This window comes from Veillonella sp. 3_1_44 (assembly GCF_000163715.1).
GTDB lineage: Bacteria > Bacillota > Negativicutes > Veillonellales > Veillonellaceae > Veillonella > Veillonella parvula_A.
The window spans coordinates 412,739-469,816 of sequence record NZ_GG770201.1 but is presented as its reverse complement, the minus strand read 5'-3'; the positions used below and the strand labels follow the sequence as shown (position 1 = coordinate 469,816).

Here is a 57,078-nt window from a genome sequence, read left to right as displayed (position 1 = left end):
CCAGAAAGAAGCAGTTAAAGCATTAGATAATTTAGGCATATAACCCTTCCCTTTCAAAAATTAATTAGCCTCTTCATTAATTTTTGAATATAAAGTTGCTAAATTATTATCCACTACTTTTTTTATATCTTTCAAGTCCATCATCTCAATCAAATCAAGATTTATGTCTAGCGTACTTATAATATCTAAGTATTGTTTTAAAGAGATCTTTTCTACAATCGATCTATCAAATGCCAGATAGATTAAATGACAATAAATTGCATGTTTAAAAAGCATTTTATCTGCACTGATTTCATTTTCCAAATGTTGATAGCAAAGCGAACTGTAGTAATAAAATGCGGACTTTGATCTTATGTAAGGTATAATTTTATATTCTTCTGATAGTAAAAAAATATCAATTGCCTGTATCAAATAACCTATTATTGAAAATAAAAATACAGATTTATAATCTTTGACTTCACAAAAATGTCTTAGGAAGGGTACTTTGGAGCTATAGCTAATAAGTCCTTCCATTCGCGCTTCAAACGTATCCTCCTTTACATCCTCATTAAATAAAAGAATTCCATCTAGCGATTCAGGTCTTAGATGGTTCTTTATGTCTACAATTGTAATACATGTTTTCTCATATACTTCAATTGATTCTATATCCGTAAATAAACTCAAGAATAATTGTTCTGCTAATGAATTAATTTCACTAGAGCCCTCTGTCCTATTATTTTCCCTAACAGGTAATAACCAAATGGGCCGTTCTTCCAATTCTAATAATTTGATGTTATCACTGATAAGAAATGAAACATGCTCAATCATAGTTTGAGTATTAATTTTCTCATGACTAGACAATCTTAGAGTCGTATCGCACATTTTAGCTAAAGGGTCATCCATTATATGAATTTTTCCTTGAGCTAAAAAAGGATAGTGTTCAAGACCATCAACATCTAAATAATCTGCTGCAGTATAAAGATAGGCACTATAACTTTCAAGTTGATAGTTTAAAAAAATATCTACTAGAGTTTCATGTTTCTTCCAAAATATGAGAATAGAATCTAAAATATTTTCTACATAATCCGGATTCCTAGTAAGAGAATCCTCAATTTTAAGTAATAATATCTTATATTCATCCTGAATTTGATTAAGCCTATCCATTAACTGATTTGGGATCAAATTTATTCACCTCAACTAATAATTTATCAGGAATTCCATATTCTTCATTAAGAACATTCACAATATGATGCATTAGCAATACACAATCATTCCACACAGATGTTAAGTTATCATGTTGCTCTATAGAAGGTATACAGTGATATTGATGTGCAGGATTATCACATTTTACAAAAGAGCTCTCTCTAACACTCCCCCAAAAGCCATGCTCATAAGATGTAAGATATTCATAATAAGTGGCATAAAGATCTGCTAAGCCTGTGATTTCTGCCTTCTTCCTAATATTAGTATCGTCAAAATAGTTTGTGTTTATATCTAAAAACTCAGGCCTAAAAAACTCTTCAACTAGAATATTTAAATATTTTAAAGGAATATGAGTACCTTCACCTTCTGGCATATTGATTTTATCTTTATTCACTTCACATACTAGTTTATACTTTCCTAAACCATATAACTGGTAATCCCTCCAGATATTATCGTGATTATTCGCCTCATGAATTAAATACTTCATTATGATAAGTATTTCAAATAGTCCCCGAACTGAACTTCTTCCAGATATGCTATTATCTAAATCATGTTTATATACCTCATAAAATCGATTATATGCAAATACAGCTAACCCCAAAAGCACTGTCATTTTTTCATCTAAAATTAGAACATCTTGTTTGATTGAAATAAAGTAATCAAAGATATTTTGAAAAGCCTCAACACACTGGTCTTTATTCAAATTCTGCTCATCTACTTCGCTAAGATTAACTGAAAACAACTTGCATGTTGACATACAACTTAAATCCTCCCAAAATTTATTCAAATATACTAAATTACTTTTATCCATAGATTGAAAAATACCAAACATCGAACGAACAAGAGGTCGAATTGTGTGCATTTTTTCATTCTCATGAGATAACCTCGCATAATCGTTCAAATCATCAATTATATGTTCCTGCCACTTCATGACATTATTCTTATTACATATTGAGCGGAAAAATAAAACAATATATTTTATATCAGTAGTCATATTTGTTTGACTCCCCATACATTCTTGCATTATTTGTTCTATTTTTGATAAGCGTTTTTCAATACTCATCTTATTATAAAAATTACCATTAAACGTTGGATAGTCATGTATATCAAAAATGAGCGTTAATGGCTCAAGCGTATTATCACCAACAAATAATTGAATCTGATTGAATAATTTCTGCTGATTTTCTACTGATTCAGCAAGAAGTGTAGAAAACCTACAATCTTCAATTTTAGGATTTATAGCTTTCCAGTATTTCAAAATTCTAACAGACTGATTAATTCCCTCTATTCGCCCTAATTTATCAAGAATTAAAGCTAACCAAATATATTCAGGGAGTTGTCCATATGTCCAACTTTTTTCAGTTTCTAGCGGATTTGCAATTTCATTCCATACAGATTGAAAAATTCCCTTTTTCCATGTATATCCAGATAATTTAGGTTTCATGATTCTTCACCTCCAAAACTACTAATGTAACTACTAATCGGATACAAAAAAACGAGCCTTCATTTCTGAAAACTCGCTTATTTACTTGGTGATCCAGGAGGGATTCGAACCCCCGACCCACGGCTTAGAAGGCCGTTGCTCTATCCAACTGAGCTACTGAACCATGTGGATTCCCTATATAATTATCTATTATAGTATAAATTATGTACTATGTATCGTCAACTACACCCTATCTTAGTATACCCTAAAAAAGGCAAAAAAAAATGGAGCGGGTGAAGGGAATCGAACCCTCGCGACCAGCTTGGAAGGCTGGGGCTCTACCATTGAGCTACACCCGCAAATAAAAAATGGTCGGAGCAGCAGGATTCGAACCTGCGACCCCCTGGTCCCAAGCCAGGTGCGCTACCAAACTGCGCTATGCCCCGTCATTAATTACTTTGCTATTATAGCAAACCCGGTAGTTGATGTCAACCACTACTCTTGCTGAGTTCTTACTCTTTCAAGTATCGCTCTGCAACGAAAATTATTATATCATTGATAGAAACTAGTGACAAGTACTTTTTTACAACTTCATTAATTTTTTTACTGATACATTAATACATTCTTTAATATATATCTATCCTTACTTCTATTATCCTATACGCCTACGCCTCTATATCATTTTAATCTATAGATTATTCGCCCTAATAGTATAAAGCCAATCATATACTTAATCGATCATATAAAAACATGCACCCCTTTCGAGGTGCATGTTGTATTGTTCTATGGTTATATAAGATTATAAAATGCTAGTAAAGCAAATAATTTAACCTTCGTAGCTGCCATCTTCTATTGCTTGAGGATTTTTAGCAATACCTTGTTTTACAGCAACTTCAGCAACTGCTTTAGCAACAGCTGGAGCTACGCGAGGATCGAATACGGATGGCATTACGTTTTCTTCGTTCAATTCACTATCAGGAATCAAGTGAGCCAAAGCGTCAGCAGCAGCTAATTTCATTTCGTCAGTGATTTGAGACGCACGAACATCGATAGCACCGCGGAATACGCCTGGGAATACTGCTACGTTGTTGATTTGGTTAGGAGCATCGGAACGACCTGTACCAGCAACACGGATACCAGCAGCTTTCATATCAGCATATGTTGCTTCTGGATTAGGGTTAGCCATTGCAAATACAATTGCATCGTCAGCTAAGCTTTCCAAAATTTCTTTTGTGAAAGCACCCGCTGCAGATACACCAAGAAGAATATCAGCACCTTTAGCATTTTCAGCCAAATCGCCATGTTTTTCTTCAAGTTTAAGTAAATCGATTAATTCAGCTTGTAAAGAGTCAAGACGTTTGTAGTCTTTATGCAATACGCCAGAGGATACCAACAATGTAATATCACGAGCACCTGCAAGGTATAATAAGCGAGCAATATTAGCACCCGCCGCACCAGCACCGTTTACAACGATTTTAGCAGTAGCTAAATCCTTTTTAACCAAACGAAGAGCGCCTTTTACACCAGCTAAGCATGCGATAGCAGTACCGTGTTGGTCATCGTGGAATACAGGAATTTCTAACTCTGCTTTCAAACGATTTTCAACTTCATAACATTTAGGAGAGGAAATATCTTCCAAATTAATACCAGCAAAGTTTTTTTGCAACAATTTTACTGTATTGATCAAGGTATCAGCATCTTTTGTATCTACAACCAACGGAATGCAGTCTACATCACCGAATTTTTTGAACAATAAGGATTTACCTTCCATTACAGGCAATGCTGCTGCAGCGCCAATATCACCAAGGCCAAGTACACGAGTACCGTCAGATACAACGGCAACCATGTTGGAACGGCAAGTTAATTCGAAGGATTCTGCTTCATTATCTTTAATACGCAAACATGGTTCTGCTACACCTGGTGTGTAAGCTACAGATAAATCATGAGCGTCTTTTAATTCATATTTTGTTCCTACAGTAAGGAAACCTTTTAATTCACGTTTTTTTTGTACAGCTAATTCACGTACGTCCATAACAATTCTCCTTTGTGGATACACTCGGACTCTTTAGAGTCGGTAATTTATACCTTTAACTAATTGTATTATACAAAATGCTAAATCATAATTCAAGTTTTTTCGATATAGTTTTTCGATTTTTTTAAAAACAACTATCATTAAGCTCCCGTAGTAATAAAGATTAAGCTCCAGTAGTAATAAAGTAAATTATAAAAAAGTAGATAAACCATATAAGGCTTATCTACTTCAAGTCTATCTTCGTATTATACGATAAAAGCTGTCACAACAATGTTATAAAAGCTGTCTTTAAGCTTTTACAGATGGCAAATTGCGTCCATAGAAGATTTCCATCATTTCTTGTTTTAATTGATGTTTAATTTGCTTGATTTCACGATCGCTCAACTCTGACTCAGTAATGCCAAAAAGATAATTATCTAAATCAAATTCTTTTAACATCATCTTTGTATGGAAAATATTTTCTTGATATACATTTACATCAATCATGTTGTACATGTTGCGAGTTTTTGCACTGATGTAATTTTGAATAGAATTGATGCGATGATCAATATAAATTTTCTTACCAGACACGTCCCGAGTAAAGCCACGTACATGATAATCCAAGGTAAGAATATCAGAGTCAAAACTTTGAATTAAGTAATTCAGTGCATTTAGCGGAGAGATTTGTCCACATGTAGACACTTCAATGTCGGCACGGAATGTACTAATCCCTTTGTGCGGATGGCTTTCAGGATACGTATGTACAGTAAGATGCGATTTATCTAAATGCATAACTACATCTTCTTTTTCAATTTCCTCTTCAGAAATTAAAATCGTAACAGAAGCACCTTGTGGATCATAATCTTGTTTCGCTACATTAAGGATATTGGCGCCGATGATATGGCTAACTTCCGTCAAAATAGCCGTTAAACGATCCGCATTGTATACTTCATCAATGTACTGAATGTATTGTTTTTTCTCTTCTTCCGTACGAGTATAACAAATATCATAAATATTAAAACTCAATGTTTTCGTGAGATTGTTAAAACCATATAACTTCATTTTAGGCTTTGCTTTAACTGGTGTATCCATGATATGTCATAACCCTTTCCATGCATAGACTTACTATTCCTTTTGAAAGTTTCAAAACCGAAGCTTTCACCATATAACTAAACAATATCTTGTTTATACACAAACTCTACATCAAACTGTCCATTATCGTAGGTAACGATGGCAAAAGTACCACCGGAGCGATCACGAGCCAAAGAAATACTGCCAGGATTTACAAATACCGCATCACGGGCACGAACCTCACCATGATGATGGCTATGACCGGACACGATGAGTCGCGCACCCATGTCAGTTCCTAACTCAATCAGTTTTTGTATTCGATTATAATATGATACCTCATGACCATGAGTCATGTAAATATAGGTATCTTCAAGAGGAATTAATTGCTCTCGTGGTTCAAGCGGTTGCACACGGTCGTTGTTCCCACGCACAGCATATACAGGAATATCCGTATGTTCCTGCATATAACGTGCGTCATCTCCAAAATCGCCAGCGTGAAGCCACATATCAATGTCTTGATCAGCGGTAGCAGCCAAGACGAGGTCGATATCCTCTAGATACCCATGAGTATCACTTAAAATGCCAATTCGTTTCATTGTATTTAATCTCTAATGCCACTATATTATATATTTATATGAACTATACCATATAGTTCAGAAATATCAAAGCTTGTTAATTAATTCACGTAGTGCACGGCCACGATGACTAATCGTTTCCTTCTCTTCTATACTTAGCTCTGCCATCGTCTTTTTAAACTCAGGCACATAGAAGTACGGATCATAGCCAAAGCCATTCTCCCCTTTTGGCTCATCTTGAACGAGTCCATCACAATAGCCTTCCGCAGTAACTTCTCGGCCATCAGGATAAACAAGCGCTAAAGCGCATACATAATGACCTGTACGGTTACTTTTCCCTTGTAGTTCACGAATTAACTTCTCGTTGTTTGCATTGTCATCACCATGACGACCTGCATAACGCGCAGAATATACACCTGGTGCACCATTGAGGACATCAACCGTAATGCCAGAATCATCAGCAAGGCATGGGCGATTCGTAGCCTTCGCATAGTAGCGAGCCTTCAACAGAGCATTTTCCATAAAGGTTGTACCAGTTTCCTCAGGCTCCTCAATGGAAATCACAGCTTTTACAGGTACACAATCAATAGATAAATGGGAAAAGGCCTCGGAAAACTCACGAATTTTTCCTTTATTGCCTGTAGCAAGCACAATTTGTTCCATTTTATACCTCCGGAGCTGTAGGATACTCTTTACCTACTTTATCTGCTGTCGCACCAAGTACTTCACGTTGTTTAGCCATAAGCTCATCTGTAGCAGCCTCTGCTAAATCAAGTAAAGCGTTGAGCTCATCACGATTAAATATACCGTGTTCACCTGTACCTTGTACTTCAACCATATTACCAGAACCGGTACGGACTACATTCATATCTACAATGGCGGCACTATCCTCTTCGTAACAAAGGTCCGTAATGGGACCTTCAGGACCAATGCCTACGGAGATGGCTGCACAGAAGTCAGTAATTGGAAATTTGCCAGTTCCGCCAAAGGTGAAGTCCACCGCATCAACGAGGGCTACAAAGGCACCTGTAATAGATGCTGTTCGTGTACCGCCATCCGCTTGAATCACATCGCAGTCGATAGTGATAGAACGTTCTCCTAATGCTTCAAGGTCTACAACAGCACGCAATGCACGACCGATAAGGCGTTGAATTTCTATAGTCCGTCCTGTTTGTTTTCCCTTTGCAGCCTCACGGCTCACGCGAGTTTGCGTAGAACGTGGCAATAATGAGTATTCCGCAGTTACCCATCCTTGCCCAGAACCTTTTAGCCAGCGTGGCACAGAATCTTCAACAGTAGCTGTACAGATAACCTTGGTCTTACCACACTCAATAAGTACAGAACCTTCTGCAAACTCTGTAAAATTCCGTGTTATTTTAATAGGTCGCAATTGACCCGCTGTTCTATTATCGCTGCGCATAGGAACCTCGCCATTCTAAAACTAAATATTAGAACGCCCCTTACACAAAGGGGCGTTATTTCTTATATTATATCATAGTTTTTCTATTTTTCAGCATTATGAATCATATTATAATTTACGATTCTAACATGATAACTCGCATTATTATTTACGGAGATTAACATTATAATTCATATTGTCCGTCACCGAGTGGATCTACCACAACGTAACGGCTGGCTCCCCCTTCTGCTTTAGCTCGTTTTGCTTCTACAATAGCATCTTGACGCGTCCCTTCATCTGCTTGCCAAGGGATGAACATAGCATATACGCTTTGCGGCCCATACGGGCCGTATTGTCCTCGTGAAAGCACGCTATGCCAGCCTACCTTGTCTTCGTACATGCGCACCCTTTCAAGGCGCTCCTCTTGTACGCCCGTTTCATCGTAATACACATTGTAACGATTTGACCAAATATCACCTACACCAGCACGTTCTTCTTCTGCTATACGATATCGATTAGCCCATTGTACCTTCCACTTAGCGATAAGCTCATCTATATAATTTGTTACACTTTGACTTTGCTTATATTTAACAGGGTCAAAGGCAGGTTCTACGACCTTACTGTAATCAAGGCCTGCCATGGATAAAATGATACCTGTATTCACGTATGGTAATGCTTCCTGTACGGAATAGCCTCCTTCTAAGACTGCTATATCTGCTTGTAATAAATCGACTAGCTCTGCATAGCCCTTTGCAGTTACCTGCATATTAGCCAACGGATCACTAAAGTGATTATCTTGCCCAGCCGAATTAATGACAATATCTGGATCAAACTCTTCAAGGATAGGCAATACAAGCTCACGCATGACCTTCATCAAGCCTTCGTCACCGGTACCTGGCGGTAGTGGAATATCTATATTACCACCGATGGCCTGAGGTCCACCAAATTCATCCATAAATCCTGTGCCAGGATATAAAGTACGTCCATCTTGATGGAAGCTAATATACAACGTATCAGGATCATGGTAAAACACATCTTGAGAACCATCACCATGGTGTACATCGGTATCTACTACGGCAACGCGTTTGATTCCATAAGTTTGACGTATGTGTTGAATCATAACGGCTTCAATATTAATCGTACAGAAGCCACGAATACCATGAACCATAGCCATCGCATGGTGACCTGGTGGTCTTACTAACGCAAAGGCACGATCTACTTCACCACGTATGACCGCATCAGCTGCCGCAATAGCACCTCCAGCAGATACACGATGGGCTTCCGTCACCCAAGACTCTAAATCTGGAGCGCCAACGTGAACTCGCTCTATTGTATCCCAATCCGCTACTATTGGATTATATTCTCTAATATTGGGTATATCTAATAAACCTTCCTCTACGATTTGATCTCGCGTATAGAGTAAACGCTCTTGTCGTTCAGGATGTGTTTCAGAAATTTTCCAGTCAAAAGCAGGGAAAAAGACAAGGCCTAAACTGTGATGATATTTAGCTTTATTAATAGTAGAGCTCGTAGCCTCATCCTGTTTAGTATCCATATTCAGAATACCATGACGCTCTCGATAGGATAGTCCTTTATTCCACATAGTGTTTCACCCCCGCCGCCAGTTGTACTTTCACAGTAATTAAACGCTCCATAGATTGCCATCCCTCTACTACAGGGAAATCCTCAATGCTAATGACCTCGATTTCTTGCGCCGTATCTAAACCTAAACGTAAAGCCTCTTCACTAAGAGCCTCCTTAGCTCGTTCTACAACTTGTTCCGCTCGTTTTAAAGTACAATTTTGCTGTTTAATACCTAATTCCGGAATGACAAGTAAACGACGTTTTGTATCTACATGGACAGTGAGTTCGATGGTAGATAAAGCTAGTGCAGCGCCTATAGCATTTGCTACGGCTGCATTTTCTGGAATCGTAATAGGTAAATCCATATATTCTCCAATGCTCACTCCGAGACTTGGCGCCGTGCCTCCTACTACAACAATATGTTCAGGCACAAATATATCAGGATTTACAATATCTGCCACCACATAAATAGGGCGTTTGTTCTCAACCGTTATGACCTCATCTACGCCACGTTGAATCGTTTCCAACGCATTTTGTAGGATTAGTCTTGCTACATCAGAGGCGGTCTTAATAAGAGTTAGTTGATTATTTGAAGTATTTATATTATTAGATTGCAACGCAGCCTGTATAGCATCCGCTAAATCTTGTAAAACTCGTGATGCTAGATTAAAGTCGCCATAGTTCGCGTGACCGAGCACGATAAGTGCATCTCCCAAGGTAGGTTCTACACCACCTAGAGCTACCGATGGTCCCACTCGTTCAGGACCTACGGTAAGATTACCATTTTTAAAGCGAACTACAGATTCCCCACCAATGCCGACCGAGGTAACGGCAAAGGATCGCACTGCACTTGGATACTCACGGATAGATACACCATTTTTTGTCATCAATGGTCTACCATGCTTCCAGAGGGATATATCCGTTGTAGTACCTCCAATATCTAGAGCCACTGTATGCTGATTACCTATAACGCCGAGAGCAGATAGCCCAAGAACTGTTGCGGCAGGACCTGTAAAGGCGGTCTCTACTGGGCGACTCACCATGTGTTCTATTGGAAGAGAGCCTCCATCTGCTTTTAAAATGTGAAGTGGGGCCACTATATTCCGTGCACTGAGAGCATCTTCAACATTTTTCTTAAACACCGTAAATACTGGTGTTACAGCGCTATTAAAATAAGCGCTAATAGTACGCCGAGGGAAATTTAAAGAACCACTTAATAAACTACCATTAGAAATTACATGATATGTGTTTTTCAATTCTTCTGTTATAGATAGTTCTTCTTGAGGATTCCGCACCCCAAATTTAGCGGACACAGCAGCCAAATCAGTACCACTACGTGCTTGAACCATGTTGGCTATACCACGTACAGCATCAGCAGGGGTATGCTCTACAACGATACCTCTATGATCTGTATAACCTTGAAGGTATATAGGTTTCACAGGGAATATATCATCTACATTACGGCCTGGACCTGTAACCACATAGAGATCTACTACTTGCTCCTTCTCTTCTACGATGGTATTCGTCACTACGGTAGTAGATAAGGTTACTTGTTCAATATTTGATGTATCATAACCCTCCAAAACCGCATCTAAGGCCTCACCTATACCATTCATTAGATTATCCTTTGTAGTCCGCCTCTTGGCAGTTGCCACTACACGATGGCCATCAATGATAACAGCATCGGTAAAAGTACCACCTACGTCTAACCCTAGTAACATATAACCTCCTTATTAGTATTAATAAAGAATCTATACAAACTCAAAACAGAGTAAAGAAAACTCTATTTAAGCTAGCATATAATCTCTATTTGAACTAATATGCAATTCCTATTCAACCCTGCGTATAGTTCGTATTCAATCTCATTATATATAAAAAAGCTGTACCCATCTCTATGTGATGAGTACAGCCTTCTGTTATTTACCAGATACAGATGCGTAATTTTTGATGATAACAATCGGAGTCATTTGGCTATCATTACCAAATGGATTATCAATCAACAATTGTGCAATTTTCTTAGCGTCAATGCCACGACTTGTACCTAAAATAGCGGACCGTTTCAAGTCATTAACGTCAGCTACAACGGCACCATAACAACCAGTGCGAGATACAATTTTCTCAGCCACTTTATCAGGATCCTTTGGACCAAATACAATATGCTTATCAAATGGAGGCATAGTCCCCGTTACATCATCGGTTAAGGATGCAGCACGAGCAATTGCATAGAACACGCCAGGTTTACGGAAAATTTTAGCAATAGCACCTAAAATAAAAGCACCTAACACCTTCCATTTACCGTCCAAATTCATAGCCGATTGCATACCATAAATAGATGCCATGGAGCCATCTGGATGAATAAAACGATTAATTAAACGAGCTTGCCAGCATACATCTAGCTCTTCAGGACGTGTAAAACGGCCTTGCGTAATAGCCACTACAGATTCAGCAACGCATACGATATCTTCAGGTCCAATATTATGACCGCCAAATTCAACGATAGCATCAACGATGTCATCATTATCTGTAAGAATACGTGTTGGCACACATACTAACTCTAATTCTGCCATTGTTATGCCTCCTTATTGAACCATTGCTGCTTGAACTTCTTCAGCAGTCAAACGAATACGCTGTTTATCGATATGATAGTCTGTCCGACCTACGATTTGGTAGTAAATATCGATGTCCATATAAGGGAAGCCCTTAATATCTTCACGAATATTACCAGTTTTACCTGTTAATGTAACATATACACGAATTGTGCCACCTTTGCGTGGTTTGATAATTATAGCTTCAAAGTATCCATCTTGACGCGGACGATTAATATCCATAGCCCAGGCATTTACCTTAATAGCATCAAAATGTTCTTCTGGTAATAATGGACGTGGAAATAAGTCCATTATTGTGCCTAATTGGCGCCCTTTATTTACAAATGGTATATCACAGAACAACGTAATGGACTCAAAATTACGATCAGATACTTGAAAGTTCGTTGCTCGTTTCGCTAATAAGACAATATTTTCATTACCTTGTTTCAATACAAACAAACGGAATAATAAGTACAGAGCTGCAACAGCCACAATAATAGCTATTACTGCACTGAGGATGTTATAAAACCACATAGGGTATCTCCTTTATAATGTAATATGTTCAATGGTACGACGGCTTGTATCAAGAAAGGATGCACTCAATGCATCACCAAGTTCGACATCCTTTGTAAAACACAATGTCACGGTGCCTACAGTATCTTGAGGATTGAAAAGATTTTTACTCTCAAGTCTGTGACGAACCAATTCACTTGTTTCAAAAGCAGGATCAATGAACTGAATGCGACATGACGTTAGTTCCTCTAGTAAAGGTTGTACAAATGGGAAATGAGTACAGCCCAAAACGACTACCTCAATTTCTCGAGATAATAAAGGTTCTAAATAATCCTTGCATACTTCACGAACAAAGTAATCATCTAAATGACCTTGTTCAATAAGCCCCGCCAACTCTGGACAAGGTTGTTCCCAAACCAAAACCTCATGATCAACTTCTAAAGCCACATGCTTATGAATATGACTATTTACAGTGGCTACGGTTGCCATAATACCGATAGTCTTGCTTTTACTTTTATTAATGGCTGTTTTCACACCTTGTGATACACCAATAACTGGCACAGATACAAGTTCACGTACCGCATCAAGAGCCACAACGGTGAAGGTGTTACAGGCAATCACCATCAACTTAACAGGCTGCTTTTCTAGCGTCTCCGCAATACGACACGCCAAATAAGTGATTTCATCATCGCTGCGATTACCTACAGGATTATTCGCATTATCACCGATATAGATGAAATCTTCGTTAGGAAATTGTTCTTGTAACACCTTTAACACAGATAATCCGCCTACACCAGAGTCAAATACACCGATAGGCAATTGTTGTACATTACTCATGCGGCATCTCCTCAACAGCTGCTAACATAGGCAGATAAAAAGTATCGTCTAATCGCACAATCTTTCCTGTTGATTTTGACATAAAAGCGTTCTTAGTTTCTCCCGTAGCAAGTAACGCTCCATCACTAGCACGGCGCATGCGATAGCGAAACACCATTTGAGCCCTTGTCATCTTAACCAAATACGTTTCGATGTGAAGTTCATCATCGAAATTCGCAGGTTCTTTATAATTGCAAGATACATTCATGATAGGAAATACAATATCCTCATTCATCATATCCCACAAAGTGACACCGATCTTACGAAGGAATTCAATGCGCGCCATTTCAAACCATCTAAAATGATTACTATGGTGAGCAATCCCCATCATATCAGTTTCATAAAATCGTACATTTACTGAAGCAATATGCATAAATTCTGTCCTTTTTAAATAGTATACAATTTTTATTCTATATCTATTACTTTAGTGTGTCAAATAAATAAAGGCAGTTCAATCACTGTGGATCAAACTGCCTAAAATGGTAAAAGTTAGCGACTGCTACCAAATGGAAAGAATTTTTTTGCCTCTTCTTGATGACTCGTTTTGATATAACGATTCGCAATCTTAAAGGCTAATCCGAGTACTGCCACATCATCTACCCAACCTAATACAGCAATCGCATCCGGCACAATATCAATAGGTAATACCAAATACCCTAAGGCACCTGCAATGACCGCTTTTACATATTTGGGAGTATCCTTGTCACGAAAACAAAGGAACAAGGTTACTGCTTGTTGTACAAAGGCAAGTTTCTTACCATATCGACCAAGAAACCCTAAAAATCTTGATTCGCTAAAATACTTACCATATTTAATAATATTAAATGGATTCATAGTAATAATAATCCTTCAGCGTTTATTTACGCAAACCGCCAATTTTTTCTTTCGCTGTATTAACAGTGTTTGTAGCAACATCTTTTGCTGTCTCTACGGCATCAGAAGCTTTAGTTTTTGCAGTTTCTACTGCTACTTGTGCAGAAGCTTTTGCCACTTCTACACCACCTTTTGCGAATTCTTTGGCTACTTCAATACCTTCTTTAGCAGAATCAATTTTTTCTTTCGCTGCATCAGAAACCTTTGCTACAACCTCTGCTGCGTTATCATGGATTTGGTATTTTGTTTCATTATTCCATTTATTAATGGCAGGTGTTACTTTTTCTTCGTAAACTTGCTTTAAAGATTCTTTAGCAAGACCTGTTTCATTAGCAATCCCAGCCCATACGTCACGTTGACCTTGAGTGAAAGGAATGCTAGCACTTGCATCACGAACGATTTCAGAAGCAATAGCTTTGCCATTTTCTAGGAATTCAGCAACCATCGGTTTATAACGTTCGATATCAGAAGGCATGCCATCTTGAATCCAAATATGTGCAATTTTACCAATAGCATAAGTTAAACCGATAGCTACAGGAACGCGAACAGCTTTAATTGGAATTAGAAGGGATACTGCAGCTGTACCTACAGCTGTGCTAAGACCACCTACTAAACCAACTACAGCACCTGCTTGCAATTCTACATCATAAAGATGAGCAATGCGAGTTACCATGTACGTAGCATTGGCGCACAAAGCGACACTGCTGAATTTAGAGGATAATGCCAATGCTGCCGCACGACCTGCCCCCCAGAAGATAAATTGTTCAACTTGATAGTCACGATCTTGAGATCCATCCGTAAGGGGCTCAAGTGTTACGCCATTATATTCTGCCATAAGTATTCTCCTTTGTTGTGAACCAACTATAGGTCTTATTATTAGTATTATTATACCATTCTATTGATAGAAGTGAAATGAATTTTTCTAATTATCCATATATAATAGCTTCTAATATTTTCTATATTACCAACTTGTGAGTCCTCCATCGATTGTCCAGGTTGCACCTGTCACAAAAGACGCCTTATTACTCAACAAAAATACAATTACTTCTCCAATTTCATGAGGCTTAGCAATACGACCTAATGGGTAATGTTGGCCCATTTCAGCCTTAGCAGCCGCCGCATCTTGGTGGGCATTAGCAATCTGTTTATCTACTAATGATGTATCTACATCACCAGGACACACACAGTTTACACGAACACTGTGAGGTGCCATTTCAAGGGATAGAGATTTTGTAAAGCTCACTACAGCTCCCTTTGACGCACCATATACAGAACAAGCTACATTACCTTGTAAACCCGCATCACTAGCAATCGTTACAATACTGCCCTTTGAAGACCGTAAATAGGGAAGCGCCGCTTGGCATAAGAATACAGTACCTTTTACATTGGTTCCAAACATTTCATCAAAAGCTGCCTCTGTAACATCAGCTAGTAACTCTTCTTCATAATAGCCTGCAGCTGTTACAAGAGCAGACACCCCACCAAATAAATCTACTGTTTCTTTTACAATTCGCTGACAGTCCTCAATTTTAGATACATCACCTTGAATATATTGCACCTTAGAGGAATAGCGACGTAGCTTAGTTTTAACCTTTTGACCAACTTTTTCATTTCGACCATTGATGACTACACACCAACCTTCTTTAAGTAAAAGCTTTGCCGTAGCAAATCCAATACCCGATGTACCACCACTAATCAAGGCCACTTGAACATCACTTTTATGAGGCATACCTTGCCCTCCTATAATGTTGAAATATAGTCATAGACTAATTTCAACAACATAACTGTCGTTACCGACAAGAATACAACTCGCACCAAAGATGAGCCCTTCGCAATTGCCAAATGCGAGCCTAAATAAGCACCTATAATTTGACCCGCCCCGGTGGCAAGACCATACTTAACATTGACGTGTCCTAAATATAAAAATACCAATAAAGACGCCAAATTACTAGTAAAATTCAATATTTTTGCATTAGCAGATGCATGTAAAAAATCAAAGCCTGTAAAGATAAAGCCCATAATCAGAAATGTACCTGTACCAGGACCAATAAAGCCGTCATATATACCAATGCCAAGAGCAAAAGCCATACAAATATATAGCGCTTTTCCTGCTACCTGAGATGTACGATTGATTTCACCCCAGTCTTTTTTGAACACCACAAAGAGTGTTACACAAACAAGTAATATGATAATAATAGGCTTTACATATAGCGGTGGTAAAGAAACAACCGCCAAGGTACCAAGCATAGAACCCACAAAGGTAAAAGGCAGTAATTTACGAACTAGGGAAAAATCAACCATGTGATTTCTCAAAAATGTAATCGATGCACTGCCAGCACCAAAGATACTGGATAATTTATTACTGCCTAGAGCCACACTAGGTGGAAGATTTGTTAATAACATGGCAGGTACAGAAATGAGGCCTCCCCCGCCTACAATGGAGTCTACAAAGCCAGCAAACGCACCAGCTACGGCGAGTAAAACGAGTATAAGGATATCAAATGGTAAACCTGTTACCGTAATGAGCCACTCCATAATAAACCTCCTACAGATAGCACATCAACGGTCGCCAAAGGCCACCGTTGTCATGCTAATTTATTTTATTTTGCACCTAGACGATCGAGAGCCAATGTATAACCATCTGCACCATATACTAAACAGCGCTTTACACGACTAATCGTTGCAGTACTCGCACCTGTTTCTTCTACGATTTTCTCATAGCTATCCCCTGCGCGAAGCATTTTTGCTACTTGTAAGCGTTGAGATAATGCTTTTAATTCGTTAATCGTACAGATATCTTCAAAAAATGCATAGCATTCCTCTGTATTTTCAAGCGTTAAAATGGCGGTGAACAATTCGTCATTTTGTTGACTTCTCAATTTTTCATTGATACTCATAGGATCCTCCTACTTCTTATTCATCGCTTTAGACCAAGCATCACCAATCATTTGTACAACTTGTACCAATACAATCAAGATGATGATTGTAGCGATCATAATATCGGCTTGGAAACGTTGGTAACCATATCGGATAGCAATATCCCCAAGGCCACCACCACCAATAGCACCAGCCATCGCAGAGTAACCGATGAGGTTAACGATAAGAACCGTTACATTGTCAATAATTGTTGGCAATGCTTCTGGTAATAATACTTTCCAAATGATTTGTAATGGGCTTGCCCCCATGGATTGAGCCGCCTCGATAACGCCAAAATTGATGTCCTTAATAGACGTTTCTACAAGGCGTGCCAAAAATGGAATTGCCGCAATGGTCAACGGCACGCATGCTGCAGTTGTACCAATGGATGTACCTACCACCATACGAGTAAACGGAATGATAGCAACCATCAAGATGATGAAAGGTACAGAACGCGTTGCATTGACAATGGCACCCAATACTTTATTGAGTGTTACATTTTCCAAGATATGACCTTTAGAAGTAACAACCAGAACAACACCAAGAGGAATACCTAATAACATTGCCATTACAGTAGAAATTATCGTCATTTGCAATGTATCAAGGGTACCAGTTATGAGTAGATTAATAATTTGCTCTGACATAACCGATCACCTCGCTTTCAATTGGTAACGTTTTGATGTAGTCCAAACCTTCTTGTGCATTTTCTGGGTCACCATTCAAGATAACGATGAGACGACCAACGCTCGTATTTTGGATGTAATCAATGCCGCCAAAAAGGATGCTTACATCTAAATTAAAGCGTCTTACAAGGCCTGCTACTACAGGTTCATCTGTTGCTTGTCCTGTAAATTTGAGGCGAACTAAGGGCGCGGTCCCTGCAATCCATTGATCATGCAACTCTAGATGTTCCAATGCTTCTGGAGGTAAGTTATCACTCACTACAGAGCTAATAAACTCTTTTGTCGTATTTTCGCGAGGATGTGTGAATACTTCAACTGTGCTACCTTCTTCGAGTATTACGCCGCCTTCAATAACCGCCACGCGATCACAGATTTCACGGATAACGTGCATCTCATGTGTAATGAGCACAATAGTGAGCCCCATCTTCTCATTAATATTTTTCAACAATTTCAAAATAGAATCTGTTGTTTGAGGATCAAGGGCAGATGTAGCTTCGTCACAAAGGAGAACCTTTGGATTAGAGGCCAATGCACGAGCAATACCAACACGTTGTTTTTGACCACCAGACAATTGAGATGGATAGTTGTTCATCCGGTCTGTAAGGCCTACAATATCAAGAATTGGCGTAATGCGTTCCTTGATTTCAGATTTGCTCATTCCTTGTAATTCCAACGGAAATGCCACATTGTCATATACGGTACGAGAGGACAATAGGTTAAAATGTTGGAAAATCATGCCAATATCTTTGCGCGCTTTACGCAAATCAGATTTGCTAAGTGTAGTTAAGTCTGTACCATTTACGATAACAGAGCCAGATGTAGGTGCTTCGAGCATATTGATGCAACGAATCAATGTGGATTTACCGGCACCGGATTGGCCGATAATGCCAAAGATTTCGCCTTCTTTCACATTTAGGCTAATATCTTTCAACGCTTCCACACGAGTAGCGCCTTCATAGACTTTACTAATGTGTTCTAATTGTATCAAAATAATTTCCTTTCTTAAGGTAAATATGTATTATTTGATGAAAGCAGCTTATCTATCAAGGTAATCCTTCTTCCATCAATTTTTCTAGAGCTTCGCGTAGACGAAGTGTAATAGCACCTGGTTTACCACCAGATACTGGATTTCTGTCTAGCTTAGTAATTGGGATGACACCACCAATTGTATCGGTAAAGAATAGTTCATCCGCTTCATCTACAAAGGTGCGGTCAAATTCTTTCTCAATAATGGTAATACCTAAAGATGGTGCTACACGAGTTAAGATCATTTGGCGCGTAATACCTTTTAAGATATGATTATCCGCTGGATGCGTGTACAAGATACCATCTTTAACAGCAAACACATTAGATGTCGCGCCCTCTGTACAAATGCCATCACGGAACAAGATGGCTGTATAGGCAAATTTCTTTTCTGCTTTTGTTTGCGCCAAAATATTCGGGATCAAGTTTGTAGTCTTAATATCTACATGATTCCAACGTTCATCAGGTAAAGCTATCGCTTTTACACCTTCACCCAATTTATTAACTTCATCTAAATCCAAGGTACGGATAGACATAAGCATTTGTGGTTCTAATTTGGAGCGATCATAAGCATGATGACGTGGTGCTACACCACGAGAGATTTGTAAATAAATATAGCCCTCTTTGATTTCACTTTGCTCGATCAAAATTTCGTGCAATTCTGTCAAATCATCAGGGGTCATTTTTACAGGGATATCCATTTCACGCATAGAGCGATACAAGCGATCTTGGTGGTAAGACAAGGCGAAACAACGGCCTTTTACGACACGAACAACTTCATATACAGAGTCACCAAACAAATAGCCACGGTCATCAATGCTGATAACTTTGGCACCTGGTTCGACGAATTCACCGTTAAAATATGTTAATTCTTGCATAGGAGCACCTCTTTTTCTATTCCGTTACTCTATCAAGTGGTAATCATCATGGACTTATTATAACACAATTACTTTCAAATTTTCACACTTTACTTTGTGAAAGATAATAATTCGATATACAAAAATCCGCTAGGATACCATAGTTAAAAACTATATCCTAGCGGATGTATAACAAATATTATGTTTATACTAAATCAGCACTACAAAACTAACTAAAACTGCATACACCATTAACGTACTAGCACCAATTAGGTCTCTCAATAAAATAGTTCTCATACTAAACTAATGCCCCAGTATAAATTTACGGATAGATTTAGGCACATAATTAAGGCCCACTGTAGTCAAATAAGATAATGCTAACGCCATACCATACATAATTAGCACGTTGGTCACCGTATACAAGAGATTATATTTAGCCATCACACCAAAAATGATTAACAACCAAAATGGATGCGCTAAATAAATACCATACGATTTATCGCCTATCTCAGACCAAATGGACTCCATCGTCACGTTCATAGGTAGCCTTTGGAATAGGAACAAACTAAACATCGTTCCCAATCCTGTATAAAGAACGCCCATAGGACTCATTTGATGTACCGTATAAATTGCTTCCAACACAGTGTAATGCCATACGTCCATGACATAGTAATAAGAGCCAAGCATTAATAATATAGAGCTTACCGCACTGACGCCTAAAAGGTAACGATAACGCCACATATATTCGCAGACGATTTCATATCGTTCAGCACATACGGCACCTAAAAGGAAAATCCACACATAATGAATAACCCAATAGTTGAGTCGCATATCAAAAAGATATTTAAGAACTGGCTGATTGCTTAGATTTTCTGTTACCCAACGGCCAAGCATGTAAGACGAAACATAATCGATACCAACTTGGATGACAAATAGTAACACCAGCCAAAATACAGGCCGTTTTAAGATGACTTTCACCATGGCCCGCCATAATGGCATCATCACGTAGAACCATAGCAAAATAACCATAAAATATAGATGATACATAGAGGTACCAAAGAGTAGATTTATCGCCAACGGCCCTGGATGTAAATTGCCAAGGTTATGAGCTGTCATCCCTGTATATAGCAAGTAAAAGATGGACCACGTAATATATGGAAATAGCACCACCTGAATGCGGCGGTGCATAAATTCCTTATATGAGAATGGTCCCTCTACCGAGGTATGATAAAACAAGCCAAATGCAGAGAGGAAGAAAAACGCAGGCACTCCAAAGCGAGAGAGAATTTCTAACACGCTGATGAGTTCTAAATTTACAAAAGGATTTTGCAATGCGTAAGATCCTACATGAATGCCGATAACACCGAGCATACAGAGGCCTCGCATATAAGTAATTTCCGGTAAAAACGCTTTTTTCATAGCCATTGCCTATTCACTATTGACCAGGTGCCACTGCAGGTGTCGGTACCACACGTGGACCTTGAGACTCTGTAGCTGGTTGTTTAACTACAGGAGGGGTAGATGTAGGTGTTTGAGGCGTTGCAGCTTTTTCAGGTTGTGCGGCTTGTGCTGGTACAGCCTGACCATTTGCTTTAGCAGCCGCTTCTGCCTTAGCCTTAGCTTCTGCTTCAGCCTTAGCTTTTGCTTCAGCTTCTCGTTTCAAGCGTAATTCTTTTTCAAGTGGTACCACTGGTTTGTCATAAACAGTGATATCCGTTTCAAATAGACGTCCCCATGGGAATGTAGCTTTTACTGTACGAGGATTGATTTTAAGGTATTTTTCAGCGAAATCTTGAATGCGTTCACCTAAATAACTTTCAAGACGTTCATTTAATTCACCAGAGTAACGAACATTGTCTGTTCTGATAGAATCTTGCATACGATAAATATCTTTACGGATATTTGCTTGATATGCCCAGTTATCCAAATATTGTTGCGTCAACATATCACGATGACCTTCCGGACTCATAGATTTAAGCAATAATCCTTGAGCAATAGCGTAACCTACGGTGTTACTTGCTGTATTCCAACCATTATACGCACCGATTTTGTACAACAAATCTCGTTTGTACATAGCGGATACCAATGTATTATCTGCACCATTATTGAAAGCAATATCTGCAACGCTTACGTTCACACCAGAGTCAACAGCTTGTTGAATGCGATCTACGAAAGCATTTGTAGAGTTGGAGATCATTGGGAAGTTTTCGAAGTTTTCAGACTCGCCTGTGCTCGTAGTAAGAGGTGTATTAACAGCCAATAATACAGTTGGTTTGCCTTGTGTCACCATCGTGCCACCTACGGCCTCAACGTGTTGAGCAATTGTTTTATCAATCGTTTGATCTTCGTAACCTGGCAATGTTTTACCGCCACCACCGAGTGGATAAATTACGGAGAATGTAGGTTTTTCTGTGCTCACATCGGTACGGGAACGCGCCATCAATAAGAGACCAAGTTGGTCAGCACCAGGGAAACTACCGTATTTTTCAACAGAAATATCCTTGGAATATTTGTTAAGGTAACGACCTTCTAGAGCGGATTGAGATAATTGAGATGTATCATCATGACCTAATGCAAAGTAGTCGAATACACCACTGCGAGTTTCATCAATCAACTCTTTGTTGATTTTCATATTTTTTTGACGGCGGTCAAACCAGTCTTGCAAGTATTCCACAGGAACAGAGGCTTGTAGGCTCATCAATTTTTGAGTTTCTTCTTGCGTTAAAGAGCCAGAATCTAATTTATCTTGTAATGCAGCGATTTGGAAGATAGTTGGGCCATATTCCGCATAGTAGGCCGGTTCAGTACCACCACCACTCGCGCGTGGGGAACGCATTACGGTACCAAATCCATAGATGCGTACATTTTTATTACGCGCTTTTAAGCCTTCAATACGTTTCAAGCGATTTTGCAATGTGCTAAGAGGAATATTATGTTTACGAGAATCTACAAGACCTCCATAAATAAGAGTATCTGTACTTAATACCATAACATCAGCACGACCTGCATTTTGCTCTACCCAAGCCATAATTTGATCAGCTTGACCTTGGTAGGTCTTACCAGAAATCAAGTGTTGAGGTGGTGTCAACACAGTCATACCCGCCTCACGAGCTGTATCAACTGTATATTGCAAACTTACAGGACGATCATCTTGAGGTACATATAATACGGTTTCTGCATCGATTTTGATGGATGTACCTGTAGCAATGGCTGTAACCATTAATGCTACTTTCAACCATTTATTTGTCATAAATCAAATCTCCTTCTGTGTACACGAGTACTCTCGACTCGAAAATTAACTCTTATATAATACTCTTTTTTTCTGACACTTTTATGAAATACTTAATAGTATAATTATATCATTTACCTGTTATTTCTCAAATGCAGTGCCTTTAGCTTTAGCGCACTTTGGGTAAGCTCCAATTATATTTAATAGCTAGTAAACGGATAACTAGTACAACGGTAAACGCACCATATACAGCCTCTCCAACCCAGTTAGAAATAACCATTAAGTAATAAACGATGCCCCCAATAACACTAGGTAGAGCATACACATCTTCTTTCAAAACAGACGGAATCCGTTGAGCCAGCATATCTCGGATAATACCACCTCCAACGGCAGTAATAGTTCCTAATAAAACAATAAAAATTGGCAACTCTGGATATAGTTTAAACCCTGCAGATGCTCCGGTTACTGTAAAAGATGCCAACCCAACTGCATCGGCTAATAAATAGCTTGCTCGGCTACGAGGGCCCATAGCATGCTTGCGATAACGGCTGTTATAGATAATAAATACGATAATTGTTACGGAAATAACCACAGTTACATATACAATATTGCGTAACGAATTCGGCGGAAAATACCCCAAAAGAACATCACGTACAATTCCACCACCGATTGCCGTGGCCAGTGCCAATACAGCCATACCAAATATATCCATTCTCCGCGCCACCCCAACAAGTGCTCCGGAGATAGCAAAGGCAATAGTGCCAATCATATCAAATATATACCAAATAATATCCATAATACCCTCACACAATCTATTCGCATAACTTCGCACACTATGATAGACTTTATGTAAGATATTATACATTAAGAGGTATGAGAATGACAAAAAACATTACACCTATAGAGATTAAAAATATGGATGAGCGTAGCCGTGATGAATATTTTATGGGTTTTGCCCTAGAGGAGGCCCACAAAGCTTATGCTCTAGGAGAAATTCCTATCGGCGCCATTTTAGTTCAAAACAATACAATCATTTCACGCCACCATAATCGCCGCGAATTAGATCACGATGCAACGGCTCATGCAGAGGTGCTCGTCATCCGCGAAGCATGCGATGTACTCAAGCGCTGGCGGTTGACTGGTTGTACCCTGTATGTTACGATAGAGCCGTGTCCGATGTGCGCTGGAGCCATCATCAACAGTCGTATTGACCGTGTTGTATATGGTGCAAGTGATTACAAAGGAGGCGCTGTAGAGTCTCTTTTCAATGTACTCTCTCACCCTGGTTTAAATCATGAACCCGAATTAGCATCGGGGGTCCTTGGTGATGAATGTAGTCAAATCATGAAAGACTTTTTTAAAGAGCGCCGTAAAACACGGAGGAGTACCCAAGAGGCTGAAGGGTCCGCACTCGAAATGCGGTAGGTCGGGCAACCGGCGCGGGGGTTCAAATCCCTCCTCCTCTGCCATATAAAATATATAAAGCGCTAACCATGGTTAGCGCTTTTTTGCGAAGGGACCACTACTATGAAAAAATATTACCCTTATCTCATTACGGTGAGTCATATGATTAACGACTCCTGTCAAAGTGTATTACCTGCCCTCTTGCCATTATTTATCTACACTTATGGACTTAGTTTAGAGCAAGCAGGCTTTCTCATATTAGCCAATACAGCATTATCTTCATTGTTACAGCCATTATTAGGTTATGTCTCTGACAAGATCAATCAGCCACGGCTCATCGCCTTAGGTGTTCTGCTCTCTGCTTGTAGCACAGGTGCCATGGGTTTTGTAACCTCCTATGAAAGCTTACTTGTTTGTGCTACCTTAGCTGGTGTAGGCTCCTCTATCTTCCACCCTGAAGGAGCGAAGATTATGAATCGCCTCGGAGGTGGCAAAAAAGGTAAAGCCATGGGTACCTTCGCCATCGGCGGTAGCTCCGGTTTTGCCATCGGCCCACTCTTTGCAGGCTCTATTGCCTATACAGCAGGTCCTCATGGACTGGCAGCTTTCACCATAGTGGGTCTTATCATCTCAACGGTTTTATTCGTCCTCATGCCACACATAGTCACTCAAGCACGCACTATCGACCAAGCGATAGCTATGGAAAACCCTACACTAGTGGCTAAGCCACTAAAAAATTACTGGAAATACTTTGGCATCTTGTTTATTATCATCCTAAGCCAATCGGTAAACTTCCGCGTTATCAATGCATTTATTCCTATCTTCTGGACTCGTGAACTCGGCACTAGCCCAGAGCAAGGTAGCTTTGCATTAACCATATTCTTTAGTATCGGTATCTTCATGACATATATTGGCGGTCTATTAGGCGACAAATATGGTCCCATCAAAATCATTAGACTATCCCTATTGATTTGGTTGCCAGCCATGTTCCTATTAACAGAAGTGCCAACCTTCTCCCCTATTATCATGATGCCTATAGCCTATATGTTACTACTCATGATTGGCGCTGCTAAAGCTCTTAGCTACAGCCCCGTTATCGTACTAGGCCAAACCTACCTTGCTAAAAGCATCGGCTTTGCGTCCGGTATTACCCTCGGGGTGAGCCAAACTATCGGCGGTATCATCGCACCTGTAGTAGGAAACCTTGCGGATACCTATTCTTTACCTGCCGCTATGATGACACTCGTACCATTCCTAGTAGTGGGTCTTGGGGCTTCATTGATACTTAAAGATCCTAAAAAATTACAATAAACAAAAAAGAACCCTTCACATGAACTGTACCCCAAAAATTGGACACAATTTTTGAAAGTACAGAAACCAACGAAGGGTTCTTTTTATATTCAACTAAACACATCACATACAGTTTAGTGTTTTAGCATTTCATTCAAGATAACTACGTCCGTTTCTTTCATACCTTGTGCCACAGCACCAATACTGCGGATAGTTTCATCAACGGAGTATGCTACAAGGCCATCGCCTTTTTGGTAGTTTTTGTTAAGGCGAGCTTGTTTATATCCCATAAAAGCGCCATCAAGGGAGATTGCAATTTTTCCTGCACAGGATGGTTTCGCCCCATCACATACGATACCAGATAAACTTGCAAGACCATTTACAAGAGTGTTCTCGATTATATCTTTACTATCACCCTTCAAGAAGGCAATACCTGCTACACTTACCACACCGGCAGATACAACCCCGCAGTATGCGGATAATTTACCAATACCAGATTTAACATAAAGCGTTAGCAAGTTAGCAAAGACGAGCGCTCGATACAATTCATCATCACTTTTACCAAGTTCCTCGGCAGTCGTAATGATTGGTACAGACACGGTTAAACCTTGATTACCAGAGCCAGAGCAAATAACAACAGGCAATGGGCAGCCACTCATACGCGCATCAGAGCCAGCTGCGGCACGAGCCTTACATTTCGTTTCGAGAGATGGATTTTCTTCATCTAACAATAACAATTGTCCAATATTAGATCCATAATCATTGGACAGACCTTCCTTAGAAATTGCAGTATTATACTCAACTTGCTGTTTAATTTGAGGTAGGATACCAGAAATATCACCTGTTAAAGCAAATTCGTAAATGCTATCGAAGGTCATGGCATATTCTGTTTTAGCCGCTTTCTTAATTTCATTGACTGTTTCAGAGATAATCTCACCATCTACTGATACATAGGTTACATTCGTATGGTCATTTTCAATGCGAACAACCGCTGTATGTTCATCTGTTTCTGCAGTGATTTCTATATATAGATTATCTACGCCTTCAGCGAGTGAAACGGTACAGAAGTTAGCATCAAGCAATGTACCAAGCCATTTGCGATCTTCGTCTGTAGCAGATTCCAATACTTCTAGTTCACGCTCTGGATGACCTACAATAGCACCCAATGTAGCAGCCGCCGTTAGGCCTTTTCGCCCCCCAGAATTTGGAATGACTACGGATTTTACATTTTTAATAATATTCGCGCTGCATCTTGCGTGAATACGGTTAGGAAACTCATCTAAAACAGAGACTGCCTTCGCAGCCGCATAAGCCAATGCAATTGGCTCAGTACAACCGAAGGCAGGACGCATCTCTGATTGTAACAAAGAAATATAATCCATCTTATACTTCCGCAATAATTTCCACTTCTACAATAACGCCTAATGGAAGGTCTTTTACTGCTACACATGAACGAGCTGGTTTAGAAGTAAAATATTTAGCATACACTTCATTAAATGCTTTGAAATCACCAATATCAGCTAAGAAGCAAGTTGTTTTAACAACCTTGGAAAAGTCTGTACCAGCTTCAGTCAATACGGCTTCAATATTTTTGCATACTTGTTCAGTTTGCTCTACAATGCCCCCTTCAACAACTGTACCAGTTGCAGGATTGAGTGGAATTTGACCAGAAGCAAATAATAAACCGCCAACCACTTTAGCTTGAGAGTAAGGGCCTACTGCTGCTGGTGCTTTGTCTGTAGAAATTGTTTTCATGATAAATCTCCTTTTATAAATAAATATAAATTAATATGACTATATTTAAGGTGCGAAACTCATGTTGATGCCTCGATATATATGACTTACCTCAATATATCACATATTACATAAAAGTACGTATATAACCAATTATTTAATTGATTTAAATGCATTATCAAATATTGGTTTGAAATAATCACGTTGTACATCAGTTGTTATACCTACATACAACACTGGTTTTCCTGGCTTCAACACAAATGCAGCATTTGCATAGAGTGGAGTTTGTACATTTCCATCTACATATAACAAGCGAGAGCTTGCTGCATATGTTTGATATTTTATACCAGCCACCGGATGTACTTGTTCTGCATTTTCTACGGTTAGAGTTTTAAGTGTTTTAGGCATAATCGTTGCTTTTTGGGGATCACGACTAGACACATTAATAGGTCCATTCAAAGGAACTACTGTTGTGCTAGTGGGAATCTGTTTATTTATTGTTCCTAATAGAAGTTGCTCTGTTACAGGATCAATTTGACCTTTATCAAGAGCGGCCATTGCCGCTATAAACATAGGGTCATTAGCCTTTTCTTTAGCCACTTGTTGCGCTATTTGTTTAACATCTACAGCTACTACGAATGCATCTTTTTGACCAGTTTTATCCTCACCTTGTAGCTGATATATGTCGTAGCTAATTCCCATCTGATCCAATATAGCTAAAGCTTGTTGATTACTTTGTCTTGTCATTTGATGCGTGTTTGGCTTTGCATTTTCTTTAGCAATTATATCTTTTACAATACCTAATGTATTAGTATTAGACGCCGTAGCTAGTGTAACATTATTAGGAATCGACATTGTTCCTGCCAAAGTGTTTACATCCTTAGCACTAGCAAAACTTGTAACAGCACCAACTAAACAAGTTGCTAACACGAGAGTTTTTAATGGTTTCATTATTTATTTCCTCCCTTTAGAGCTTTTAAGCTATACATTGATTCCAATTGTTTAGTCCAATAATCGTGACTTGTATCTTCTGTTACTAGTAATTGTATAGTGAGCCCTTCATCTTGTGGTAACATATACAATCCTAGAGAACCAGGTAGCATAAATCCATCATAATTTAAACTGCCACGTATAGACATCGCCTGCATTACACCAAATTTTGAAGTATATGGTCTAGCAGAAAAGTCTATAGCTTGTACAGAAAAATTAGGAATAATCTTTTTTAGAACATCGACTACTTCTTGTGTAGCTAGCTGGTCCTTAGGAGATAACTTTTTACCTTCTATGGCCATTAGATTTAACTGTGTATTCATATCATGATTCACTCTAGTATTGAATTTTTCCATAACAGGTTTTAAGGACTTTTGATCTAAACTTATCGGCTTCAAACTAGTAATAAAATTTTCTGCATTAGATCTTGAATATGGTTTAGCATCAGGAAGTTTCTCCGCTTTTTTATCTGCCATAACGGAATTAACTATTTGTGTTGCTACATCACCAGAATAGTTAATAATATCTTTATTCACATTATAATTTACCAACCATGCTGTATGATGACCTAAAGCACTATCACCAGATAGTTGATACAAGTTGTATCCATCTATAACCTTCCCTTGGAATGGTGGCACCTCTGCATGGTACACTTCTTTTATATGCTCACCAAGCCTTTTTGCTGCTAGCGCATTAACTTCATTTACCATTACATTTTGTTCTTTTGTTCTCAAATTAGGATTTGTGGAAACTGAATCTATAACAGATGCTTTAACACCATTACGAGTCTCTACGTTCATACCATAACCTAAATCTACCGTATCAGCACATGCCACTGCCCCCATACCCACAGTTAAACAGGTGGCACAAGCCAATGTCATCAACTTTTTATTGAGAGTTCTCATAAGACACCTCACCTTTTTAACAATACACTATGTATAGATTGTTAGATAATCCGTGCAGTATATATTAAGAGTTTAAAAGATAATCATCTATACTGCATATATTAATTATTATACTATATCGACATATATAACTGTATAGTATAATTTACAAGCTTACCTTTCTGCTATACAATACATAAATAGACATGTAAAGATGATATATGTATGAGAAATGGAAAGGAGTGCACACTCGGTGTGCTTTTAACATGATACAAGAATTAATTCCCCTCACTAGGCCTCGCACATTAGCTGCTGCATTAGGGCCTACCATTTTAGGTGCCGCCTTTAGTTATTACGCATTTGGTGCTGCTCAGGGTACAGGTCTTGCCATTTTACATACAGTGCTCATATTTTTAGCTGTTGTAACAGCCCAAATTGTAGCTAATTTATGGAATGAATATAAAGACTTTAAATCTGGACTCGATGCGGGTCAAAAGGTAGGTAATGCTGGTTCTATCACACGTGGCGTTATAACACCTGAACTCATTATAACGATGATTAAAGTACTCATGTTTGTGCCCATTATCATTGGTCTTTATTTATCTGCTACTATAACTTGGTACTACATCCCTGCAGGCTTCTTATGTATTCTAATTAGTTTCCTTTACTCTGGCGGTCCAAAACCAATTTCTCGAACACCATTTGGAGAAATTTCCTCTGGTATCGCCATGGGTTTTGCCATCGTACTCATTACAGGCTATGCCTGGACACGAGAATTATCCTTAGCTCTGTTAATTCCTGCAATTCCATCTACATTGCTCGTTGGATCCATCATGTTGACGAATAATATCCGAGATATTCGTAATGATGAAAGCCATGGCCGTCACACATTGCCAATTGTACTTGGTCGTGAAAGAGCGCTCAGCTTAATGAGTATCTCATATATTTTCAATTTTATTTGGATCATTGCTTGGATTATAGTAGGCCATATGACATGGTTCGCCTTATTAGCATTCCTTGCAGCACCACTAGCTTTCAAAACAATTCATACATTATCTACCAATACAGATGAGTTCCAACTAGATAAGGCTATGGGCACTACCGCTGGGGCCGCTATGATTTATCAACTAATGTGGGCGATTGGACTTATCATGGGCAAATTGTTTTAAAAATGAACATACTTATATTATAGGTTCTCCATAGTTTTTAGTTATGGAGAACCTATAATAATTCCTTCTTGATAGATAGGAAATTATTTAGTACTATAGATTTAATATTTTATATGTAATTATTGTATAAGGAGTGTGTCTAATGAGAAAATTTTTAGCATTGGCAGCTACTGTAATCCTTGGCGGCGCTTTATTAATCGCAGGCTGTGGTAACGACAACAAACAAGCTGCTAGCGATGGCAAACAAGTATTAAAAATTGGGGCAACAGCAGTACCTCACGCAGAAATTTTGGAACAAGTTAAACCAATCTTAGCAAAAGATGGTATCGAATTAAAAATCACAGAATTTACTGATTACAACACACCTAACTTGGCTTTAGGGGACAAAGAGATTGATGCCAACTTCTTCCAACACGTACCTTACATGGAGGAATTCGCAAAAGCTCACAAACTTGACTTAGTATCTGCCGGTGGTGTTCATCTTGAGCCAATGGGTTTATACTCCCGTAAAATCAAAGATTTAAAAGATCTTCCAAAAGGCGCTAAAATCGCTATTCCTAATGACCCTACAAACGGTGGTCGTGCATTATTGTTGTTACAAAAACAAGGTCTAATTACATTAAAAGACTCTACAAACATCTTATCTACCGTACAAGATATTACTGCGAACCCTAACGAATATCAATTCGTAGAATTAGAAGCAGCACAAGTACCTCGTTCCCTTGACGATGTAGCCTTAGCCGCTATCAACACTAACTTTGCATTAAACGCAGGTCTTAACCCTGGCAAAGATGCATTGGCAATTGAAAATAACGATTCCCCTTACGTAAATATCGTAACTGTACTTAAAGGCAATGAAAATGACCCTCGTATCAAAAAATTGATGGCTGCACTTCATAGCCCTGAAATTATCAAATTTATCCAAGAAAAATACCAAGGTGCTATTGTTCCTGCATTCTAAGGTATACCAAAAAGAGACCACATCAACGTGGTCTCTTTTTTATATGTTATCGGGCCCAAATCTAAAAGGTAATAAACCTTCTAATTCAACAACTGTATAGTCCCCTCTTAAATTCGCCATTATAATACGAGGTATTTCAAATTCAGAAATCACCTGACGGCAAGCACCACATGGTGCACAAGGCCCTTCCGTATCAGCAACTACGGCAAGGGCTTTAAATTTTGTTTGCCCTTCCGACACTGCCTTAAATATAGCAGTTCTCTCCGCACAATTAGTTAATCCATAAGAAGCGTTTTCTATATTACACCCTTCATAGATGGTTCCATCTTCGCAAAGAAGGGCTGCGCCCACACCAAAATGTGAATAAGGACTATAGGTTTTGTCGCGAGCCACAATAGCACGATCGATGAGCTTTTGAATATCCTTTTCTTTCATATTGCACTCCTCACTCTACAATATCTAGTATAGTATCCACTACTTTAGGTGCAGTATTACCAATAGTAATCGCCGCTAAATAGGTCTGAGCCGCATTAGTGAATAAGCTTTCATCAGAAGCATATAGTGTAGCTATCCTTTCACCCATGCTAACGGCGTCCCCAGTTTTTTTGTGCATTACAATACCTGCACTATAATCGATAGGGCCATCTTTAACGGTCCGACCGGCTCCAAGCATAACGGATGCAATCCCGCATTGTTCTGTATTCATATGGATTATATAACCGTCTTGAGGTGCTATCACATCATAGGTAAACTGGCCGATTGCCAATATACTTTCATCATCGATAACTCGGCTGTCGCCATCTTGAGCATCAATCATCATACGCAATCGTTCTAATGCGGCACCAGAGTCGAGTGCCTCTTGCACACGACTGAGAGCCGTTTCATAGTCGCATATATGACTCAATACGAGCATGTGGGCAGCCATAATAATACATTCATGCGTTAAATCTTCTGGACCATGACCTTTCAACGTATCAATAACCTCGCGAATCTCCAAAGCATTTCCAATAGCATGGCCTAGCGGTCGATCCATATCCGTCAAAATAGCCTTAACTGAACGGCCATTTTTCTTTCCAATATCTACCATTGCTTTAGCCAATTCACGAGCATCCTCTATGTTTTTCATAAAGGCACCACTGCCAACCTTTACATCTAACAAAATTGCTTGAGCACCAGAAGCCAATTTTTTGCTCATAACAGAGGATGCAATAAGAGGGATACTATCCACAGTTCCCGTCACATCGCGCAAAGCATATAGCTTTTTATCAGCAGGTGCAAGCCCTTCCGACTGACCTATAACAGCAAGACCGATTTGATTAACTTGATTGATAAAAGCATCTTTCTCTAAAGATACCTTTAAATTTGGAATGGACTCCATCTTATCAATAGTGCCGCCCGTATGTCCAAGTCCACGACCAGACATCTTAGCCACCTTGCCTCCACAAGCGGCTACGAGAGGCGCAATAATAAGTGTGGTCTTATCTCCTACGCCACCTGTACTATGTTTATCTACGGTGATCCCATCAATATTCGATAAGTCTACCATATTACCTGATTGAGCCATAGCCAAGGTCAAAGTTCCTAGTTCACGAGCATTCATACCATTAAAAACTATGGTCATCAAGAGCGCACTCACTTGGTAATCAGGGATTTCTCCCTTTACATAGCCATCTATGACAAAGCGGATTTCCTTATCTGTTAACGGCAAGTTCGCCCTTTTCTTCAGAATAATATCATACATACGCATAGTTACACCGCCATTCTAAGAAACCACCTAAGCATAGCCTAGGTGGTTTTCTATTATACTTCTTCGTTCAAGTGATTCTTTAATAACTCTACAGCTGCACTGGCTCCAATTCTGCTACAACCTTCTGCAATATAGGCTTTCATATCCGTAATAGAGCGAATACCACCTGCAGCCTTAATCTGTACATTAGGACCAATATGCTTTTTAAAGAGTCTAATATCTTCAAGGCTTGCACCGCCGCTACCAAATCCAGTAGATGTTTTAATATAGTCTGCGCCACCATTTGTAATACATTTGCAAAGCGCCACCTTTTCAGAATCTGTAAGATAACAAGTTTCGATAATAACTTTTAAAATTTTATCACCACAAGCCTTCTTAAGCGCCTCAATTTCGCTAGTTACCGCTTCAAAATCACCTTGCTTTACATCTCCAAGATTAATAACCATATCAATTTCAGAAGCGCCCTCTTCAATAGCCTGTTTCGTTTCTGCCACCTTTACCTCTGTTGTTTCATATCCTAAAGGGAAGCCGATAACGGTACATATGTTAAGTTCTGGATATGCTTCATGGGCAGATGCTACAAAATCTGGAGGAATACAAACAGATGCGGTTTTATACCTTATACCATCCTCACAAACTTCTTTAATATCATCCCATGTAGCTGTAGGACGCAATAATGTATGATCTACATAAGCTAATAATTCTTTCCCCAACATAGTACCTCTCCTTACTAAAAGAACGACATTTGTTCTGGTTCTGGCTCTTTATGTAATGCATCTTGAGCAGAGCGATTTTTATCATCAATGAATGGTTCTAACGGTACGCCTGTAGTCTTTAATAAATCTGGTAAACTATTAACGCCTTTCAACTTAGCAGCTTCTAATACAACCTTTGCACAAGTCTCTGCATCATCCAGTGCATAGTGATGTTTAAACTCAACTCCAATATATGCGGCCATTGTATTCAACTTATGATTAACTAAATCAGGCCATACCGCACGTGAAAGTTTAACTGTACATGCATAATCTAGTTCTGGCCAAGGGATTTTATAATAATCTAAAGTAGCACGCAATACGTTCATATCGAATTTCGCATTGTGAGCCACCATAATATTCCCTTTTAAATGGTTTTCATAAATGGCATTCCACAACTCATCAAAGGTCTTTTCATGAAGAACATCCTTCGGTTGGATACCATGAATTTCAATACATTCATCATCAAAACTCATAAACGGAGGCTTGATGAGGCTATATGCCTTTTTGGTAATTTGTCCGTCCTTTACGGTAATAACCGCCAAGGAGCACGCGCTATTTTTAAATTTATTTGCTGTTTCAAAGTCTAATGCAACAAAATCTAACATAGGACTCCTTTCAAAATCTATATATAAGAATTATATTCATTTACTCTACTTATTATAGCATGAAATAGACTATAATCTACTGTTCAAAGGTGACCAATAATCACCTCATTCACACCAATTTTAATTGACAGATAGGCCCTCAGTATGTGAAAATTATTTAGATATGTATGTAGTATGGAGGTTGCAACATGGCAGATGACAGATTAATCGTTGCCCTTGACGTATCCACGATGGATGCAGTGAAAGAAATCGTATTATCCCTCGGTGATTCGGTTAGCTTTTACAAGGTCGGCATGGAGCTATTCTACGCCGAAGGAGCAAAAACAATTCGTTTTTTACAGGAGCAAAACAAACAAGTATTTCTTGATTTGAAATTGCACGACATTCCAAATACCGTAGCCCATGGCGTAGCTTCCTTAACACGTCTCGGTGCTAGTTTAATTACTTTACATGGTCAAGGTGGTCCTGTCATGATGAAAGCTGCTGTTGAGGCAGCTCATGAGAGTGGCAAAGAACTAGGCGTGGAACGCCCAAAATTATTAGCCATCACCGCATTAACTAGCTTTGACGATGAATCTTGGACTGCTATTGGTGGTCAGCTACCAATTTCCGACCAAGTCATTCGCCTTGCAAAACTCGCTAAAGACTGTGGTATGGATGGTGTTGTATGTTCCGCATTAGAAGCCAAAATGATTCGTGAAGCATGTGACGATGACTTCCTCATCGTTACCCCTGGTATTCGCCCTTCCTTTGCAACAACAGACGACCAAAAACGGGTTGCTACACCAGCTAGTGCACTACAAGATGGAGCATCTCGCCTTGTTATCGGTCGACCTATTACACAAGCCGAAAACCCTCGCGAAGCGGTTCGTTTAATTATTGAAGAAATGGAGAAGGTATCCAAATGATGACAGAACAAGAAGTAAAACAATTACTTATCGACACTCAAGCTATTTTAGAAGGTCACTTCCTTTTGACATCTGGTCTCCACAGCCCAATGTACGTTGAAAAATTCAACGTATTGCAACATCCTAAATATACTGAAAAACTTTGTAAAGAATTAGCTGAACGCTTCCGCAATCAAAATGTGGAACTTGTTATTGGACCTATGACTGGCGGCATCTTACTTGCTCATGAAGTAGGTAAAGCGCTTGGCACTCGTGCTATCTTCACAGAACGCGAAAAAGGCGTTATGACATTGCGTCGTGGCTTTAAAATCGAGCCAGGCACAAGGGTACTTATCGTTGAAGACATCGTAACTACTGGTGGTTCTGTACAAGAAGTAGTAAATGTGGTAAACCAATCCGGTGGTGAAATCGTAGGTGTAGGCCTTCTTGTTAACCGTTCTGGTGGCAAAGCAGAATTCGGTGTACCTCACGAAAAGGTACAAGCATTACTTAATCTTAAAGTTCCAACTTACAAACCTGAAGAATGCCCTCTTTGTAAAGATGGCATAGCTATGACAGAACGCGGTTCTAAACACATCAAATAAATTTTTAACGACCTATATGCATAGGTCGTTTTTCATTAGGAAGTTAATTAAATATTCCTAGCCCATCAAGTACTATCTAATATTTATAAATAGATACAAAAAGAGCTCCTTCGCTAAGGAGCTCTTTTTGTTTGTGTGTAGTTATTGTGTGTAAGAGAGAGATTCTGATACGAATGTATCACATAGAGTGTGTGACTCTATGGTGGCCATGAATGCACTTTCATGACCACGTTCTCTATATCTTATGAGAGAAATGGACTCATAAAGTATCGTTAATTTTGTGTAGTTTGCGGTGCACCTTGATCACTTTGTTGTTGTGGTGCATTACCATTAGTTTGTTGAGGTGGTTGGCCTTGTGGAGGCATTTGACCATTTTGATGCATATACTGACCATTATTTCGTCCCATACCATCTTGAGGCATCATTTGGTTTTGACAATTTTGGTACATATGTTGACCATTATTTGGCCCCATACCATTTTGAGGCATCATTTGATTATTTCCATCCATCATATGTTGGTCCATATGCATATTAGAACCATCATGTCTATGTGGTTTTCTAAACTGTTGTTCATTGGTTTTCATCCATTCACCAAAATTTGGTAGATCATTTACAGCAAAGGATGTACCTACCCCTACAGCACTGATTACAGTTAGAATGGCAGCAATTATAATTCGTCTCATAGGTCCTCCTTAATCTACATTGCTGAAATAACGTTCGCGTACACCACGAAGTTCAATACCAATAAAGATACATGTAAGGCCCCCAAAGAGACCTACACCACCAAGTGCCACTAAAGTTACAATGGACAATACTGGAAATGCAGTAACATTCTCAAATGGTTGCCATGAGCTACCTAGTAAGAACAAGATAGCCGGTGTAATAATGAATATAAGAGCACCTACAATATAGGATAAGGCACTTCCAATAGAGAGCAAAGTCTTAGATGCTTTTTTAGCCATCCCTGGTAATTGAGGTAAAAGACGCTCTTTATAATCATCAAATCGTGCATAAATTTCCTGCATATTAACGGATTTACTTTCACTACCATCTTGATTCATTGTGTCTGTAATGATACCTGCATCTACGTAGGATGCATATATTTCCTCTGGAGTCCCTAAGGATTTAATGATCTCACTATCCGTAAGGCCTTTTTCATAACCTACCGCAAAATGCTCTTCATAAACCTCTATAATACTCTCCACATCTGCAACACGCGCTTTTTTAAATATATTACGCAATGCATCCAAAAAGCTATTTTTGTTCATTATTATCGACTCCTTTCAACAGCATATTGATAGCACCAGAAAATTCATCCCATTCTTGACGCATCTTGTTATATGCTGCACGGCCTTCGTTCGTAATATGATAGTATTTCCGTGATGGACCTGTAGAAGACTCCTTTAAATACGTTTCAACATACTTTTCTTTTTTCAGTCTGTTAAACAATGGATATATCGTTCCTTCAGATATTTCAATATATTCCGAAATGGTGCTTACGATTTCGTATCCGTAGCGATCATTTTGTGTTAATAATGCTAGCACCAGCATGTCCATAACACCTTTTTTTAATTGAACTTGCATAGTTCCTCCCTTTTAGGCTGTGCTTGCCTGCCAATGTGAAAGCTCTCTTACGGTCACTATCATGTACTGACAAATACATAATAACATAAGGTACCTCGGAACGCAAGGTACCTTACAAAAAATATTGAAAATTAATATATTTTTTTCTTCGTTCTATACTAAAAATACAGTTAATTCCTGCATTTATAGAAGAAAATTTTCTAATTTATCGTATTTTTTATACAAAATCTATTAAAGTACCTTATTATAACAAAAAAATCCTCATCTAAAAGATGAGGATTTTCTAACACTACAAAAGAAATTAGTGCATTATTGGAATACTTAATTAAGTTTTATTTACTAAATTCTAATTTGAAGACGCTTCCCCTAATTTAAGCTGTGTACTCTTCATTTTGCCATTATGAGTATAGGATACCAAAATTGTATCTCCAGGGCTCTTAGCATCGATTTGCTCTTTTAATTCGAGTAATGTAGTAATATCCTTACCATCAATTTGCGCAATCGTATCCCCTTCTACGAGACCAGCCTGTGCAGCAGGACCATTTGAATCAAGTTGCACAATAAGGAGTCCATCACCTTCATAGGTTACATTATTACGAGCTGCAGTTTGACGGTCTACAGCCCATACCCCAATATAAGGACGAATGACCTTACCATTTTTAATAATAGAATCAACAATTGTCATCGCAGAATTAATTGGAATGGCAAAGCCCATACCTTCAATTCCCTCTTTAGAGATTTTGGCGCTATTGATACCAATTAACTCTCCATCTGCATTAATGAGAGCACCGCCTGAGTTACCTGGATTAATGGCTGCATCAGTTTGAATCAATGGGAATCGTTGACCTTGATCATCAATTGTACGTGCTAAGGCACTAATAACACCAGAGGTAACTGAACCTTTAAACTCAAGACCTAAAGGATTGCCAATAGCAATAGCTGGCTCCCCTACTTGTAAGGAGTCAGAGTCCCCAATTTTTATAGGTTTAATATCTTTTGGAGGTTTAATTTTTACAACTGCTAAATCCGTCTGTGAATCTGAACCTATAACGGTCCCCGTCACCGTACTGCCATCAGACAATGATACTGTAACCTCCCCATTTTTAGCCCCCGCCACAACATGTTTATTTGTTACAATATGTCCATCATTATCGATAAGCACACCAGACCCAACACCTTCTCCAGCATAGATAGTACGGTTAAAAATATCCTTTTGAAATACTTGTGTCGTAATCCCTACTACAGCAGGCCCAGATTCTTTAGCCGCTTGTACTACATAGGTATTACGCGTTTCAGTAATAGGCTTAGTCTGTTTAGTTTGTTCTCTCACGTTTGTTGGTTGCGTATTAACAGGGCTGCCAAAGAAATAGTATCCTCCGCCTACCCCAATACCCAAAGCAAGAATACACGCAATTACTGTTTTCTTATATTTTGAAAATGTCATGTAGATCTCCTTATATTCTTCTTAATATTCTTCTACATCACCCATAACTTCTTAATGATGATTATAAAAGTTAAAATAAGAACCAAATCATAAATCATATAATTATGATGCTTTATAAATACGCCACGTCTCACACTAATTCAAATCATCTCAAAATTAATTTTATAAAATTGATTTTGATGAACCTATTATAGTACGCCTGCTTTTACAATGCAAGATATCAATTTATAACTTTTCTTATAAAAGTATAATTATTATAACCGTATATCCTCCACTAGATAAATACCTAGAATCCTGAAAGATGCTGTATAAAATGTATTCAAATATCTAAAATCTAAAAAACATAAAGGGCATTCACTAGCCGTCGCTAGCAAATGCCCTTTATGCATATAGTTTGAGAGTGTAAGGACTGTTGAGAGAGAGAGTATATGTGATCTAGATAAGCTTTAGAGAGAACTTATTAAGAGAGAGAAGTTAAAATATTACTTATCTAGAGTCATAATCAGCCTTACTTAAATAAGTATACATGGAATATCTAAACTATCAAAGTAACTATATAAACAATTCTTAAACCTTTGATTATATCTCTATAATAAAATCTCTATGAAGTCATATCTAATCAACAGCCACGAATAACGTGAGTATAATGTGAATGCATATTTTCGATACTAAACGAATTTATACCCTACGCCCCATACTGTAATAATATGCTTACTATCAGATGGATTATCCTCAATTTCTTCACGTAAACGATTAATATGAACCGCTACAGTTGCATAATCACCATAGGAGTCAAGTCCCCATACACGAGAATATAATTCTTCTTTGCTAAATACAATATCACGGTTACGCATCAAGAATTCTAACAACTGGAATTCTTTCTTTTTGAGATGAACCTCTTTTTCATTCACCCATACTTTCATCATCTTAGGATCGAGACGAATTTCACCGGATTGAATAGCGTTAGTTTCCATTGCATCGCGCTCTGTTAAACGTTTATATTGCGCCAACATAGCTTTAATCTTCGCAATCAATACAGATGGAGAGAATGGCTTTTCAATATAATCATCAGCGCCTACGCCTAAACCACGGATTTTATCGATATCGTCAAGGCGCGCAGTTACCATAACGATTGGTACACGAACTTTGTCACGAATTTGGCGACAAACTTCAAAACCATCCATTTCTGGCAACATAACATCAAGGATAATAAGGTCTACAGGAGTATTCAATGCTGCTTCAATGCCATCTGTACCATTAGTCATAATAGTTACATCATAGCCCGCCACCATTAAATAATCACGCTCAATATTGGCAATATCCAAATCGTCTTCAATAATTAAGATATGTTCACTCATGATTCTTCTCCTTGCTTAGGAAACTCTAATATAATACGTAGACCATGTGGCCTTACATTTTCAATCATAACTCGGCCTTCAAAGATTTCCATAATTCGACGGATAATCGACAATCCTAGGCCACTACCTTCTTGAGGATTCGTACGAGACGAATCTACACGATAGAATGGGCGCATCAGACGCTCTAGAGATTCTGGCGGTACACCTGGACCATCATCACTGATGACACAATATACAAAATCATCATCACTCGTTACATCTATGACGCAATGACCAATATCGGCCATTTTATACTTAGCACTATTGTTCAACACATTCTGCAAAACTCGTTGTAACAATTGTGGGTTAGCATTGATAAAAGGTGTTTCCGTAGCTATACGGGCCTTAATCTCAAGCCCCTTCGATTGATACGGAGCTAAATGATCTTCTACAAAGTCATGCACAAACTGACCTAATTCAATTCGCTCAGACGGACGAGATTCTTTTTTATAGTTCAATGTTGTTATGAGGAATAGTTCCTCTAACATAGAATCCAAATCATTGGCCCGCTTCAAAATAATCCCCATATATCTTTTTTGTTGCTCTTCCGTTGGTGCAATACCATCACGAACACCTTCAGCATAAGCTTTAATAGCCGTCAACGGAGTTCGTATATCATGAGATATACCAGCGAGTAGCTCTTTCTGTTGTTCTTGTTCCATTTCAATCTGACGATTTGCCATTTCTAACGACTTTGTCATGTTCTTAACGTGAATCATGATAAACCGTGTAACAAATCGGTTAATAGCAAAAAATGTAACAATAAAGAGCAATATGGAAACTACGATAATATAAAAAGATACGGATTCCATTAAGCTATCACTACCATGGGTAGCACGCCTAATCGCAATATGGTATACATAGGAATGACGTCCATCGTACTTTCTCATTTCATAAACGAAAGTATTATTGGATTGATATACGATGCCCTGTAATTCAGGATTAACATCAATAAGACCAACAATGGCAGAAGCACTATAGATTTGTGGATTACCGTAGTTATACACCATGTTTCCTTGATCGAGTACTTCAACATATACTTCCTTTGGATCAAGTAGGCTATAGCTAGGCTTAACCAAGCTATTAATTAGATCATTTTCCAACCCATAAAAGGTAATGGTTTCAGTTATTCGACTGACACTTTTAAACTGTTGTTCCTGCTCAATACGCAAATAATAACCGGCATTGGCCAATATGCGCAAACCTGTAAAATATAGCAAAAATAAGATAATTGCTATTAAAATAGGTACAACAAACAGCACAACATTGGATATCCAAATTCGTATTTGTAAATTCACAGGATTACCTCAATATCATAAATAGTAGATACTCTCTATAGTTTACGCTATTTTTAATGCTTAACGCAAGTAAAACACGCAAATATCCAACATATTTTTCACGATTCTTTCATACGTAGTTTATAATTGACTGATTATTCAACGGTACCTCGACCCTTTTAATATCTTATGCTTTTCGTAAAAATTATATTTTCACACGCATCCATGTATCTTATGGCGATATGAAAAATGGTAATATCTGATATTTCATCAGTTTCTTAGTCTCCTCTTTTAATAGGAACTTGTCTATACTATTTATAAAAAACTAAAATATAAAATATAAAACAACTATTGAATCTCTTCATTTAATAAAACAAAATATATACTGGATTATACTATTTCTCTATGAGGATAGCTTAAATATGGTCAAAAAAAAAGAGGATTCCTAAGAATCCTCTTTTAAAGTTTGGATTAACGACGATTTGCATCGAAGAAGTTGATAGCAACTTCTGGGAACATAGCGTAAGTCAATACGTCTTCATCAGTGATACCATTGTAGCCTTTGGAAGCTAAATCTTGACGGTAACCTTCCAATTCAGGTTCGATAAGATCTGCAGGACGGCAAGTGATAGGTTCTTCATCACCAATAATAGTACGACGAATATCATCGGAGATAGTACCAGGTAACGCACCATATTTACCGCGTACAAGGTCTTTAACTTCGTTAGGAACCATTTTGTAACGGTCGCCCATCATAACGTTCATCATAGCCATTGTACCAACGATTTGGGATGTTGGAGTTACCAATGGAGGGTAACCCAAGTCTTCACGAACGCGTGGCATTTCATCCATAACGTCGAAGAAGCGATCGCCCATACCCATTTCGTTCAATTGGTTTTGAGTATTGGACAACATACCGCCAGGAATTTGGTAACGACGAACAGCTGGGATTACATCGCTAGCTGGTTTCAAGTTGAATTCTTCAGCGATTTGTTGTTTTACTTTACGGAAGTGGTCAACTAATGGAATGTATTTATCAAGGTCAAGACCAAGATCCCATTCAGTACCTTTGAACATTTCGATCATAGTTTCAGTAGCTGGTTGGCTAGTTGCATGAGCAAATGGAGAGATAGCAGTATCGATGATATCTACGCCAGCTTTAGCAGCTTCCCAGTATGTAGTACTTGCAAGGCCGCAAGTGAAATGGCTGTGCAAGTCGATTGGCAATTCGCCGAAACGTTTTTTGAAAGTAGAAACCAAATCATATGCATCAGCAGGTCCTAACAAACCGGACATATCTTTGATACAAAGGGAATCAGTACCCATTTCTACCAAAGTTTCAGCTACTTTCAAGAAGCTTTCAGTTGTGTGAACTGGAGAAATTGTGTATACCATAGCGGATTGAACGTGTGCACCAGCTTTTTTGGAATACTTAATAGCAGCTTCCATATTGCGTGGGTCATTCAATGCGTCGAAAATACGGATACGGTCGATACCATTTTTTACAGCCGCATTACAGAATGCTTCTACTACGTCGTCGGAGTAGTGTTTATAGCCCAACAAATTTTGACCGCGAAGCAACATTTGCAATGGGGTATTTTTCAAATTAGCTTTCAATTTGCGAAGGCGTTCCCATGGATCTTCATTCAAGAAACGAAGACAGCTGTCATAAGTAGCGCCGCCCCAACATTCAAGAGCTTCATAACCAATATCATCTAAAAGGCCGAGCACTGGTTCCATTTGTTCGTAGCGCATACGTGTTGCCAAAATAGATTGATGACCGTCACGAAGAACGGTTTCGCAAATTCTTAATTTTTTAGCCATGTTAATCCTCCAAATCGAAATAGTCTGTGTATGTAACTTTATACACTCATCAAACAACTATCTCATACCTATTTTTTTTACGATTTTTTCGATGTCTGCTCACACTAGCCAAACGCGCTAAAATCGTAATACATACTTATATTAGACTACTTATAAAATTCTTTGTCAACAACCACATTATGCTATTTACTCATAATTTCATGTATACAAAGATGATTTTTTTCGTGATGAATATCACAAAAAACTGCAGAGGAACTAGAGTTTAACATGTATGTTTAATCAAATTAATTTTTTTGTAATTTCTCATTTTAATAAGAAACTAAAAATTATATCGTAATAATTTTTAGTTATTATTAAATACTTTTCAAAATATATCGGTATTTATAAATGTAGTAATTCGATAAACATCGGTATGCTTATGAGTTCATCAATTTTATTAATAACTAAGCCGATATTTTTAAATGCATAAACATACAAAAGAGCCTGTCCATTTACGGACAGGCTCTGACGTAATCTTTAAAGTTTAAGAGTTCCCATTATACGCATTACTTCTCAGGCTTAACCTTTTTAGGCGCAGTTTCAAGGACAATATTTTTACCTTCCCGTTTTACTTGAATAGAAAAGGCCCCTTCTCCTTCTTTAAAATACTCCATCTTGATATCAAGGAGCATTTTACCAATTATAGTCTCTACTTTTTCAGTTAAGAACTCACGGTAAAATGCATCTTCTTTTTGCTTTGGACTTTGGTGAACTACTGGCTTCTTAGCATCTCGCTCCATATTGAGCATAGTATCTTCAAAATTTTCCGTATCCTTAAAATTTTTCATCATATCCGCATCGGATAAACCTTTTTGGATTTTAAACTTTGCCATGTGTATCTCCTATCAATTCAAAAATTGCTTTTTTTACGCGTACTGGTTCAATACCAGACATACAATATTGATCAGGCTTAGGACAACGTCGTTTTCGACAGCCCAAGCAATCTAATTCGTCATTTACGAGCACCTTAAAGGTCCCCGTCAGAGGGCCCCATAATTTAGGATCCGTAGGGCCAAAGAGTGCTACTACAGGCTTATTTAAAGCTAACGCAATATGCAGAGCTCCCGTATCTGCAGTAACTACTACATCACAACTTTCAATTAAAGCCCCTAATTCTTGAAGTGTCGTTTTCCCTAACATATTCAGAACAATTTTATCAATACTCTCATCTGTCAAAGAGTCCAGCAAGGGTTTGTATTGAGTAGCCTCTTTAGGGCCACCTAAACAAACAAAATTCGCTCTATATTGAAGGGATTTAATGAGAGAATACCATTTTTCCTGAGGCCACTCTTTCGTTGCCCAAGAGGTACCTAATACCAGCCCAATACGTAACGGAGTTTCTACCACGCCTCGATGTAAAGAAACGTCATTATCAATCGACTTCCATTGCTCTTCTGCCCAACTATGTAAATTTGTTGGCACCTGAAAATCCATGTGGTATAGCATATTAGCATTAGATTCATTTAGTGAACAACTGCTCTCAATACCGTATTTATCAATGTTAAGCGATGTATCTAAATTTGCATGTTCAGTAATAGCCTTTGTTAACAACTGAGCTACCTCTACATAGCGTTTAATCACGTGTTCTGTACTAGGCTTCGTTTTATAGTTAGTAAACAGCCAATTCAACTCTTTTGTGCCACCAAGGCCAAGTCTAATGGGGGCTCCTGAAGCTAATAGTACTAGCCCTGTTATGAGTCGCCCTTGCACATCAACGGCTACATCAAATTTATAAGGCTCTAATTTGGCCTTAAGATCCCACCACATGCGCCACATTGTAGGAATATGTAGTTTTTTAGAATGTGCCTCATATATATCCCGTTCCCAGGGAATAATTTTATCTACATAGGGATTACCCTGTAAAAGCTCTGCCATACTAGGCGTTACAATCCAATGCAACTTAGCATCAGGATACTGTTCCTTAATCCACCGCGCAGCAGGTGTAGCATGCAAAACATCACCTATGTAACTAAGGCGTACAAATAATATATTCATAGATATCCTTAGGGTACATACTATTATAGGAATAAAGCCTTTATAATGAAAGAACATTATAAAGGCTTTTTCTTAAGATTTCTTTTTACTACCACTACTATTTGATGATTTAGAAGATGTAGCATCTTCTGTTACCTTAGTAGTTTCTTCACTACCATTCTTAATGATGTTTTTTACATCTGATAATGTCAACTCATTAAATGTAGTAGGGTGGTTGTATTTGTAAACTGGATTGAATCCTACACCTAATTTACCAGTGTAAACAGTCAATGCATTATTGTCCTCATCAACACGGGCGATGTAGATGGTTTTGTCCATATCAACACCGATAAAGCGGAAACGCCCTTCAGGGTTGATAACACGCCATCCCCCTTCAATGCCGTTGAACATGAATACATCCCCAGTTCTGACATTATCGTAGAAGAAGTTATCTTCATCGTAGAATACACCGATATGACCAATATCAGTAGCTTGCATGTAAACGCGACGTGTATCGTAGTTAGCATCGGTACGATAAATGCGATATGTGTGTTCTTGAACTTTTACCTTCATATACACCACATTTGTCGCTTCAGAGTACGCAGCATCTACGATTTTACTGCCCCGAGGCAAGTCTTCAAGTTTGGTATCAACTTCGTGTTCTGGATCATCCGCATTAAGACGAGCCATGACAACATCTCTGGAGTCATATAAACCCATGACAGCATAGTTACGGTCTGGCATCCAGTTGAAGTAACTAATCGAACGGCCCTTCAAATCGATATTTGTAGGCTTACTTTCATTAGCCTTGTAAATTTTTAGAGAGTTCTCTGTAACAACAGCCATAAATTGACGGTCATAGGATACATACTTAGTACCTTCCTTCACATCAGGGAAGTTTTTCGTATCATCTTTTGATGCGCCTGCTACGTTAAATTCTGTAGTCGGTGCAAACATATATTGATCAAGGTATAGGTATACCCCACCTTGCAGAAGAATACCTACCGCAAAGGCGCTCAGTACACGCGTAAAAGGTTTCATCTGTCCTCCTATTTCACGATAAACGCCGTTGGGATCATGCGTTCCCCTAACAAATCGGCAGGTTTATTTACGACTTTACCATTTAGGTACAAAGTTGAACTAGAACCGCCATCTAAATTTGCTGCAATGTAGCAACCTTTTTCAAATAGAATATCTTGTACGTCACGCAAGGTAGCCCCAATAGAATACCCTGGTTGGCGACCATCGATTACAAGGAATAGCACTGTACCATCTTTCTTTTGACCGATAGCAGTACGAGGACCTACGCCCCAGCCACCATCACCTTCGGTAATCATCTTCTTACCATCAACGATAAGAGGTGGACCAAAGGTAATACCTTCCATGGCCTTCATATCACTAAGCTGAGTTTTATCATAGTTACCAGCGATAAGATTACCAGATTTAGAGAAACCTACAAAGTCTACGTCTTCATCAGGGCCTACATCCTTACCGATAACATACTCGCCGTCGTGCAAGATGAAACCATATGGCAAACGGCCTGTACCAGTACCATTAGGGTCGTGGAATCCACCACCATTAATCGCTGCTACAGCATTATTCATTTTTGCAATATTACTTGTAGTATCGCCTTTTTCTTGAATATTAGCCGCTGTGCCTACTTGGATACGACGAGGATCTGGAATTTCTAAAATATAGCCTACATAACGAGCAGACTGGATTTTTTCAAGATTTAAAGTCTTATCTTCACGAGCATTAAACTTGAACAAATCTTGGCTTTTAACAACCCCTACAGTCCCCAAAATAGATTGTAATTCGTCTTCATTAAACAACCACGTAATGTAATGAGGATGGCGAGATTGTAAGATAGCGCCAATTACAGCGCGCTTTACATTATTAAATGGTCCAAAGAGCACCACGAAGGGTGATGTGACAACGGTAAATAAGAACACCATAATGATGAACTTTACCCAATTCTTTTTGAACAATGTATTTCTCCTTATAAATCAGTGAAATGTTCGGTGCTAATGCGTTCTTCAAAATGCTTGATATCCACCGCATTGCCTACCCAAACACGCAAAATATTATATGGATTATCACCAGTATGAGCCCAGCCAGATTTCATAGCCATCCCCATTTTAATGCCAGCCTTTTTAGATGCTGAGTCGGTGAATTCATTTTTATCTCCATATGGATAGCAGAACCAAGGATTATCCTTTATGCCTACTTCTTTAGCAAGTGCCTCTTGGGCCTTTGTAATATTTTCAATTTGTTTTGCTTCCGACAATTGGCCCATTTCTATGTGTTGGAAACCATGGTTTGAAATAGTAATACCATTTTTGTGCATTTCACGCACTTGATCCCAAGTTAGACGCGTCCCAACATCGCCAGGATTGATAAATACAGTAGCCGGGAATCCATATTCTTTCATAATTGGATATACGATAGAATATGTATCTGCATAACCGTCATCAAAGGTTAACACAACAGGTTTTTCAGGCACCGCAGCACCATTTACAACATATTCATACAATTGATCCATCGTCAATGGATTATAGCCATTATCCTTGAGGAACTTCATTTGTTCTCTAAACAAATCCTCCCGAATAACTGCATCATTATCTTTGTCGTCGCCGACTTTATGATACATAAGAACAGGAATACCCGTTGGATGTACCATCTTAACTTCTTTTGCAGGCGGTACTGAACTAGTAGGTTCTGTTTTTTGTGAAAGCAATCCACAACCTGCCACAACCATTGCCAATACCAAAACTAACAGTGTTACCAACGGAATCCGTTTCATAGGTCCTCCTCTATTAGAACACAATTATATACAGAATATTATAACATTTCCATGAAGAATAGTAAAAATTAACGCTTTATTAGTACTTCATCAATCGATTTTCGAGGTCTAGGATACATGGACTCATCTGGAATACCTATAGCAATGATTGCCTGTACATCGTGAGGAATATTTAAAAAGGCTTTACTTTCACTTTGCATAAAGTACACATCATTCATCCACAGTGTACCTAACCCAATCGCTTTTGCCCCCAATAAAATATGTTCTATGAAAGCGCCAATAGCTTGTAAGTCACTTTTCTCCCACACGCGAGTATAGTCAGGCAAGTGATCATAAGGATTAACTACAAAAAGTATATCGCTAGCTGTTTGCATAGCCTTAAGGCTAATTTCTAAGCTACCAAAATGTTCTTTTCGCTCTTTATATTGCTCTAATACCTGAAAGCCTAAATTCACAAAATGTTCTTTCTCTGCTCCAATCACGTGAATAACCTGCCAGGGCTGGCGATTTTTAGGCGATGGAGCTCGCATTCCGAGGGCTACCAAATTTTGAATTATGTCTTCTCCAACCGAAGAAGATTTTTTATACCGACGTATGCTAGTTCGCGCATTTATAACATCAATTATTTCCATATTTTCACCAAAAGATCTAACATTATCTAAAGTAATAACCTATATCTCCATAAATAGTATGCAAACTATTATTATCAAAAGATTGTAAAAAAATTAAACTAGCTTTATCGACTCTTATATTGTAATACACTCAATAATACTTTAATATTCTAATTATAATACACATTACTAGAATTATACTCATCTAATAGATAAAGGATTCTCTATGAAAAAACGCTTAAGCCTTATACAAATGGACGTCCATGTAAACGAAGTGGAATACAATTATGCGCGCGTCCAAGAATTACTTTCACAAGCCCTATCAGAAAAGCCTGACATTATCGTCTTGCCCGAAACATGGAATACAGGATTTCATCCATCTAAGGATTTAATCAATATTTCTGACAGAAATGGAGAAAGAACAAAAGCTTTATTAAGTACATTCGCAAAAGAACACAATGTAAACATTGTGGGCGGTTCTGTAGCCGTAGCAAAAGAGGATTTAGTATTTAATACATCCTATGCTTACAACCGTGAAGGCAAGCTCGTAGGAGAGTATTCCAAAATGCACGGATTTAGTCCTGCTAAAGAGGACCAATACTTCGCTAGCGGTACGCATACCACTCATTTCGAATTGGATGGTATTCCTTGTAGTACGGTTATCTGTTACGATATTCGCTTTCCTGAGCTCGTAAGAATGGCTGCATTATCAAATACAGAGTTATTATTTGTACCTGCTCAATGGCCTACTATGCGTTTACGCCACTGGCAAGTATTAAACGAAGTGCGCGCCATTGAAAACCAACTCTTCTTATGTGCTGTCAACGGCTGTGGTACAGTAGGTCGAGTTCAAAGCACTGGTCACTCAGCTGTATACGATCCATGGGGTACAAACCTCCTCGAAATGGACACTAGGGAGGGCATCTCATCTGTAGATATCGACCTCACCGTAGTAGAAGATATCCGTAACAAAATCAACATCTTTAAAGATCGCAAACCTGAACTCTACAAACTATAAAACAAAGGCACATTGTTTTTAACTACCATCTTAAACAATTCATTTATAGATGGTCTGCGCATAAAACAATGTGCCTTTTTATTGTATGGAATTCATATACATTAAAACTCAATAAGCTTCCACATCTCCTCTGGAACCTGTTCTAGAGGTTTATTTTTTGCAATTGCTCCTTTTAGAATATCAATAGTATCTTGCACATCTTGTTTATCCTTTGTATCAGGATCATGAAGGATGACACGATTTAAAGAATCTTCACCAAATTGTTTTACATATTCTTTTTCTACTTGATTAAGTTCACGGCGTAAATATTTCATAGATAATAACCTCCCAATATATTTAATCTAATATATTAAAAAGTACTTGTCTATAATTCAAATATTTTCTATACACATCTTCAGCTAATAATCAACAATTTAAATTATAAATTAATATTTTTATCTCATAAATCATTTACATGAATTCTATAGAAATGGTAGTATTAACAATGCAATAGGATTTAGTTATTAAGAAAGAAAGGTAATAACTATGTTTTCATTTCTACAACCTAAAGAGGCAAAATCATCAGTTCCACAAAGCATGATTATGAATCTATATTATAAATATAGATTGCAATCATTAATTGGTATTTTTATAGGTTATGCTGCGTACTATATTGTTCGTAATAACTTTGCCTTATCAACACACTTTTTATCAGATATCCTCCATATGAGCAAAACAGAAATTGGTTTGCTATCTAGTGGTATGCTTATCGCTTATGGTTTAAGTAAAGGCTTTATGAGTAGTCTTGCGGACAAAGCAAGTCCTGCCAAGTTTATGGCTTTCGGTCTCATTTGCTGTGCAATTATCAATATCTTTATGAGCTTTGCCGATAGTCTCGCCTTCTTCTTAGTTTTAGTAGTACTAAATGGCTTTTTCCAAGGATTTGGTGTAGGACCATCCTTTATCACCTTAGCTAAATGGTACCCAAAACAGGAACGTGGCCGTTATGGAGCTATCTGGAATATTTCACACAATCTCGGTGGTGGTATCGTAGCACCAATCGTAGCCGCCGCATTATATTTCACTACTACAGATCACTGGCAATTAGGGAGTTATGGTGTACCAGCGCTTATTGCAGTTATCATAGCAATTGCCATTTCTTTCTTAATCAAAGAAAGCCCTGAACGTGAAGGCTTACCACCAACAAGTGAAATCATCGCCGACACAGCTCATAAGGCACACAGAAGTTCTGAAGCACCGCATATGAGCACAAGAGAAATCTTTGTAAAATACGTATTGAAAAATAAAAATGCTTGGTATGTATCATTAGTTGACACCTTCGTTTACATGATTCGCTTTGGTATGCTTACTTGGCTTCCAATTTATTTATTACAAGTAAAGGGTTTCTCCAAAGCAGAAATGTCTGTTGCCTTTTTATTCTTTGAATGGGCGGCTATCCCTTCAACTATTTTTGCAGGTTACATTTCCGATAAATTCTTTAAAGGTTATCGCATGCCACCTGCAATCATTGCTATAAGTATTATCTTCTTCTGTATATTTGGTTATTGGCAAAGCGAGTCTCTCTTATGGGTTACTTTCTTCGCTGCTATTGTAGGTTGTTTAATCTACATTCCTCAATTCTTAGCTTCAGTACAAACTATGGATATTGTACCACCATTTGCAGTAGGTTCTGCTGTTGGTCTTCGTGGATTCATGAGTTACATTGTTGGTGCAAACTTAGGTACAACACTATTTGGTGTTTTAGCAGATAAATTTGGTTGGAATGCAGGTTTCTATCTTTTATTAGTAGCATGTGTTCTTTGTATTACATTCTGTGTATTGGCTCATTTTGGCGCCAAAGAATTAGATGCTAAAGAAGCTGAACTTGAACAACTTCAACCAGCTGAAGCTAATAGCTAACCCCTAACAAATAAATCCTATAGTAAAAAGGTCGTAATATGTATTAATACATGTTACGACCTTTTATTTACCCCACGAAAGGGACTCCTATATAACCGATGTGTTTTCATCAACGCATAGTTCTGGAAATAATGAAAGCACAAACCACAATGATACCAAGGACTATACTCCCAGCTACTATATAAGGCCATGTAAGTACATCCCGTACATCATTCAATATTTTTATATCAAAGATTGGCATATAAAGTAGTAAGTTCCCCAAAATCCAACCGATTGGTCCTATGAACTTTAGCTTCTTAATCGTATCCATTTTATCTAGAATAGACTCGGTTACCTCTGAATCCTTTTCGACAGATACGTATTCTTTATTAATGTAAAAGCCTTTTGAATATTCCGTTTCAAAAGCCCACTCTTGAACAGAAAACGTAGCAGTACCATCAGCATTTTCATACTCTTTATATTTAGCAGTATCAGTAGTACCTACGTCTACCTCACCCCAAGTGCCCGTTACCATCTCATAACCACTATCTATGAGTTTCATATCGGCTGGTAGTGCTTTTCCACACAACTTGGAAAACTGGTACGCATCTCGCTTCTTATCCCAACTGAGCCAAAACTCTGCATTATTCTTATGTCTAACTAACTTATACTCATACCCAATTTTTCCATGAGTATCAATATAGCGTATCTTGCCTAAAATCGTATATAGATCCCTTCGAATACGTAACGTCTCACCATAATTAAAAACCATAATCTTCTCTCATATTGAAAACTATATATATAAATGTATATTACTAATTACTATGATTGTACACGGATTGTGAAAACCTGCCAACACTTCTCAGGTTTAAAAGGAGAAGATAAACTCATTAAATATATTTTAATATCAAAATAACGAAAAAAAGACCTACAGTAAACTGTAGGTCCTTATATTTGGTGCGGTTGGCGGGACTTGAACCCGCACGAGCGTTAGCTCACCACCCCCTCAAGATGGCGTGGCATTTAAAAGACATACACAAAATCAATAAATACAGCAATTATCTAGCTTGATTACCTATATTTCTGTTTATATTTCACTATATTTTTGCATAGGTTGATGTCAAAATGATGTCATATATACATTTATATTTCTCGGATAGAATAGTGGAGCCCAAAGAACTTAATGAGCTTTAAAACGTTGGCTCGGTTATACTTTGACGGAGCAGCAATTATTAAAGTTTTATCACTATTAACATATACCGCCTTTACATCGTCTGCCCAAACAAAATCTGGGAAATGCTCGGCCAATCTAAGGTCCTCCCATGTCTCTCTGCCAACAAGAAGTATGCCTTGCCCTAGCCTCTCCTGCATGGAGCATATTATATCCCATGCAGCTGTGTAGTTATCTACTTTTACCGCATCTCTCATAAAATGTGGGTCTTTATTAAATACTTTCAGCATTACTCCCACCTCCTATTATTATCCTAATTACACCATATTTTTACCTTATCTGCAATTGCTATTTATAAACAAAAAAAAGACCTTACCAGGACATATTCCCAGTAAGGTCTTTTGCATTATTACTATCAATCCATGAGTCCACCTGCTCATGCTCAGGAGATGTATGGATCACCTCTCAGTCATCTACGAATTGCACCTGCTAATCCAAATACACCGCTTACCACGGCCCATGTGTCACGTTGCCGTTTAAGGCGCTGTTCGGTTCGTTTGTTGCGTTTGATTTGTTCTGTCAATTCTTCTAATGAGGTCGAGGCTTCGTTCAATTTCGCTTCTTGCGTTGTCAAGAGATTGGATGCTTTCGTTAATTCTTGCCCCTGTTTCTCGTTGATTGCTTTGAGCGCGTTCAATTCCTTCGTCCGTTCTTCGTTGATAATCTTCAATTCTGTTAATGCTATTCCCTGCGTCGCGGTTAAGCTGTTGGCTTGCTGCAATGCTTTCTCGGAGTTGTTGATTGAGCTTTCTGCTTTCATCAAGCGCCCTTTGAGTTCGTTCCAACTGCTCACGGGTACGCTGATAGTCGGCTCTTGTGTCGAGGTATCCTCCGATGAGGCTGCATGCGAAATAGATGAGGATAATACTAAAAACACCAATAACAATGCGATTTTTAGTAAATGAAGAAATAATTCTGTTTTTGATAGTTTCATACATAGTAACTCCTTCCTAAATAGTACTGCCCCACTGAGCGCCCCACCATCGAGCGGTGCCACGTAACCAATCTCCACCGCTCCATCGTTCGTCGCCCTCATGGCACACTAAGAGGTCCCATCGGTCAACGTTGGAGTCTGGGCCGTATGTGTTATTTGGGTACCCAGTCGGATCTAAATAATAGAGGTCTAGGCCGTCCTTATTATCTGCTGCTTCCGCGTGTGTCATTTGATGTTGTATGTCAAGTGGTACACCTGCATTGATTGTAAGCACTGCCATAATTTGTGTCATCGTAACCAACTGCGCTTTTGTTGGTGGTTCGCTACCTAAATTGTTTTCACTAACGGCATCCCAACACGCTTCAATGGCTATACCTACGGCGTTACTGTTACGCATGTAGGTGTGTTCCTTATAATCTGTTAAGGCCTCCATATCTGTCCACATCGTGCCTTCTCTATCGATGTTGATATGGTAATCCTTGAAATGCTTACCACCTTTGACGCCTGTCCAATGCAGGTAGGCCTTTTCAATTTTGCCGTACGCGTCTAGCGCTAAGGACTTTAACTCGTCCATTGTAAGTTGTCTAAACATTTATTTCCCCCTCTCGTCATGGTTAACATCATCTGCTAATTGTTGTATGCCAGGTCTGTTCACCGGCAACGTATTAGGCTCCTCTAACTTATCAGGTATCCCGTTATGGTTCTTATCGATGAACATGCCACAAAGTCCTACAATTGACATAAGTACCGACGGCACGAATATGTGGTCAATGATAAGAATACCCTTATCGATAAGCTGATTGGCTTCAGGCGCTACATAGCCATTAATCGTCGATAGAACATACTGGACAACAACTAATATCATCGGTACTAGCATGACGAGGACTAGGGCCCTCGTTGCTAATACTCCAGTTGGCCGTATGCCGGCTATTCGGATGGACTGATATGACCGCTTGATGCGGTTAATGATAGCTAACTTATCCATTACCCCTCCATGCTTTTATAATTTCAATTGTATATTGAAACATCTTTCCAATGTCGATTAGATCATCTTCAACCATTTCTCGTAAATTTTCGATGATAGACCAACATTCTGCCAAAAATGGTATCAACATAAACGCGTAAGAAAAAAGATGGTCTAAGAATAAGTCTGTATTTGGAATAGGGATATCTGGCAACGAAATAAAAACGATGGATAATATCATCCATGCCGGATATTGAACGCATAGTTTCTTTAACAAATCACCTCTAAGGCGTTCACTCATTAAATATCTACGCCGTTCACCAGTGGTTTCATCAATATACCTACCTTTTCCCCATCCGTACCAGGCTAACGTTGTTAGTAGCGTAATAGGATTATTAGGTCTGTGATTATCCTTGTTATACCGCAACACTTCTGCAGCAATTCGTTGAATTGTGTCCACAAATAATAATGTAGTGGTTAAAATAATCACTACCCCCATACTGACTATGTGTTCGTGCGATATACCACTAATGAGCATTGTTAAAATATCATTAAGAATATTCATTCACTCCCCCTAAGCCTTATGGCTCTTCTTCATTCAACGTTATTAATTCATTATGGATACACCCCTCTGTAGGGCATGTTCCATCTTCGTTTAATGTAGCGTAGCACCATTCGCAAAAGTGCATTACAGGGATATCGCTTTTAATTTCGAACTTATCCATTATTTCACCGCCTTGATTTTTAATACCATTTCTTGATTTAGTTTCTTAAACTGTTCTTGCAAGTCTGAAATATCGCCGTTAATCAATCGACGTCTTAATACCATTTGTTCTAGTGTTTCAAAACGTTTGTTGTAATAGCTTCTAATTTCAGCAATCTTTTCGGCTTTGGTAGGTTCTTTTGCTTGTGGTTCAATAAATTTACCATCCACATAGAATTTACCTTTCATGAACTCATCGAGCATGCTATCACCATCTGCAGAGTAAATATAATCTGCTGCATCCGGCCACTCTTTCTTAGCATGATCTAGTAATTCATCTTTGCTAACCGTATTATCAACAAAGGAAGTAATGCGTTCCCCTTGTTCGTTTAAAATAAATACATATTGATTCATAGTAGTATCCTTTCGGAGGTGAAATTATGCGCCGTTACGCAGTCATATTAAATCGTAGACAACGCAATACCATTACATTAAGGCAACTATTTAATGAGTGGCTGCCTATTCACTCTCAGTCTATTTCTAATAGCGCTGTTAAGTCGTATCATATTGCTTTTAAACACATATCCAACATAGCGGATATGCCTATCACGGATATTCATTTTCAGCACCTTCAGAATGTGATTAATTCCATGCACGTAAAAGGACTTTCCTACTCATCATGTAAGAAAGTCCGCACGTTACTTAATCAATTATTTAATTACGCAATCATCAAGGATTACCCTATCACTAATTACGTCATACACTTAACCTTAGGCCCTAATATACCAACGATTAGGAGAAGAGTATTCACTCGCCAACAAATTAACAAACTATGGGAAGTAGATACTTCTTACTCTCATATGATTTTAATACTGCTATACACCGGTCTCCGCATAGGTGAGCTTCTTAATTTACGTAAGCAAGACATCCATAGGCGATCGTCATACCTCATCGTAAGACACGCTAAAACGAAAGCCGGTGAAGGCCGTATCATTCCTATACATCACCGCATCATGCCACTAATAGAGCAAGTATACACCAGCACCGAAGCATATCTATTCACCATCAGTTACACAACATTCCATAAGAATTTCAAGGATATTATGAAACAGTTAAATTGTAAGCATACTATCCACGATACTCGTCATACATTTGCAAGTTTACTTGACTCGGTAGCACCGCCCAACACATTACGTTCTTTACTAGGCCACAAACAAGGCGATATTACCACCAGGGTATACACACATAAGACTATTCGTGAGCTACGAAAAGCCGTAGAATTATTAAAATAACTCCCCAGTGGGGAGTGGGTGGTCAAGATAACGTAACTAAGACAGAGGTACGATTTCCTATCAAATTTACAACTTTATTCATGGCGAACGCTATAGATGCGTACTGGTCAGGCTCTGACACGCCTAGGTATTTTGCTAACTCCGTGTCAGAGAGCAACGCAACTAAGGCCGTATTTTCGGCAAGTGATAGATATGCTGCTTCTTATTACTGGTTCGCACTAGGAATCATCTAATTCCCTAGAATAATGAACATAATCTGATCACCGACACCTTG

At 38.5% G+C, this 57,078-nt stretch carries 64 protein-coding genes and 4 tRNA genes (1 of these 68 running past the window's edge); 11 read left to right on the top strand and 57 right to left on the bottom strand.

The window, feature by feature from the left end:
- Positions 1 to 43: the 3' portion of a tyrosine recombinase XerC gene (xerC, locus tag HMPREF0873_RS08905; protein ID WP_008715655.1), read on the top strand. It extends 1,169 nt beyond the left edge of the window; the window shows 43 of its 1,212 coding nt (coding positions 1,170-1,212); its start codon lies off the left edge, out of view; it ends in the stop codon at positions 41 to 43.
- 17 nt (positions 44 to 60) lie between these two features.
- On the opposite strand, the gene HMPREF0873_RS08900 is transcribed toward xerC, so the two are convergent.
- The 27 genes from HMPREF0873_RS08900 to HMPREF0873_RS08770 all read right to left on the bottom strand — a co-directional run bounded on the left by HMPREF0873_RS08900 (position 61) and on the right by HMPREF0873_RS08770 (position 23,596).
- Positions 61 to 1,161, bottom strand: coding sequence for a hypothetical protein (locus tag HMPREF0873_RS08900; RefSeq protein ID WP_156778346.1), 1,101 nt, complete (start codon positions 1,159 to 1,161; stop codon positions 61 to 63).
- The gene (locus HMPREF0873_RS08895; RefSeq protein ID WP_008715653.1) at positions 1,136 to 2,626 is read right to left on the bottom strand and encodes a DUF5677 domain-containing protein; all 1,491 of its coding nucleotides are present in this window, start codon (positions 2,624 to 2,626) and stop codon (positions 1,136 to 1,138) included. The genes HMPREF0873_RS08900 and HMPREF0873_RS08895 overlap by 26 nt, the downstream gene beginning before the upstream one ends.
- Before the next feature lie 86 nt (positions 2,627 to 2,712).
- A tRNA-Arg gene (locus HMPREF0873_RS08890) sits at positions 2,713 to 2,789 on the bottom strand.
- Between the two features lie 101 nt (positions 2,790 to 2,890).
- Positions 2,891 to 2,964, bottom strand: a tRNA-Gly gene (locus tag HMPREF0873_RS08885).
- A 10-nt stretch (positions 2,965 to 2,974) separates the two neighbouring features.
- Positions 2,975 to 3,051: transfer RNA gene (locus HMPREF0873_RS08880), tRNA-Pro, on the bottom strand.
- A gap of 380 nt (positions 3,052 to 3,431) precedes the next feature.
- On the bottom strand, positions 3,432 to 4,637 hold the full coding sequence (locus HMPREF0873_RS08875) for an NADP-dependent malic enzyme (RefSeq protein WP_004693580.1): 1,206 nt from the start codon (positions 4,635 to 4,637) through the stop codon (positions 3,432 to 3,434).
- Between the two features lie 288 nt (positions 4,638 to 4,925).
- The gene (speD, locus tag HMPREF0873_RS08870; RefSeq protein WP_008715652.1) at positions 4,926 to 5,708 is read right to left on the bottom strand and encodes an adenosylmethionine decarboxylase; all 783 of its coding nucleotides are present in this window, start codon (positions 5,706 to 5,708) and stop codon (positions 4,926 to 4,928) included.
- 77 nt (positions 5,709 to 5,785) lie between these two features.
- Entirely contained in the window at positions 5,786 to 6,283 is a 498-nt protein-coding gene (locus tag HMPREF0873_RS08865) for a metallophosphoesterase (protein WP_004693585.1), read from the bottom strand.
- A gap of 66 nt (positions 6,284 to 6,349) precedes the next feature.
- On the bottom strand, positions 6,350 to 6,925 hold the full coding sequence (locus HMPREF0873_RS08860) for an XTP/dITP diphosphatase (protein WP_004693587.1): 576 nt from the start codon (positions 6,923 to 6,925) through the stop codon (positions 6,350 to 6,352).
- Between the two features lies 1 nt (position 6,926).
- Positions 6,927 to 7,682, bottom strand: coding sequence for a ribonuclease PH (gene rph, locus HMPREF0873_RS08855; RefSeq protein ID WP_038125833.1), 756 nt, complete (start codon positions 7,680 to 7,682; stop codon positions 6,927 to 6,929).
- Between the two features lie 163 nt (positions 7,683 to 7,845).
- Positions 7,846 to 9,264 carry a histone deacetylase gene (locus tag HMPREF0873_RS08850; protein WP_038125832.1) on the bottom strand — a complete coding sequence of 473 codons (1,419 nt, stop codon included), beginning with the start codon at positions 9,262 to 9,264 and terminating at the stop codon, positions 7,846 to 7,848.
- Positions 9,254 to 10,966, bottom strand: a complete 1,713-nt coding sequence (locus tag HMPREF0873_RS08845; protein WP_004698327.1) for a hydantoinase/oxoprolinase family protein — start codon at positions 10,964 to 10,966, stop codon at positions 9,254 to 9,256. The genes HMPREF0873_RS08850 and HMPREF0873_RS08845 overlap by 11 nt, the downstream gene beginning before the upstream one ends.
- Before the next feature lie 195 nt (positions 10,967 to 11,161).
- On the bottom strand, positions 11,162 to 11,812 hold the full coding sequence (locus HMPREF0873_RS08840) for a coenzyme F420-0:L-glutamate ligase (protein WP_004698361.1): 651 nt from the start codon (positions 11,810 to 11,812) through the stop codon (positions 11,162 to 11,164).
- Positions 11,813 to 11,824: 12 nt separating this feature from the next.
- Positions 11,825 to 12,364: a hypothetical protein gene (locus HMPREF0873_RS08835; protein ID WP_004698324.1), complete on the bottom strand. Its 540-nt coding sequence runs from the start codon at positions 12,362 to 12,364 to the stop codon at positions 11,825 to 11,827.
- A gap of 12 nt (positions 12,365 to 12,376) precedes the next feature.
- On the bottom strand, positions 12,377 to 13,180 hold the full coding sequence (murI, locus tag HMPREF0873_RS08830; protein ID WP_004698316.1) for a glutamate racemase: 804 nt from the start codon (positions 13,178 to 13,180) through the stop codon (positions 12,377 to 12,379).
- A complete protein-coding gene (locus tag HMPREF0873_RS08825) occupies positions 13,173 to 13,592 on the bottom strand; it encodes a thioesterase family protein (protein ID WP_008715645.1) in 420 nt (139 codons plus the stop codon). The genes murI and HMPREF0873_RS08825 overlap by 8 nt, the downstream gene beginning before the upstream one ends.
- 116 nt (positions 13,593 to 13,708) lie before the next feature.
- On the bottom strand, positions 13,709 to 14,053 hold the full coding sequence (locus tag HMPREF0873_RS08820) for a YkvA family protein (RefSeq protein WP_004693603.1): 345 nt from the start codon (positions 14,051 to 14,053) through the stop codon (positions 13,709 to 13,711).
- 22 nt (positions 14,054 to 14,075) lie between these two features.
- The gene (locus HMPREF0873_RS08815; protein WP_008715643.1) at positions 14,076 to 14,927 is read right to left on the bottom strand and encodes a late embryogenesis abundant protein; all 852 of its coding nucleotides are present in this window, start codon (positions 14,925 to 14,927) and stop codon (positions 14,076 to 14,078) included.
- Positions 14,928 to 15,053: 126 nt separating this feature from the next.
- Entirely contained in the window at positions 15,054 to 15,821 is a 768-nt protein-coding gene (locus HMPREF0873_RS08810; protein ID WP_008715641.1) for an SDR family NAD(P)-dependent oxidoreductase, read from the bottom strand.
- An 11-nt stretch (positions 15,822 to 15,832) separates the two neighbouring features.
- Positions 15,833 to 16,627, bottom strand: coding sequence for a TSUP family transporter (locus tag HMPREF0873_RS08805; protein WP_008715639.1), 795 nt, complete (start codon positions 16,625 to 16,627; stop codon positions 15,833 to 15,835).
- A 65-nt stretch (positions 16,628 to 16,692) separates the two neighbouring features.
- On the bottom strand, positions 16,693 to 16,989 hold the full coding sequence (locus HMPREF0873_RS08800) for a YerC/YecD family TrpR-related protein (RefSeq protein WP_004693609.1): 297 nt from the start codon (positions 16,987 to 16,989) through the stop codon (positions 16,693 to 16,695).
- Between the two features lie 9 nt (positions 16,990 to 16,998).
- The gene (locus HMPREF0873_RS08795) at positions 16,999 to 17,652 is read right to left on the bottom strand and encodes a methionine ABC transporter permease (RefSeq protein WP_008715638.1); all 654 of its coding nucleotides are present in this window, start codon (positions 17,650 to 17,652) and stop codon (positions 16,999 to 17,001) included.
- Entirely contained in the window at positions 17,633 to 18,679 is a 1,047-nt protein-coding gene (locus tag HMPREF0873_RS08790) for a methionine ABC transporter ATP-binding protein (protein ID WP_008715635.1), read from the bottom strand. Before HMPREF0873_RS08790 ends, HMPREF0873_RS08795 begins: the two co-directional genes overlap by 20 nt.
- A 55-nt stretch (positions 18,680 to 18,734) precedes the next feature.
- Entirely contained in the window at positions 18,735 to 19,592 is an 858-nt protein-coding gene (locus HMPREF0873_RS08785) for an aminotransferase class IV (RefSeq protein WP_008715633.1), read from the bottom strand.
- Positions 19,593 to 19,874: 282 nt separating this feature from the next.
- On the bottom strand, positions 19,875 to 20,996 hold the full coding sequence (locus HMPREF0873_RS08780; protein WP_004693617.1) for an acyltransferase: 1,122 nt from the start codon (positions 20,994 to 20,996) through the stop codon (positions 19,875 to 19,877).
- 10 nt (positions 20,997 to 21,006) lie between these two features.
- Positions 21,007 to 22,821, bottom strand: a complete 1,815-nt coding sequence (locus HMPREF0873_RS08775; RefSeq protein ID WP_004693619.1) for a DUF4127 family protein — start codon at positions 22,819 to 22,821, stop codon at positions 21,007 to 21,009.
- A gap of 148 nt (positions 22,822 to 22,969) precedes the next feature.
- Positions 22,970 to 23,596, bottom strand: a complete 627-nt coding sequence (locus tag HMPREF0873_RS08770; RefSeq protein WP_004693621.1) for a trimeric intracellular cation channel family protein — start codon at positions 23,594 to 23,596, stop codon at positions 22,970 to 22,972.
- 83 nt (positions 23,597 to 23,679) lie between these two features.
- On the opposite strand from HMPREF0873_RS08770, the gene tadA reads away from it, so the two are divergent.
- The 3 genes from tadA to HMPREF0873_RS08760 all read left to right on the top strand — a co-directional run bounded on the left by tadA (position 23,680) and on the right by HMPREF0873_RS08760 (position 25,515).
- The gene (tadA, locus tag HMPREF0873_RS09900) at positions 23,680 to 24,225 is read left to right on the top strand and encodes a tRNA adenosine(34) deaminase TadA (RefSeq protein ID WP_004693623.1); all 546 of its coding nucleotides are present in this window, start codon (positions 23,680 to 23,682) and stop codon (positions 24,223 to 24,225) included.
- Positions 24,179 to 24,269: transfer RNA gene (locus tag HMPREF0873_RS08765), tRNA-Ser, on the top strand. The genes tadA and HMPREF0873_RS08765 overlap by 47 nt, the downstream gene beginning before the upstream one ends.
- Positions 24,270 to 24,327: 58 nt before the next feature.
- Entirely contained in the window at positions 24,328 to 25,515 is a 1,188-nt protein-coding gene (locus HMPREF0873_RS08760; RefSeq protein WP_008715628.1) for an MFS transporter, read from the top strand.
- A gap of 113 nt (positions 25,516 to 25,628) precedes the next feature.
- On the opposite strand, the gene HMPREF0873_RS08755 is transcribed toward HMPREF0873_RS08760, so the two are convergent.
- From HMPREF0873_RS08755 to HMPREF0873_RS08740, 4 genes are all read right to left on the bottom strand, one after another.
- A complete protein-coding gene (locus tag HMPREF0873_RS08755) occupies positions 25,629 to 26,876 on the bottom strand; it encodes a serine dehydratase subunit alpha family protein (RefSeq protein ID WP_008715627.1) in 1,248 nt (415 codons plus the stop codon).
- A 1-nt stretch (position 26,877) separates the two neighbouring features.
- Entirely contained in the window at positions 26,878 to 27,249 is a 372-nt protein-coding gene (locus tag HMPREF0873_RS08750) for a RidA family protein (protein ID WP_004698345.1), read from the bottom strand.
- A 132-nt stretch (positions 27,250 to 27,381) separates the two neighbouring features.
- Positions 27,382 to 28,179, bottom strand: coding sequence for a hypothetical protein (locus HMPREF0873_RS08745; protein WP_008715626.1), 798 nt, complete (start codon positions 28,177 to 28,179; stop codon positions 27,382 to 27,384).
- A complete protein-coding gene (locus tag HMPREF0873_RS08740; RefSeq protein WP_038125825.1) occupies positions 28,179 to 29,123 on the bottom strand; it encodes a hypothetical protein in 945 nt (314 codons plus the stop codon). The genes HMPREF0873_RS08745 and HMPREF0873_RS08740 overlap by 1 nt, the downstream gene beginning before the upstream one ends.
- Before the next feature lie 245 nt (positions 29,124 to 29,368).
- Here HMPREF0873_RS08740 and menA point away from each other — a divergent pair, with 245 nt between their 5' ends.
- Positions 29,369 to 30,271 carry a 1,4-dihydroxy-2-naphthoate octaprenyltransferase gene (gene menA, locus HMPREF0873_RS08735; RefSeq protein WP_038125823.1) on the top strand — a complete coding sequence of 301 codons (903 nt, stop codon included), beginning with the start codon at positions 29,369 to 29,371 and terminating at the stop codon, positions 30,269 to 30,271.
- Positions 30,272 to 30,413: 142 nt separating this feature from the next.
- Positions 30,414 to 31,232 (top strand): MetQ/NlpA family ABC transporter substrate-binding protein, encoded by an 819-nt coding sequence (locus HMPREF0873_RS08730; protein ID WP_004698373.1) that lies wholly within the window; start codon positions 30,414 to 30,416, stop codon positions 31,230 to 31,232.
- A 39-nt stretch (positions 31,233 to 31,271) separates the two neighbouring features.
- On the opposite strand, the gene HMPREF0873_RS08725 is transcribed toward HMPREF0873_RS08730, so the two are convergent.
- Genes HMPREF0873_RS08725 through HMPREF0873_RS08710 form a run of 4 tightly spaced genes read right to left on the bottom strand, consistent with a single transcriptional unit; the run spans position 31,272 to position 34,339 of the window.
- Entirely contained in the window at positions 31,272 to 31,667 is a 396-nt protein-coding gene (locus HMPREF0873_RS08725) for a cytidine deaminase (RefSeq protein ID WP_038125822.1), read from the bottom strand.
- Between the two features lie 10 nt (positions 31,668 to 31,677).
- Positions 31,678 to 32,979 (bottom strand): pyrimidine-nucleoside phosphorylase, encoded by a 1,302-nt coding sequence (locus tag HMPREF0873_RS08720; protein ID WP_038125821.1) that lies wholly within the window; start codon positions 32,977 to 32,979, stop codon positions 31,678 to 31,680.
- Between the two features lie 53 nt (positions 32,980 to 33,032).
- Positions 33,033 to 33,695, bottom strand: a complete 663-nt coding sequence (deoC, locus tag HMPREF0873_RS08715; protein WP_004698377.1) for a deoxyribose-phosphate aldolase — start codon at positions 33,693 to 33,695, stop codon at positions 33,033 to 33,035.
- A 14-nt stretch (positions 33,696 to 33,709) separates the two neighbouring features.
- Positions 33,710 to 34,339, bottom strand: coding sequence for a 3'-5' exonuclease (locus HMPREF0873_RS08710; protein ID WP_008715623.1), 630 nt, complete (start codon positions 34,337 to 34,339; stop codon positions 33,710 to 33,712).
- A gap of 188 nt (positions 34,340 to 34,527) precedes the next feature.
- On the opposite strand from HMPREF0873_RS08710, the gene pyrF reads away from it, so the two are divergent.
- Both pyrF and pyrE read left to right on the top strand, forming a co-directional pair.
- Positions 34,528 to 35,247 (top strand): orotidine-5'-phosphate decarboxylase, encoded by a 720-nt coding sequence (gene pyrF / locus HMPREF0873_RS08705; protein WP_008715622.1) that lies wholly within the window; start codon positions 34,528 to 34,530, stop codon positions 35,245 to 35,247.
- Positions 35,244 to 35,831, top strand: coding sequence for an orotate phosphoribosyltransferase (gene pyrE, locus HMPREF0873_RS08700; protein WP_008715621.1), 588 nt, complete (start codon positions 35,244 to 35,246; stop codon positions 35,829 to 35,831). Before pyrF ends, pyrE begins: the two co-directional genes overlap by 4 nt.
- Positions 35,832 to 36,103: 272 nt before the next feature.
- On the opposite strand, the gene HMPREF0873_RS08695 is transcribed toward pyrE, so the two are convergent.
- The 13 genes from HMPREF0873_RS08695 to HMPREF0873_RS08635 all read right to left on the bottom strand — a co-directional run bounded on the left by HMPREF0873_RS08695 (position 36,104) and on the right by HMPREF0873_RS08635 (position 48,805).
- Positions 36,104 to 36,514 carry a hypothetical protein gene (locus HMPREF0873_RS08695; RefSeq protein WP_008715620.1) on the bottom strand — a complete coding sequence of 137 codons (411 nt, stop codon included), beginning with the start codon at positions 36,512 to 36,514 and terminating at the stop codon, positions 36,104 to 36,106.
- A gap of 9 nt (positions 36,515 to 36,523) precedes the next feature.
- Entirely contained in the window at positions 36,524 to 37,099 is a 576-nt protein-coding gene (locus HMPREF0873_RS08690) for a DUF1700 domain-containing protein (protein WP_008715619.1), read from the bottom strand.
- Complete coding sequence (locus tag HMPREF0873_RS08685; RefSeq protein ID WP_008715617.1) at positions 37,086 to 37,415, bottom strand: PadR family transcriptional regulator; 330 nt, start codon at positions 37,413 to 37,415, stop codon at positions 37,086 to 37,088. The genes HMPREF0873_RS08690 and HMPREF0873_RS08685 overlap by 14 nt, the downstream gene beginning before the upstream one ends.
- A 346-nt stretch (positions 37,416 to 37,761) precedes the next feature.
- Entirely contained in the window at positions 37,762 to 38,859 is a 1,098-nt protein-coding gene (locus HMPREF0873_RS08680; RefSeq protein ID WP_008715615.1) for a S1C family serine protease, read from the bottom strand.
- A 668-nt stretch (positions 38,860 to 39,527) separates the two neighbouring features.
- The gene (locus tag HMPREF0873_RS08675; protein ID WP_004693664.1) at positions 39,528 to 40,217 is read right to left on the bottom strand and encodes a response regulator transcription factor; all 690 of its coding nucleotides are present in this window, start codon (positions 40,215 to 40,217) and stop codon (positions 39,528 to 39,530) included.
- The gene (locus HMPREF0873_RS08670) at positions 40,214 to 41,554 is read right to left on the bottom strand and encodes a sensor histidine kinase KdpD (protein WP_038125819.1); all 1,341 of its coding nucleotides are present in this window, start codon (positions 41,552 to 41,554) and stop codon (positions 40,214 to 40,216) included. The genes HMPREF0873_RS08675 and HMPREF0873_RS08670 overlap by 4 nt, the downstream gene beginning before the upstream one ends.
- Before the next feature lie 450 nt (positions 41,555 to 42,004).
- Positions 42,005 to 43,357 (bottom strand): pyruvate carboxylase subunit B, encoded by a 1,353-nt coding sequence (locus tag HMPREF0873_RS08665; protein WP_008715613.1) that lies wholly within the window; start codon positions 43,355 to 43,357, stop codon positions 42,005 to 42,007.
- A gap of 545 nt (positions 43,358 to 43,902) precedes the next feature.
- On the bottom strand, positions 43,903 to 44,229 hold the full coding sequence (locus HMPREF0873_RS08660) for a hypothetical protein (RefSeq protein WP_008715610.1): 327 nt from the start codon (positions 44,227 to 44,229) through the stop codon (positions 43,903 to 43,905).
- On the bottom strand, positions 44,216 to 45,391 hold the full coding sequence (locus tag HMPREF0873_RS08655; protein WP_008715608.1) for a glycosyltransferase family 9 protein: 1,176 nt from the start codon (positions 45,389 to 45,391) through the stop codon (positions 44,216 to 44,218). Before HMPREF0873_RS08655 ends, HMPREF0873_RS08660 begins: the two co-directional genes overlap by 14 nt.
- 72 nt (positions 45,392 to 45,463) lie before the next feature.
- A complete protein-coding gene (locus HMPREF0873_RS08650) occupies positions 45,464 to 46,411 on the bottom strand; it encodes a hypothetical protein (RefSeq protein ID WP_008715607.1) in 948 nt (315 codons plus the stop codon).
- Positions 46,412 to 46,419: 8 nt separating this feature from the next.
- A complete protein-coding gene (locus tag HMPREF0873_RS08645; protein ID WP_004693677.1) occupies positions 46,420 to 47,358 on the bottom strand; it encodes a phosphodiester glycosidase family protein in 939 nt (312 codons plus the stop codon).
- A gap of 11 nt (positions 47,359 to 47,369) precedes the next feature.
- A complete protein-coding gene (locus HMPREF0873_RS08640) occupies positions 47,370 to 48,173 on the bottom strand; it encodes a polysaccharide deacetylase family protein (RefSeq protein WP_008715605.1) in 804 nt (267 codons plus the stop codon).
- A gap of 68 nt (positions 48,174 to 48,241) precedes the next feature.
- The gene (locus HMPREF0873_RS08635) at positions 48,242 to 48,805 is read right to left on the bottom strand and encodes a nitroreductase family protein (protein ID WP_008715604.1); all 564 of its coding nucleotides are present in this window, start codon (positions 48,803 to 48,805) and stop codon (positions 48,242 to 48,244) included.
- Positions 48,806 to 49,010: 205 nt separating this feature from the next.
- Between HMPREF0873_RS08635 and HMPREF0873_RS08630 the strand changes: the two genes are divergently transcribed.
- Positions 49,011 to 49,802 carry a carbon-nitrogen family hydrolase gene (locus tag HMPREF0873_RS08630; RefSeq protein ID WP_008715602.1) on the top strand — a complete coding sequence of 264 codons (792 nt, stop codon included), beginning with the start codon at positions 49,011 to 49,013 and terminating at the stop codon, positions 49,800 to 49,802.
- Between the two features lie 101 nt (positions 49,803 to 49,903).
- Here the strand turns inward: HMPREF0873_RS08630 and HMPREF0873_RS08625 are convergent, their stop codons facing one another.
- Positions 49,904 to 50,116, bottom strand: coding sequence for a hypothetical protein (locus tag HMPREF0873_RS08625; protein ID WP_008715600.1), 213 nt, complete (start codon positions 50,114 to 50,116; stop codon positions 49,904 to 49,906).
- 211 nt (positions 50,117 to 50,327) lie between these two features.
- Here HMPREF0873_RS08625 and HMPREF0873_RS08620 point away from each other — a divergent pair, with 211 nt between their 5' ends.
- Entirely contained in the window at positions 50,328 to 51,701 is a 1,374-nt protein-coding gene (locus HMPREF0873_RS08620) for an MFS transporter (RefSeq protein WP_004693689.1), read from the top strand.
- Between the two features lie 109 nt (positions 51,702 to 51,810).
- Here the strand turns inward: HMPREF0873_RS08620 and HMPREF0873_RS08615 are convergent, their stop codons facing one another.
- From HMPREF0873_RS08615 to HMPREF0873_RS08585, 8 genes are all read right to left on the bottom strand, one after another.
- Complete coding sequence (locus tag HMPREF0873_RS08615; RefSeq protein ID WP_008602791.1) at positions 51,811 to 52,452, bottom strand: hypothetical protein; 642 nt, start codon at positions 52,450 to 52,452, stop codon at positions 51,811 to 51,813.
- A 371-nt stretch (positions 52,453 to 52,823) separates the two neighbouring features.
- The gene (locus HMPREF0873_RS08610; RefSeq protein WP_008715598.1) at positions 52,824 to 53,141 is read right to left on the bottom strand and encodes a hypothetical protein; all 318 of its coding nucleotides are present in this window, start codon (positions 53,139 to 53,141) and stop codon (positions 52,824 to 52,826) included.
- Positions 53,142 to 53,320: 179 nt separating this feature from the next.
- Entirely contained in the window at positions 53,321 to 53,845 is a 525-nt protein-coding gene (locus HMPREF0873_RS09980) for a hypothetical protein (RefSeq protein ID WP_038125818.1), read from the bottom strand.
- A gap of 16 nt (positions 53,846 to 53,861) precedes the next feature.
- Positions 53,862 to 54,437, bottom strand: a complete 576-nt coding sequence (locus HMPREF0873_RS08600) for an N-acetylmuramoyl-L-alanine amidase (protein ID WP_008715595.1) — start codon at positions 54,435 to 54,437, stop codon at positions 53,862 to 53,864.
- A complete protein-coding gene (locus HMPREF0873_RS08595; RefSeq protein ID WP_232192024.1) occupies positions 54,438 to 54,722 on the bottom strand; it encodes a hypothetical protein in 285 nt (94 codons plus the stop codon).
- Between the two features lie 100 nt (positions 54,723 to 54,822).
- Positions 54,823 to 55,374: a hypothetical protein gene (locus HMPREF0873_RS08590; RefSeq protein WP_008715592.1), complete on the bottom strand. Its 552-nt coding sequence runs from the start codon at positions 55,372 to 55,374 to the stop codon at positions 54,823 to 54,825.
- Positions 55,375 to 55,390: 16 nt separating this feature from the next.
- Positions 55,391 to 55,534 carry a hypothetical protein gene (locus HMPREF0873_RS10020; RefSeq protein WP_008715589.1) on the bottom strand — a complete coding sequence of 48 codons (144 nt, stop codon included), beginning with the start codon at positions 55,532 to 55,534 and terminating at the stop codon, positions 55,391 to 55,393.
- Entirely contained in the window at positions 55,534 to 55,926 is a 393-nt protein-coding gene (locus HMPREF0873_RS08585) for a hypothetical protein (protein ID WP_008715587.1), read from the bottom strand. The genes HMPREF0873_RS10020 and HMPREF0873_RS08585 overlap by 1 nt, the downstream gene beginning before the upstream one ends.
- A gap of 26 nt (positions 55,927 to 55,952) precedes the next feature.
- On the opposite strand from HMPREF0873_RS08585, the gene HMPREF0873_RS08580 reads away from it, so the two are divergent.
- Positions 55,953 to 56,804: a site-specific integrase gene (locus HMPREF0873_RS08580; RefSeq protein WP_008715584.1), complete on the top strand. Its 852-nt coding sequence runs from the start codon at positions 55,953 to 55,955 to the stop codon at positions 56,802 to 56,804.
- The last annotated feature ends 274 nt before the right edge of the window (positions 56,805 to 57,078 follow it).

What these genes read in the sequence shown, in the direction of transcription:
- HMPREF0873_RS08895 (WP_008715653.1), bottom strand. Translation starts at nt 2,626, where the DNA reads ATGAAACCTAAATTATCTGGATATACATGGAAAAAGGGAATTTTTCAA.
- HMPREF0873_RS08875 (WP_004693580.1), bottom strand. Translation starts at nt 4,637, where the DNA reads ATGGACGTACGTGAATTAGCTGTACAAAAAAAACGTGAATTAAAAGGT.
- speD (WP_008715652.1), bottom strand. Translation starts at nt 5,708, where the DNA reads ATGGATACACCAGTTAAAGCAAAGCCTAAAATGAAGTTATATGGTTTT.
- HMPREF0873_RS08865 (WP_004693585.1), bottom strand. Translation starts at nt 6,283, where the DNA reads ATGAAACGAATTGGCATTTTAAGTGATACTCATGGGTATCTAGAGGAT.
- HMPREF0873_RS08860 (WP_004693587.1), bottom strand. Translation starts at nt 6,925, where the DNA reads ATGGAACAAATTGTGCTTGCTACAGGCAATAAAGGAAAAATTCGTGAG.
- rph (WP_038125833.1), bottom strand. Translation starts at nt 7,682, where the DNA reads ATGCGCAGCGATAATAGAACAGCGGGTCAATTGCGACCTATTAAAATA.
- HMPREF0873_RS08850 (WP_038125832.1), bottom strand. Translation starts at nt 9,264, where the DNA reads ATGTGGAATAAAGGACTATCCTATCGAGAGCGTCATGGTATTCTGAAT.
- HMPREF0873_RS08845 (WP_004698327.1), bottom strand. Translation starts at nt 10,966, where the DNA reads ATGTTACTAGGGTTAGACGTAGGTGGTACTTTTACCGATGCTGTTATC.
- HMPREF0873_RS08840 (WP_004698361.1), bottom strand. Translation starts at nt 11,812, where the DNA reads ATGGCAGAATTAGAGTTAGTATGTGTGCCAACACGTATTCTTACAGAT.
- HMPREF0873_RS08835 (WP_004698324.1), bottom strand. Translation starts at nt 12,364, where the DNA reads ATGTGGTTTTATAACATCCTCAGTGCAGTAATAGCTATTATTGTGGCT.
- murI (WP_004698316.1), bottom strand. Translation starts at nt 13,180, where the DNA reads ATGAGTAATGTACAACAATTGCCTATCGGTGTATTTGACTCTGGTGTA.
- HMPREF0873_RS08825 (WP_008715645.1), bottom strand. Translation starts at nt 13,592, where the DNA reads ATGCATATTGCTTCAGTAAATGTACGATTTTATGAAACTGATATGATG.
- HMPREF0873_RS08820 (WP_004693603.1), bottom strand. Translation starts at nt 14,053, where the DNA reads ATGAATCCATTTAATATTATTAAATATGGTAAGTATTTTAGCGAATCA.
- HMPREF0873_RS08815 (WP_008715643.1), bottom strand. Translation starts at nt 14,927, where the DNA reads ATGGCAGAATATAATGGCGTAACACTTGAGCCCCTTACGGATGGATCT.
- HMPREF0873_RS08810 (WP_008715641.1), bottom strand. Translation starts at nt 15,821, where the DNA reads ATGCCTCATAAAAGTGATGTTCAAGTGGCCTTGATTAGTGGTGGTACA.
- HMPREF0873_RS08805 (WP_008715639.1), bottom strand. Translation starts at nt 16,627, where the DNA reads ATGGAGTGGCTCATTACGGTAACAGGTTTACCATTTGATATCCTTATA.
- HMPREF0873_RS08800 (WP_004693609.1), bottom strand. Translation starts at nt 16,989, where the DNA reads ATGAGTATCAATGAAAAATTGAGAAGTCAACAAAATGACGAATTGTTC.
- HMPREF0873_RS08795 (WP_008715638.1), bottom strand. Translation starts at nt 17,652, where the DNA reads ATGTCAGAGCAAATTATTAATCTACTCATAACTGGTACCCTTGATACA.
- HMPREF0873_RS08785 (WP_008715633.1), bottom strand. Translation starts at nt 19,592, where the DNA reads ATGCAAGAATTAACATATTTTAACGGTGAATTCGTCGAACCAGGTGCC.
- HMPREF0873_RS08780 (WP_004693617.1), bottom strand. Translation starts at nt 20,996, where the DNA reads ATGGCTATGAAAAAAGCGTTTTTACCGGAAATTACTTATATGCGAGGC.
- HMPREF0873_RS08775 (WP_004693619.1), bottom strand. Translation starts at nt 22,821, where the DNA reads ATGACAAATAAATGGTTGAAAGTAGCATTAATGGTTACAGCCATTGCT.
- HMPREF0873_RS08770 (WP_004693621.1), bottom strand. Translation starts at nt 23,596, where the DNA reads ATGGATATTATTTGGTATATATTTGATATGATTGGCACTATTGCCTTT.
- tadA (WP_004693623.1), top strand. Translation starts at nt 23,680, where the DNA reads ATGACAAAAAACATTACACCTATAGAGATTAAAAATATGGATGAGCGT.
- HMPREF0873_RS08760 (WP_008715628.1), top strand. Translation starts at nt 24,328, where the DNA reads ATGAAAAAATATTACCCTTATCTCATTACGGTGAGTCATATGATTAAC.
- HMPREF0873_RS08755 (WP_008715627.1), bottom strand. Translation starts at nt 26,876, where the DNA reads ATGGATTATATTTCTTTGTTACAATCAGAGATGCGTCCTGCCTTCGGT.
- HMPREF0873_RS08750 (WP_004698345.1), bottom strand. Translation starts at nt 27,249, where the DNA reads ATGAAAACAATTTCTACAGACAAAGCACCAGCAGCAGTAGGCCCTTAC.
- HMPREF0873_RS08745 (WP_008715626.1), bottom strand. Translation starts at nt 28,179, where the DNA reads ATGAAACCATTAAAAACTCTCGTGTTAGCAACTTGTTTAGTTGGTGCT.
- HMPREF0873_RS08740 (WP_038125825.1), bottom strand. Translation starts at nt 29,123, where the DNA reads ATGAGAACTCTCAATAAAAAGTTGATGACATTGGCTTGTGCCACCTGT.
- menA (WP_038125823.1), top strand. Translation starts at nt 29,369, where the DNA reads ATGATACAAGAATTAATTCCCCTCACTAGGCCTCGCACATTAGCTGCT.
- HMPREF0873_RS08730 (WP_004698373.1), top strand. Translation starts at nt 30,414, where the DNA reads ATGAGAAAATTTTTAGCATTGGCAGCTACTGTAATCCTTGGCGGCGCT.
- HMPREF0873_RS08725 (WP_038125822.1), bottom strand. Translation starts at nt 31,667, where the DNA reads ATGAAAGAAAAGGATATTCAAAAGCTCATCGATCGTGCTATTGTGGCT.
- HMPREF0873_RS08720 (WP_038125821.1), bottom strand. Translation starts at nt 32,979, where the DNA reads ATGCGTATGTATGATATTATTCTGAAGAAAAGGGCGAACTTGCCGTTA.
- deoC (WP_004698377.1), bottom strand. Translation starts at nt 33,695, where the DNA reads ATGTTGGGGAAAGAATTATTAGCTTATGTAGATCATACATTATTGCGT.
- HMPREF0873_RS08710 (WP_008715623.1), bottom strand. Translation starts at nt 34,339, where the DNA reads ATGTTAGATTTTGTTGCATTAGACTTTGAAACAGCAAATAAATTTAAA.
- pyrF (WP_008715622.1), top strand. Translation starts at nt 34,528, where the DNA reads ATGGCAGATGACAGATTAATCGTTGCCCTTGACGTATCCACGATGGAT.
- pyrE (WP_008715621.1), top strand. Translation starts at nt 35,244, where the DNA reads ATGATGACAGAACAAGAAGTAAAACAATTACTTATCGACACTCAAGCT.
- HMPREF0873_RS08695 (WP_008715620.1), bottom strand. Translation starts at nt 36,514, where the DNA reads ATGAGACGAATTATAATTGCTGCCATTCTAACTGTAATCAGTGCTGTA.
- HMPREF0873_RS08690 (WP_008715619.1), bottom strand. Translation starts at nt 37,099, where the DNA reads ATGAACAAAAATAGCTTTTTGGATGCATTGCGTAATATATTTAAAAAA.
- HMPREF0873_RS08685 (WP_008715617.1), bottom strand. Translation starts at nt 37,415, where the DNA reads ATGCAAGTTCAATTAAAAAAAGGTGTTATGGACATGCTGGTGCTAGCA.
- HMPREF0873_RS08680 (WP_008715615.1), bottom strand. Translation starts at nt 38,859, where the DNA reads ATGACATTTTCAAAATATAAGAAAACAGTAATTGCGTGTATTCTTGCT.
- HMPREF0873_RS08675 (WP_004693664.1), bottom strand. Translation starts at nt 40,217, where the DNA reads ATGAGTGAACATATCTTAATTATTGAAGACGATTTGGATATTGCCAAT.
- HMPREF0873_RS08665 (WP_008715613.1), bottom strand. Translation starts at nt 43,357, where the DNA reads ATGGCTAAAAAATTAAGAATTTGCGAAACCGTTCTTCGTGACGGTCAT.
- HMPREF0873_RS08660 (WP_008715610.1), bottom strand. Translation starts at nt 44,229, where the DNA reads ATGGCAAAGTTTAAAATCCAAAAAGGTTTATCCGATGCGGATATGATG.
- HMPREF0873_RS08655 (WP_008715608.1), bottom strand. Translation starts at nt 45,391, where the DNA reads ATGAATATATTATTTGTACGCCTTAGTTACATAGGTGATGTTTTGCAT.
- HMPREF0873_RS08650 (WP_008715607.1), bottom strand. Translation starts at nt 46,411, where the DNA reads ATGAAACCTTTTACGCGTGTACTGAGCGCCTTTGCGGTAGGTATTCTT.
- HMPREF0873_RS08640 (WP_008715605.1), bottom strand. Translation starts at nt 48,173, where the DNA reads ATGAAACGGATTCCGTTGGTAACACTGTTAGTTTTGGTATTGGCAATG.
- HMPREF0873_RS08635 (WP_008715604.1), bottom strand. Translation starts at nt 48,805, where the DNA reads ATGGAAATAATTGATGTTATAAATGCGCGAACTAGCATACGTCGGTAT.
- HMPREF0873_RS08630 (WP_008715602.1), top strand. Translation starts at nt 49,011, where the DNA reads ATGAAAAAACGCTTAAGCCTTATACAAATGGACGTCCATGTAAACGAA.
- HMPREF0873_RS08625 (WP_008715600.1), bottom strand. Translation starts at nt 50,116, where the DNA reads ATGAAATATTTACGCCGTGAACTTAATCAAGTAGAAAAAGAATATGTA.
- HMPREF0873_RS08620 (WP_004693689.1), top strand. Translation starts at nt 50,328, where the DNA reads ATGTTTTCATTTCTACAACCTAAAGAGGCAAAATCATCAGTTCCACAA.
- HMPREF0873_RS08615 (WP_008602791.1), bottom strand. Translation starts at nt 52,452, where the DNA reads ATGGTTTTTAATTATGGTGAGACGTTACGTATTCGAAGGGATCTATAT.
- HMPREF0873_RS08610 (WP_008715598.1), bottom strand. Translation starts at nt 53,141, where the DNA reads ATGCTGAAAGTATTTAATAAAGACCCACATTTTATGAGAGATGCGGTA.
- HMPREF0873_RS09980 (WP_038125818.1), bottom strand. Translation starts at nt 53,845, where the DNA reads ATGAAACTATCAAAAACAGAATTATTTCTTCATTTACTAAAAATCGCA.
- HMPREF0873_RS08600 (WP_008715595.1), bottom strand. Translation starts at nt 54,437, where the DNA reads ATGTTTAGACAACTTACAATGGACGAGTTAAAGTCCTTAGCGCTAGAC.
- HMPREF0873_RS08595 (WP_232192024.1), bottom strand. Translation starts at nt 54,722, where the DNA reads ATGCTAGTACCGATGATATTAGTTGTTGTCCAGTATGTTCTATCGACG.
- HMPREF0873_RS08590 (WP_008715592.1), bottom strand. Translation starts at nt 55,374, where the DNA reads ATGAATATTCTTAATGATATTTTAACAATGCTCATTAGTGGTATATCG.
- HMPREF0873_RS10020 (WP_008715589.1), bottom strand. Translation starts at nt 55,534, where the DNA reads ATGGATAAGTTCGAAATTAAAAGCGATATCCCTGTAATGCACTTTTGC.
- HMPREF0873_RS08585 (WP_008715587.1), bottom strand. Translation starts at nt 55,926, where the DNA reads ATGAATCAATATGTATTTATTTTAAACGAACAAGGGGAACGCATTACT.
- HMPREF0873_RS08580 (WP_008715584.1), top strand. Translation starts at nt 55,953, where the DNA reads ATGCGCCGTTACGCAGTCATATTAAATCGTAGACAACGCAATACCATT.